The organism is Paenibacillus sp. BK033 (assembly GCF_004345425.1).
GTDB lineage: Bacteria > Bacillota > Bacilli > Paenibacillales > Paenibacillaceae > Pristimantibacillus.
Genome location: NZ_SLVP01000002.1, coordinates 115344 through 173014 on the forward strand (window position 1 = coordinate 115344; position 57671 = coordinate 173014).

Genomic DNA, 57671 nt, shown 5'->3' on the forward strand with positions numbered 1-57671 from the left:
GTCCTTTCCAGACGCATGGCGAAAGGGCTTTTGCCATATTGGGCAGCAAAGCGCGATTCGTCAAGAAATCTAAAAATAGACATAAAAAAACCGCAGCAAAGTAATCTTCGCCACGGTTCTTCCGCATGAAACCAATTATAGCGGAAATGGTACAAACAGGCAAGTATTTTTCGCGTTAATCCGACAAATTATTGTTCGCGAAGCTTCAACCACAATTGATACAATGCAGCCTTAACCGCGCGAATGCGGATGATGGCGCGGGTACCCGTGAAATGGCCGGTAAATACGGCCGTCGGTTTGCCCCTCTCGGCAACCGCATAATAAACCAGCCCAACCGGCTTGCCTTCCGCCTGCGACGGACCGGCCACCCCGGTCAACGACACGCCGAAATCGGAATCTCCGATCTGTCTGACGCGTTCGGCCATCAACGCCGCCGTCGACTCGCTGATGGCTCCCGGCGCGCCGTCTCCTTCCAATTGGGCCATCGGGATGCCTAGCAGCTTATGCTTCATCTCGTTCGTATAAGTAACAACGCCTCCGGAATATTCTCCGCTGCTTCCGGGAATGCCGGAAATAAGCTCCGCAAGCAAGCCTCCGCTGATGCTCTCGGCAGTCGAAAGCTTTCTTCTTGATGTCCGAAGCAGCTGCACGACCTGTTCTTCCAGCGTAATCTCGTCCTGCGCGTATAAGTACTCGCCAACCCGCTGCTTGATCGCTTCGACGGTTTGATCCAATTTGACTATTGCATCGGCCTCGTTCGCCGCTTTTGTCGATACCCGAATGGCGACCTCGCCTTCTTTCGCATAAGGCGCGATCGTAGGATCAGATTGAGCTTCAATGATATCAATCAGCTTTGCTTCAAGCGTCGATTCTCCGATCCCCGCAAACATAAGCAATCTCGAATAAAGCGGTTCCTCTGCTCCCAGAATAGACCGAAGCCATTCCGACGCCGGCCCCTCCATCATGGGCTTCATCTCGCGCGGAGGCCCGGGCAGCAGCAAATAATGCGTCCCGTCCTCGGAAAGGCCGTTGCCGACGGCGAGACCGGCTTCATTGTCAATCGGAGCGCTGCCGTCAATCATCAGCGCTTGTCTCCGGTTGCTCTCTACCATGTGGATGCCGCGCGAGCTGAACATCTGCTCGATTTTGTCCATGGACGGCTGATGGAGGGATAAACCGAGGTTCAGATAATCCGCGAGAACATCCTTGGTCAGGTCATCCTGCGTAGGTCCAAGCCCGCCGGTAAACACGAGCAGGTCTGCTCGCTGACGGGCAATCTCGATCGCTTGGCGGATCCGGTTCGGGTTATCGCCGACGACCGTCTGGAAGTAAACATCAATGCCAAGCGATGCAAGCTTTCTGGATAAGTATTGCGCGTTCGTGTTTACGATTTGACCGAGCAGCAGCTCGGTACCTACTGCGATAATTTCAGCTTTCATGCGATTTCCCCCTTCGAGTCAGCAGCATTAGGAAGCAAAAGCACCTCTCCAGGAATGGAAAGATGCTTTATTGTTGCTTATATGATCCTGATTATTGCACAGGAATCAAATGTTTGTTCTTGAAGAAATAGTCGAATCCGGAATATACCGTAATAATAACGGCAATCCAGCTTACGATATCGTCAAACGGAAAATCGATGAACGTAAACGGGAAGTTGTTGAGCAGAAGGGAAATGATCATCGTGATTTGCACGGCTGTTTTCCATTTGCCCCATTTGCTAGCGGCCATTACGCTTCCTTCCAGCAAGGCAATCTGACGCAGACCCGTTACCGCGAATTCGCGGCTAATGATAATGATGGCCATCCATGCCGCCAGCTTATCCATTTGGACAAGCGAGATCAGAACAGCAGCCACAAGCAGCTTGTCCGCCAGCGGATCGAGAAGCTTGCCCAGGTTGGTTACGATCTTGTTCTTTCTGGCGATATAGCCATCGAGACCGTCGGTGCTAGCCGCTATGATAAAGATTATAGCCGCTATAATCTGATTGTATGTAATGGAGTAATCATCGCCGAACGCAAGAGGCTTAATATCGATATTAACGAGCAGAAATACCATTATGATCGGCACTAAAATAATTCTGGCCAGCGTAATTCTATTTGCCAGGTTCATTCGTTCACACCCCCGGACCGTCTAGCCGTGTTCCTGCATTGATGCATGATTGCTTGTACTGTCATATGTATGTCCCCCGGATCGTTTCCAAAACTATCTAACCAAGTATAATACATGCCATTTCCTATGTCAAAATAACGAACGTCATAGAGCGAAAGCCCTTCTTGCCTGATTGGACGAGGCAGCGAAGGGCCGGAAAGGGCTTATTAACGGTAATTGGTGAACTGCAGCTCGACTGTCAAATCCGCTCCTCGAAGAAGAGCCATAACGGCTTGCAAATCATCGCGGCTTTTGCCGGTTACGCGGATTTGGTCGCCTTGAATCTGGCTTTTCACTTTAATCTTCGAATCCCGGATCAGAATATTGATTTTTTTGGCATTGTCCTGATCGATGCCCGATTTCAGCTTAATGCGCTGACGTACGGTGCTCGCCGAAGCCGATTCAACCTTGCCGTATTCCAGGTTTTTAATCGGAACGCCGCGCTTGACCATCTTCGATTTCAAAATATCAAGAACGCTTTCCAGCTTGAAGTCGTCATCGGAAACCACAACAAGCTCTTCTTTTTCAAGCTTAATGCTGCTTTTGCTGCCTTTGAAGTCGAAGCGTGTCTCAATCTCCCGCTCCGCTTGCTGAATCGCATTGTTAAGCTCTTGCATATCCATCTTCGAAACAATATCAAACGAACTTTCAGAACTCATCGTTTATAACTCTCCCTTTGCATCTATTTCGTTCCTTACTGATTCTCCGTACCTGCCGAATCCCCAGGCGTGGAAGAATTGTCCGGACTTTGAGTTGAAGTCCCTTCCGTTCCACCGGTACCCTCTGCCGGGTTCAGCTGGATTTTCTTGGAACCTGCGCGGTCGCCGTCGTTGATTTGCACGCCATCGACGGTAATCGAGCTCAGGTCGGCACGCCCGACATTAATGTAAAGCGGTTGATCCAGATCATAAGTGAAGGCCGAGCCGTCCGGAGCCGTCTCCGAAATAATCGCTTTGCCGGAAGAGCTTCCCGAACGCACTTCCGTCCAGCTTGGCCCGCCGGAAATTTTGATCTCTACTTTATGGAGCACGCCTGCCGGCGCGACATCGTAATGATCAACCTTGCCAACCTTGGACGAGAACGTCACGGTAGTTGGCGATTGGCTCGGAGTTGGCGTAGGCGTTGCCGATGGTGTAGTTGTTCCGCCGCCGTTCGACGAATTTGGCGACTGGGTTGGCGGAGCCGGCGAAGCCTGATCGGTAATATTCGTATTGTCGATTTCGTCTGGATCATCGGCTTTCTGATTAACGAAATAAACCCACACGACAACTACGATGAGGATCAGGAAGGACCACATCATTATGTTGAAGCCGAGCTTGCTGATCCGCTCCGATGAACGGGTGCGAACCCGCTTAGGCTGTCTGGCCGGAACGGCTTCCACAATTTGATCCGTAACGGAAGCCGGAATCTCGTGCTGGTACAGCCGAAGAACTTCGTCCGCATCCAGTCCGACGGCATCGCAGTAATTTTTCACAAAAGCGCGTAAATAGAACGTTCCCGGCAGCACGCTGTGGTCGCCGCTCTCGATCGCTTCCAAGTAGCGCTTGCGTATTTTCGTAATCTCTTGAACATCATCAAGCGTTAATCCGCGCTCTTCCCTTGCTTTGCGAAGCAACGCTCCTAAATCTGACATGGTGTCTACTCCTCTCTGCTAGAATTCATTATCGGAATAATTGGCCGTAAATGATTCGTATGTAATCTCTTCGTCAGGTGTATTTCGCAGCTCGATAATCATGTCAAAATGGCTGTAATCGTATTGCGATTCCTTAATAAAGATATCCGGATGCTCAATAACCTTCGTGGAAGGCATCGCCATAATTTCCTGCAGCAGCGAGTAGTGCTTCTCGTTGGAGCGAATTGTGCTTACGATACCGTCAATGATAAAAATGTTGTTGTCATTCATTTCGTCCTCGGACAGCTGGCTGCGTACGGTTTGTCTCAGCAAAGTCGACGATACAAAGGTCCATCGCTTGTTGGAGCATACGCTCCCGGCAATAATCGACTCCGTCTTGCCTACACGCGGCATGCCACGCAAACCAATAACCTGATTGCCGTCCCGTTTAAACACTTCCCCGAGAAAATCAACCAAAATACCTAGCTCGTCCCTTGTAAAACGGAAAGTTTTGCGGTCATCCGAGTCACGTTCGATATAACGTCCGTGACGGACAGCCAATATGTCAACGATCGTAGGCGTACGAAGCTTGTTAACCGTGATGTTATCCACCTTCTGCAGCATTTTGCCGAGCAGGACGATTTTTTCTTCGTCATCCGTCTGGAGCAGCATGCCGCGCGTACGGTCCTCTACGCCGTTAATCGTCATAATGTTTACCTCAAGCATACCTAGCAGTGATGCGATATCGCCGAGAAGACCCGGCCGGTTCTTATGTATTTTGTATTCCATATAGTATTGCTGCTTTGCCATTTCACACCGTCCCTTGTTGTCACCAATCCCATTTGATTGACTCGCTTATAAAAATTTATTCTACAATTTTCGTCACATTCCTGCAACCTATTCGCAGACATTGCAGAAAAGCCTCCAAATTGGGAGGCTTTTCTGCAGATGCGAGCAATTAAGTTTGTTCGACCAGCTTTACCATAAGACCGGCTACCGTTTTGCGTTCATGCTCGTCGCCCGCATCCCATAGCTGCTTCAGTACACGCTGCTGCTCATTTTTAGGGTCAACCTTCTCGTCGAGGAAGGAACCAATCTCGTAAGCCAAATTTTTAATGGTCTCTTCAGACATCCCGTTGTTTTTGGCTTGTGCCACGCGGTCCGACAAAAACTCTTTCCAATTGTCGAAACTAGAAAGAACGTTTGACATTTTATTTCGCCTCCTGGATAAGTACATTTTGAGAAGAGTGTAGCACTCAACAAATGTTATTCTGCGTAGAGGCGAAACGAATTATACGCACGCGCACGGATCTGAGGCGTTAAGTATGCCATCCGCCGTTTGGACTAATGATCTGCCCGGTTATGTACGACGATTCCGGCAAGGACAAGAAATACACCAGCGAAGCGACTTCGTCGGGTTGTCCGAAACGGCCCAGCGGAATTTCCTGCTCGAGCGCCGCCTTCTCTTCCTCGTTAAAACCGCTCATCATCTTTGTATCGACGGCTCCCGGCGCCACCGCGTTAACGGTAACTCCCGAAGGAGCAAGCTCCTTGGCGAGCGCCTTCGTAAAGGCATTCATGCCGCCTTTGGTTGTGGAGTACAGCACTTCGCAGGAAGCGCCTGACATCCCCCAGATCGACGACACGTTAATAATCCGCCCAAACCGGTTGGAGATCATATTCGGCATAAAAAGCTGGCTGGACAAAAACATGCCCTTCAGGTTCACGGCCATCACATCGTCCCATTCCTGCTCCGTCACATCCATCAGCATGCCGTAATGGGAGATTCCCCCGTTATTGACAAGGATATCGGGCAGCATGCCATGAGCCTCCAGCTTCTCTTTCATCCTCGTGAGCTGCTCCTTCGAACGAAGATCGGCCGAAATGGTCATGACATTGGCGCCCAGGCGCATGCACGCTCTTGCTGTTTCGTTAGCCGCTTCATGCGATTCCCTATAATGAATGACGATATTAAGTCCTTCCGAGGCAAAGCGCTGCGCGATGGCAGCGCCGATGCCGCGGCTTCCCCCGGTTATCAATACCGTCATTTCTTTGAAAGGCTTCATTAAACCGGCTGTCCGTCCGGCTTCTCAACGATGGATATCGCTAGCTGCTGGAAATCGAAATGCTCGCGGATCCGTTCATTCACTTGCTCCAGCGTGCAATTCTCGTACAGGGACAAGAGATCAAACATGTCGCTGTCGCGGAACCGGTATCGCGTAAATTCGCCGGCAATCGCTTCAGGGGAGTTCAGCATCCGCAAATATCCGCCGATTTTTTTCCGCTTCGACCGTTCAAAGGCTGCAGGTTCAATCCCCGTGCGCAGCGCTTCTTCTACAGCCGTACGGATTCGGCTAAGCAGTTCATCCGGATTCGGCGAGTCGCCACCAATAACCGAGAAAGCATAATCCGTGCTAACGTTAAATTCCGTTCCGAAGGAATCGGAAATTAGATTTTGCTCATACAAATCCTGATACAAGGCAGAGCTGGCGCCGAACAAGGCGTCAAGCATCAGCTTGGAGGTCACTTCGTGGCTTAGGAGAGCCTGGCCCGTAAGTCCGGTTTTCTTCTCCTTGAAGCCAAACATGACTTTAGGAAGCGATACCGGGAGCTTCGTTACTTTCCTCGGCACTTTAACGCTTTCCGGTTCATGCTCGAAGAAGCGTTTGATTTCTCCTTGCGGCTTGAAGGTCTTGCGGGCTTGATTGTTGCGCACAAGCTCGAATACCTCCTCCGCCTTCACTCCGCCTACTACGAACAACAGCATATTGGACGGATGGTAAAACGTTTCATAACAGCGGTACAGCGTTTCCTTATCGATCTGATAAATCGACTCCACGGTACCGGCGATATCAATATGAATAGGATGGGTGTGGTACATGGCATCAATCAGGCCGAAGTATACACGCCAATCCGGATTGTCTTTGTACATGTTAATCTCTTGTGCGATAATGCCCTTTTCCTTATCCACGTTCTGATCGGTAAAATAAGGATGCTGGACAAAATCGATCAAGGTTTCGAGATTTGCCGGAATCTGCTCCGTTGCGGAGAACAAATAAACGGTACGGTCGAAGCTTGTGAACGCGTTGGCCGATGCACCTTGCGAAGCAAACGTGGCAAAGATATCGCCGGTAGGCTCCTCGAACATCTTATGCTCCAGAAAATGGGCAATCCCGTCCGGCACGCGAACAGGCTCTTGATCGCCTACGGCAAATTTGTTGTCGACGGAACCGTATTTGGTTGCAAAGGTCGCGTAGGTTTTCTGAAAGCCTTCCTTCGGCAGGACGATCACTTCGAGGCCGTTATCCAGCACTTCGCGGTATAGCGTTTCCTGAACGCCTTTATAGTCGAGTGTCTCCATGCCGTCAGGCCTCCTTCTGGTCGCGCAAGAAATAAATCGTATCCAGCTGCGCCAATCCCGCAACCCGGACGATATCCTCTGCCGTTACCGCTTCAATCTGGTCAAGCAGCTGCTGTGCCGTTCTTTCTTTGCCGGAAAGCACGGCATTAAAATCATAAGCGATCATCTCGTAAGCGGAATCCTGCAGCTCCCGGAGATGATTGGCAATCATCGCTTTGGTCTGATTCATCTCAAGGTCGGAAAGCTTGCCTTGCCGCATGCTCTCCAGCTGCTCCTTGATGATCGTAACCGCCTTCTCGTAGTTGTCGATTTCGATACCCGATTGAATCGTAAGCAAACCTTTATGCCCATCTAGCCTGGAGGCCGCGTAATAAGCAAGGCTCTCTTTCTCCCGGACGTTCAGGAACAGCTTGGAATGCGGGTAACCGCCAAGAATTCCGTTATACATCAAGGAAGCCGCGTAATCGTCGTCGCCATAGCCTACATTCGTACGCAGTCCCATGTTCAGCTTGCCCTGGTTAACGTCCATGCGTTCGACAACGGTTTTGACATTGCGAACTTCATGGGCGATAGACGGAGCAGAGTAGCTTGCAGGATGGCCATTCTCGATGCGGAAAGCTTCCTTCGCAAGGGCGGCTACTTCATCCATCGTAGTATCGCCTACGACGTATAAATCGAATGCGGCTTCACTTAGCCATTGTTTATATTGACTATATAGCGATTCCGGCGTAATGGAGCTGATTTCCTCCAGCTTGCCAAGAGGATGGAGACGGTAAGGCTCGCCGGCGCACATCTCTTCCATGCAGCGTTCAGCCGCATACCGGATCTTGTCGTTAACGATGGATTCCAGACGCTTCGTCAACGTCTGCTTCTCCGCATCCACATACTTGCGGCGGAATGCGCCGTCTTCCGTTACCGGCTCCGTCACGACTTCGCCAAGGAACCTCAACGACGAACTCAGCAGCGGAACGTCGGACGATACGAAATGATCGTTGATCACGTCCATGCGGAATTGAACGATTTGAGAATCGCCTCTTTTATATACATCAAAGCCGAATCCGGCGCCGTACAAATCATCCAGCCTCTCGCGGAAAGCCTTCGTCTCGGGCGTAGATACCGTTCCGCGGCGCAAAACAAACGGGGCGAGCGCGGTTTTTGTTACAGCCTCTTCAGATAAAGGCAGTCCGGCGAACAGCGATATCGCAAACGTCTTGAACCGCTTGGTTGGCATTACATGCAGCCTAATCCGGCCGATTTGCCCTCTTTCGAATAATGTCACTTCCGTTTGCTCCTTCCGAGTGAAATGGAATATAGTAAATGTATTCCATTTTCATGCTTCCTATACCCATTCTAACCGATACGAAATGGAAGAAGCAACCTGCCTGCCCAAGGCAGAAAGGCTGCTTCTGATAATCCTTACATACAGAAAATATGCTTGCCAATGGTCTTCACCTGAGGTCTGGACCAGATCCATTTGGACGTTGCCGTCTCGGGATTGAAATAGTACGTGCAGCCGCCCGTAGGATCCCATCCGTTGATGGCGTCCTGCACGGCCTTGCGGGCCGTTTCGTTTGGAGTCAGCCAGATCTGGCCGTCAGCCACTGCCGTAAACGCAAGAGGCTGGAAGATAACGCCGGAGATTGTGTTCGGGAAGCTCGGCGACTTCAAGCGGTTCAGAATAACGGCTGCTACCGCTACCTGGCCTTCGTACGGTTCGCCGCGCGATTCCCCGTATACCGCATTCGCCATAATCTTCAAATCGCTTTCCGAAAGACCGAGATTATTGGATTTCGACGGCGTGCTTCCGCTTGAAGACCCGGTATCCGAGCCGTTGTTGCTGCCGCTGCCGGAGCTGCCGGATGTATTGCCGGTGTCCGCAGCGGTCGGCTGCCAGTTTTTCGTGGCCTCCCACAGCTTGAGCTTGGTTTTTGCCCCAACTACCCCGTCGGATTTCATCCCGAACTTCCATTGGAACCAAGTCACCGCATTTTTCGTCTTGGTACCGAAGCTCCCGTCGATCGCACCGTTGTAATAGCCCAAATATTTAAGCCTGCCCTGCAGCTCGTAGACATCCGAGCCGGATGAACCTACCGTTAAAGTAGCATTGCTGAACGTTGCTTTTGCATCATCCTGCGATGATTGCTGGAGGGAATGCATTCCGAACAATACCATCACGATGATGGCAGTCACGACAATTAATCGATTTTTCATGTAGGATTCTGCCTTTCTCTTGCAAGTTAGTCCGCGATTAGCTGCGTTACCTAACTCTAGTATGAGAAGGGATTCCTGCTTCTATTCATCATTGCGTATTGCCGCAGGAAAGGCCGAGGCTGCTCATGAAGGAATGCGGCTGGCCTGGTATTGCTCGATCGACATCAGGACCTCCCGCGGCTTGCTGCCTTCGTAAGGACCCACGATCCCCCGTGCTTCCATTTGGTCCACAAGCCTTGCCGCGCGGGTATAACCAACCCTCATCCGCCGCTGAAGAAGCGATACGGATGCCTGCTTCGCTTCGAGAACGATCTGAACGGCTTGATCGTATAGCTCGTCCAGTACTTCCTCCGGATCTGCCGACTCTTCCTCTACCTCAGGCACCAGATCTTCCTTGTATTCCGCTTCGGCCTGACCTCTTGCGTAATCGACAAGGGCCTCGACCTCCTGATCGGACAAGAAGGCCCCTTGCACGCGAATCGGCTTCGACATGCCAACCGGCAGATACAGCATGTCTCCTCTGCCCAGCAGCTTCTCCGCGCCAACCATGTCCAGAATGGTACGGGAGTCGACCTGCGAGGATACGCCGAAGGCAATCCTGGACGGGATATTCGCTTTAATAACCCCCGTAATAACGTCTACCGACGGACGCTGCGTAGCGATAATGAGATGGATGCCCGCGGCGCGGGCCATCTGGGCAAGCCTTGCAATGGAATCTTCAACGTCGTTTGACGCAACCATCATCAAATCCGCAAGCTCGTCGACAATTACGACGATGTAAGGAAGTACGGCTTTGGGATTCTCGGCCATCAAAGCGTTGTAGCCTTCGATATTTCGCGTGCTCGATTTGGAGAACAGCTCATAGCGCTTCTCCATCTCGACAACAATTTTCTTCAAGGCAAGTGCCGCGCGCCTTGGGTCTGTTACAACCGGCGCAAGCAAATGCGGAATACCGTTATATACGTTTAATTCAACCATCTTAGGGTCGACCATCAGAAACTTTACTTCATCCGGAGCGGCCTTGTACAAAATGCTGGTGATGATACCGTTAATGCAGACCGATTTACCCGAACCCGTAGCTCCGGCTACCAGCAGATGGGGCATTCTCGCCAGGTTGCCAATGATCGGTTGACCGGAAATATCCCGGCCAAACGCGATCGACAGCTTGGACGGAGCATTTTGGAAGGTGGCGGTTTCCATGACTTCGCGCATGGTCACCATCGATACTTCCATATTAGGAACTTCGATGCCGATCGCCGATTTACCCGGAATCGGCGCTTCCATGCGGATATCCTTTGCGGCTAACGCCAAGGCGATATCGTCCGTCAGGCTGACAATCCGGCTTACCTTCACGCCCGATGCCGGCTGAACCTCATAACGCGTAACCGCCGGACCGCGCACGACATCAAGCACCTTGGCTTTCACGCCAAAGCTCTCCAGCGTGGCTTCCAGCTTACGCTTCGAATCCATGGCATCCGCCCCGTCGCCGCCTCTTGCCATCAAGCTTGGCTTGGCAAGCAGAGAGAAAGGCGGCAGCAAGTATGGCTTCTTGACAGGCGCATCCGATGCCGGCTGATGGATACCCGTCGTTGCGGACTTATCCGTTTCCGCAATATCTTCCTGAGGCTCCTGCCCCGGGGCGGAAGGCTCCGTTTCGTGTTGCTCGTAATCTTCCGCATATCGAGCTGAGTCCGTTATAACGGCCTCAGCTATATGGTGATCCTCTGGCTCTACCTCGTCGTATGTATCTGCGCGCGGAACCAATCTTGTAATGACAGCCGGCTCCTCGTCTTCCTCGAACTCGTTATATGCAGGAGCAGCGGAAGTATGGCTGCCGGGCTCAGGCTGCTGCTCCTCCCATGGAGGAAGCCCGTCCTCCTGTTGCTTGTGACTCATACCGGAATCGCCTTCGCCGTTGGGGTCCCACTGTTCGTCGTCATCCCAAGGCTGTGCTTTCGCCCAATGTGGCTTGGCGTCGCCGTCGTGTCCTCCGTTGTAATGCTCTTCGTTCATTGACCAATCGTCATGGGCGTTTTGCGCTTCAGGCTGATTGTTCTGTTCCTGATGTCTCCAGGAGAAGAAAAGCGATTTCTTGCGCCTTGGCGGAAGTGCTGCCGCGTAATCATCATCCTCGTCATCGTCGTCAATCGCATCGGATTGCGCGAATACCGGGGGATTGACGGCTTTGTTTGATTTGGCTGCGCTCCGAAGCGCCGCCCCCTTCGACCATTTGGCGGCAAGCAGCTTGAACATTCGTATGCTCTTGTCCCGGCCGATACGGGCAAGCTCCACATACGATTTGCCCGTAAGCAGCATAATGGCGATAGCGTACATAACGCCTGCAATCAGCTTGGAGCCAAAATAACCGAAAAGCGTGAACAGCATCGAATATTCGATTGCCCCAATATAACCGCCGCTTATGGCTCGCTGGCTGATCGGCCTGTCATCGGCACCGTCGAATGACAACAGCTCGTCCTTCATGTCCTGGCCAAGCTGGTGAAGAATAGCTCCACCCGTCAAGTCGGAAGTCGGAAGCAGCTTACGGTCGATTTCGGCTATGCTGCTGGATAACGCAAGGGCCAAAACAAACACAAGAAGGCCTGTCCGACGATTGGTCCAACCGCGCGGCCAAGCCCTTTTGACCATGACAACCAGTCCGACGTAAATGCCGACCAGTGCCAATACAAAATAAAACTTGCCCAGGAACAAGCCAAACAGCTTGGACAAGGAGCGTCCAACCGTAGCCTCTCCCGATAAAGCAATTACCGATACCGTAATAAGCAAAATACCGTATACTTCATATTTTAATTGCGTAGTTATCGATTTTTTCTTTCGTCTTTTCTTAGCCAATGCTTCGTCACCTCTGCCTAGCATTATACCATATCCAGGCAAAGGTTCCTATTGGACATAAGAACCTTTGTACGTATTTTTACGACATCGGCGGCTGTCCGAACATGACGAAATTACCCGGTGCGAGCTCCGGCTTTAAATAATCATCGAGGCTGCAATGAAGCAGGCGAACGATTTTCCCCATACCCGGCGCTACGGGCTGAACCTGCATAAATACGCCGTTGACCCATACTTCCTGGGAAGGCTCCGGTTCTCCGTGAATGCCGTCGAAGACATTCTCAAGCGGCATAATCGTATAGAGCGTCATTAATTGTACACCCCTGTCTGCGCTGCAGGCTTACGCTCGGCGATCCGGCTGTTAAGCTCCCTAAGCGCATCCCCTAATCCGCCTACCGCGTCAATCAGGCCGTATTTCACGGCATCCGAACCGATAACGGTTGTGCCGATATCTCTCGTAAGTTCGCCGGTCTTGAACATCAGTTCTTTAAATTTCTCTTCCGTCACATTGGAATGCATGGTCACAAACTTCAAGATGCGCTCCTGCATCTTATCCAGATATTCGAACGTTTGAGGTACTCCGATAACGAGACCGTTCAGACGAATCGGATGAATGGTCATGGTGGCCGTCGCCGCAATAAAGGACATGTTGCCCGCCACTGCAATCGGAACGCCAATGGAATGTCCGCCGCCAAGCACCAGCGTCACCGTAGGCTTGGACAAGGAAGAGATCATCTCGGCGATGGCAAGTCCCGCTTCAACGTCGCCGCCAACGGTATTGAGCACGATCAGAATGCCCTCGATCTTCGGATTTTGCTCCGCGGCGACAAGCTGCGGAATGAGATGCTCGTATTTGGTTGTTTTATTTTGCGGCGGCAGGACGATATGGCCCTCCACCTGTCCGATAATCGTCATGCAGAAAATATTCGATTCCGACGCCGGAGTAGTCGTCTGCCCTAATTGCTGTATCGTTTCCACGATCGAATTTTGCTTCTTCTTCTCGCTCTCTGCCGGATCCGGCTGCTGCGGCTGATCTTCATTCATGTAATTCATATTTATTCCCCCTCGTTAACGTAAGCGCTCGTCATAGTATGAGGTGGAATGGCGAATTTATACGGCTTGCGCAAGCAAAAAAGAACGCCCCTCAGGAGCTCGATCACTCCTCGTTGGAACGTTCTTTCAAGTTAAACTTCCATGATAATCGGAAGAATCATTGGCCGACGTCTGGTCTGTTCGTATAAGAAGCGCCCTAAGGCATCTTTTACATTCGTTTTGAGCGAAGCCCATTCGTTTACCTTATCATGCATCAGCTTATTAAGCGTTGAAGTGACAATTTTGGTTGCTTCGTCTAACAACCCTTCCGATTCCCTCACGTATACAAAACCGCGAGAGATAATGTCCGGACCTGAGATAATGGATCCCCCATCCTGTTTGCTGAGCGTAACAACGACAACAAGAATGCCGTCCTGGGATAGAAGCTTGCGATCCCGCAGCACAATGTTGCCGACATCTCCCACGCCAAGCCCGTCAATCAATATATTGCCTGCCTGCACCTTGGAGCCTTTCCGGGCTAGACCATCTTGAAACTCAACGGTTTCCCCGTTCTCGATGACAAATATATGACTCCGTTCAATACCTACGGCTTCCCCGAGCTGAGCGTGCTGCTTAAGCATCCGGTACTCCCCGTGGATCGGTATAAAATATTTCGGCTTGATTAAATTAAGCATCAGCTTTAATTCTTCCTGACTTCCGTGACCCGACACGTGCACGCCCGATATGGAACCGGGGCCGTATATGACATGAGCGCCCAAGCGGAACAGCTCATCCACGGTTCTGCCGACGTAACGCTCATTTCCCGGTATAGGCGTAGCGGCAATGATAACGGTATCCCCAGGCAAAATATCAACCTTGCGATGAGTCGACCTCGCCATCCTCGTTAAGGCCGACATGGGCTCGCCTTGACTGCCCGTGCACAGAACGACCACGCGGTCGGCAGCCAGCTTATTCACTTCCTCGGGCTCAATTATCATTCCGTCCGGAATGTGCAGATACCCCAACTCCGATGCGACCGTGACGACATTAACCATGCTGCGCCCGACAACAGCCACATGCCTGTTAGTTGCAATTGCGGCGTTGATAACCTGCTGAATTCGATGCACGTTGGAAGCAAAGGTTGCCACGACTACGCGTTGAGAGGACTTGCGAAAAATATCTTCAAGCGCTTCCCCAACATTTTTCTCCGATGGCGTATAACCGGGTCTTTCCGCATTGGTGCTGTCCGACAGGAGTGCGAGTACGCCTCTTTGGCCGATCTCCGCCATCCGTTTTAAATCCGCGTACTGACCATTCACCGGCGTGTAATCAAATTTGAAGTCACCGGTATGTACGATCGTTCCTTCCGGCGTATCAAGCGCAACGCCAATGGAGTCCGGAATGCTGTGATTCGTTTTGAAAAAGCTTGCCCTTATTGTCCCGAGCTGCACTTCGGAATCCGCATCGATTACGATCCGCTTGGTCTCCCCGAGTAGACCGGCTTCCTTCAGCTTCCCTTCAATCAGCCCTAATGTCAGCTTGGTTCCATACACGGGGACATTCAGCTGCTTCAGTACGTAGGACAAACCGCCGATATGGTCTTCATGGCCATGCGTGATCAGAATGGCTCTGACTTTATCCCGATTTTCCGTTAAATAGGAAATATCCGGAATAACGATATCGATCCCCAGCATATCTTCTTCGGGGAACTTAAGTCCCGCGTCCACGACGACAATATCGTTCGAATACTGAACAACATACATATTCTTGCCAATCTCGCCAACTCCGCCAAGGGCAAATACGAGCAGCTTATCCTGAATTTTCTTCGACAAGTGCTTACCTCCTTCGAATGAAACCATTCTCCGTTCCAGCTAATTGTATGAATTTTCCGTCCGTTTCACTTGACCTCATTATACATGATGAAAAAGACGGAAAACAAGGTGAAACAACCGCCCGTTTGTCCCGCTCGCGAATGCAAAAAAAGCAGGCCGGAGATAATCTCTCCGCCCTGCTTATCGAGGTCAAATCAAAATTATATTAGACCAGCTTGCTAATAAAAGCCGCTTCGGCTTCGCTGGCTGCCACGAGCGGAAGCCTAACCCCTCCTACAGGCATGCCGCGCAGCTCAAGCGCGTATTTAACGGCAACCGGATTAGGAACCGGATGAGGACATTCGAACAAGCCTTTGAACACCGGGTAGCATTCCGCATGAAGCTTGGCTGCCTGCTTTACATCGCCGCTCAGGTACGATTCGATCAGCTGCTTCATTTTAGTGCCGATGATGTGGCTCGCCACGCTTACGATACCGTAACCGCCAATCGCAAGAGTCGGCAGTGTTGCGCTGTCATCGCCGCTGTAAACACGGAAATGATCCGGAGCTGCGGCAATAATCTGCGACAACTGATCGGAGGATGCGCAATCTTTGGTTGCAACCACATTATCAAGTTCCGCAAGGCGGAGTGTGGTTTCAACGGAAATATTAATACCTGTGCGGCCTGGAACGTTATAGAGCATGACAGGTAAATTGGTAGATTCAGCGATTGCTTTGAAGTGTTGATACAAGCCTTCTTGATTCGGCTTGTTATAGTACGGCGCAACCAGAAGCACTCCGTCTACGCCAGCATCTTCCGCTACCTTCGTCAGATGAATCGAATGCGCTGTATTGTTGCTTCCCGTTCCGGCAATAATTTTGCAGCGGCCGGCAGCGCGCTCCATAGCGTAACGGAACAGCTCCGCTTTCTCATCTTCCGTCAAAGTTGGGGATTCACCCGTGGTGCCGGATACAACAAGCGTGTCGCTTTGCTGTTCTTTAATCAGATAATCGATCAAACGACCGGTCGTGTCCCAGTCAATTTGACCATTTTCATCGAAAGGCGTGACCATTGCAGTAATTAATCTACCAAAATCCATTGTTATGACCTCCTGAAAAGTACTTCACTTCGTAAGCGCAACAGCTATTATCGATTATATATGAAGTTCAAACTTCGCATGAAGCGCCCTTACGGCCTTCACCATATCCTCTGCCTTCACCAGTACCCAAATCGTTGTATTGGAGTCGGCGGATTGCATGATTGTAATGCCTTCCTCGGTTAAGGCTTCCACTATACGGGCCATAACGCCCGGCACGCCGTTCATACCGCCGCCAATGACGGACACCTTGGCGCAGCCGCGAACAGCGAGCGGATCATATCCGCATTCCTGAAGAACCGATACTGCCCGGTCAGCGTCCTGGTCGAATACGGTGTATACCGCTCCGCTTGGCGTAACGTTAATAAAATCAACGCTGATATGATGCTTTGCCATCGTCTGGAACACTTGAAGCTGCACGTCGCTTCTGCCCTCGATCGCTTTAACCGTTATTTGCGTTACCCCCGATACATGCGCAATCCCCGTAGCTTGACGGTCGGTAACCGGGGTGAACGCCGCATCGGAGACGAGAGTCCCTTCCTCCATGGAGAAGGTCGATCTTACGCGTACCGGTATTCTTGCCTGCTGGGCAATTTCCACCGCGCGCGGATGAATGACTTTCGCTCCCTGGCGTGCCATATTGCAGATCTCCGCATAGCTGACAACCTGGAGCGGCTTCGCATTTTCCACGATGCGGGGATCCGCCGTCAATATCCCGTTAACATCCGTATAAATGTCAACCATTTCTGCACGAAGCGCCGCGCCTAACGCGGTTGCCGACGTATCGCTCCCGCCCCGGCCGAGCGTCGTCATGTCGCCGCTTTCCGTGCTTCCTTGAAACCCGGTTACAATTACGACCTTTTCATCCCGCAAATGCTGCAATATCTTCTCGGGACGCAGCTCTTTAATCCGGGCGTGGCCGTATTGATCATCCGTAATGATTCCTGCTTGGCCGCCGTTTAAAACGACGGATGGTATCCCTTCGGAGCAAAGCAAGCTGCATAACGCCGCGGCCGAGATAATCTCACCGCAGCCCAGCAGCATATCCCGCTCCCGCGCCGGCAGCTTATCGCCGTTGCTGCGGATGAGCTGAAGCAAGGTGTCCGTAGCGTACGGATCCCCGGAACGTCCCATCGCCGAAACAACGACTACAACGCTATAGCCATTTGCGAGCTCTCTTGCAATATGTTGAAGACAATAGCTTCTAGCATGATCGGTCGAAAGTGAAGTGCCCCCGAACTTTTGTACCAGGATGCGCATTGCTGTCTTTCCTCCGTAACCGATACAAAGATGTCTGAGTGGATATGCCTAACCGAAGACAGACATCTTCCCGGTCGTAGTTGTTTTTGTGGCACAAGTCGAACAATTTCAATTTGAATGAATGAAGACAAAACAAGCGGCGTAATCGAATTCAAGGCCCCCGGCTGAATCGCCAGCGTCCCGAATACGTCGCCGCCTGCTTGTAATAGATGATACACCTATAAGAGCATCTTAATAGTTGAACCGCTCAATCAGTAACGGCTGCAGCTGTTTCCCCTGCAAGGCTGCTTCGCATGCTTCCAAAGCCAGATCCATTCTCGCCACAAGCGAGTTTGGTTTTTGTGCCGGGTTATCCTGGCCAAATGGCACGAAATAAATATTTTTAGCGACTAACAGCTTTGCGATATTAGCAGCATTTAATCCGAGACCGTCATTAGTCGAAATTGCAAGCACAAGTGGCCTTAGATTGCGCATTTGAGCTTTCGCCGCCATAAGCACGGCGCTATCGGTAATCGCGTTCGCGAGTCTGCTTGTCGTGCTGCCCGTGCATGGGGCAATCAGAAGCACGTCGAAAAGCTTTGCCGGACCAAGCGGTTCAGCCTGCACAATCGTCGAAATAATTTCATTGCCGGTTATCGCCTTCAGCTGCGTCTGCCATTCTTCAGACGATCCGAATCGCGTGTCTGTTGTCATAATGGATTGCGATACGATTGGCACCACATTTGCGCCAGCATCGACAAACCTTTTTATTTGAGGCATAATTTCAGCCAATGTACAGTGCGAGCCAGACAGCGCATACCCGACTGTTTTCCCTGTCCAATCCATTACCCATTCCCCCGCTTTATCGAATCGTCCGTAATCAACTGAGTCAAGCAATCCGCTATGATTCGTCCAGCTGTTTTAGGTGCGACGATACCGGGAAGTCCGGGCGCGAGTATCGCTTTAATGCCTCTCTTCTCGGCGAAGCGGAAATCGGTTCCGCCAGGCTTTGTAGCAAGGTCAATAATAACGGTTCGCGAAGGCAAATTTGCTATAATTTGCGCTGTGATTATCATAGTCGGAATTGTATTAAAAAGCAAGTCAATATTACCCGTATTTTGGAGGAGTTGACTTGTGTAAAACGGCGTAAAACCCATCTCCGCAGCCCTTGCGAAATGCTCGCTGCGCCTTACGCCAATCAGTACTTTTGCGCCTAAGCTCTGCAAGGTCCGGGCCATCGTAAACCCGGTTCTGCCAAATCCCAATACCATGCTTGTTGATCCATGTATCGTAATATCCGTATTCTGAATGGCCATCATAATGGCCCCTTCTGCCGTCGGAATGGAGTTGTAGATCGCAACATCATCACGGTCGAACAGCTCGACAAGACCAATCTGATGCTTCTCGCAAAGCTCCCGCAAATAGGGCTTTGCCATCCCGGCATACACCTTGCAATGCTTAGGCAGCCTAGCGATATGTCGATCCTCCAACTGCATCTGGCGGTCACTGAATACAGCATGAATAAAGCCGTTATCATCCGTGCCTACTGCAGGCAGCAGCAGTGCATCAACATCGTCAAACAAACTTTCGTCAAATTCGGCTTGCACTGCGCCGTCCAAGGAAGAATGCAGTCCGTCAAAACCGGACACCGTTACGGTTGCATCCAGCTCCGTTAACTTGCGAATGACTTCAAGCTGTCTCGCATCGCCTCCTAGCAGCAGTATTTGAACGCCTGTTAGCATGTAGGCTTCACTCCTTTCTGCGCACTAGCTATAGACCATCTTATGCCCTGCGCCCAGAATGGTGAAAGCCAATATTTCGGAATGCAAAAAAAGCACCAAAACCAAGGTTAACCTGGTCTTGGTGCTTTTATGGTTCAATTGAGTGCAGACCGGATATTTTGGGTTTTCGTTTGATACCCCATCCCGTTCTTACACGCCGGTATGCCCGAAACCGCCTGCGCCGCGGACAGTATCGGGAAGCTCATCCGCTTCGGCGATCGTGATTTCCGGCAGCCGCTGGATCACCATTTGGGCGATACGCTCGCCGCGGTTGATGGTGAACGGCTCCTGGCCCAGATTAATGAGCAGTACCTTCACTTCGCCGCGGTAATCCGCATCGATGGTGCCCGGTGAGTTCAAACAAGTGATACCATGCTTGAATGCCAGTCCGCTTCTGGGACGGACCTGAGCTTCCACTTGCGGCGGCATCGCCATCGCAAGGCCGGTCGGGATCAGCTTGCGCTCCCCTGGCGCAAGCACGACCGGCTCGTTTACAGCGGCTTGCAGGTCAAAGCCCGCAGCCCACTCGGACATTTTACCAGGCAATGCGATATCTTCATTACCCGGCAATCGTTTAAAGAGAATTTGAAACAAAACGATCCCTCCCGATCTGAGCTGCAGCTTTATCGTTAGTTCCAACCATGGCAACGGCAAACGGCACGGACAGCATCCGCTCCGTTACTTCGCGTACATCCTTCATCGTGACATTGTCGATGCGTTGCAGCATTTCGTCTAACGTATAGTGTCTTCCGATCATCAATTCGTTTTTGCCGAGGCGGTTCATCCGGCTGCTCGTGCTCTCAAGGCTCAGGATCAGGCTGCCCTTCAGCTGCTCTTTCCCGCGATGCAATTCTTCGTCGCTAAGTCCCTTCACCGAAAGCTCTTCCATCTGCTCAAGCGTCAGATCAAGCACATCTTTCGTCTGCTTCGGCGCTGTTCCCGCATAAACGGTAAACAATCCGCTGTCCGCATAAGACGTATGATAGGAATAAACCGAATAAGCCAGGCCCCGCTTCTCGCGGATTTCCTGGAACAGCCTTGAGCTCATGCCCCCGCCAAGCGCATTGTTAAGCAGAATCATGGCATATAGCTGCGGGTCAGAGTTGGAACAGCCTGGGAAGGTAAGGCAGAGATGATTCTGCTCCGTTTTTTTCTTGAAGTAAACATAATCGCCGTGGAACGTAGGAGCCGTAACAATACTGCTCTTTCCTTTGTTCTGAAAGCGGCCGAAGTATTGCTCGAGGAGTGCCAGAAGCTTGGTTTCCTCCACGTTGCCGGCAACGCTGATTACCGTATTCTCAATCGTGTATGTATCATTCATATAACCGCGCAGCGATTCCGAATTCATGGCCGTAAGGCGTTCTTCCAGACCAAGAATGGAATAAGCAAGCGGGTGATCGCCGTAGGCTGCTCGTGAAGCCTCATCATGCACCTTGTCATCCGGCGTATCCTCGTACATGGAGATTTCCTCCAAAATAACGTTTTTCTCTTTTGCCAGTTCCTCCGCATCCAGCTTAGATTCGAAGAACATATCCGACAATGCGTCGACCGCAAGAGGAAGATGCTCATCCAATACCTTTGCGAAGTAGCAGGTGTATTCCTTGGATGTAAAAGCATTTACGTTGCCGCCAATCCCGTCAAACAGATCGGCAATGTCCTTAGCTGTGCGGCCGTTCGTGCCCTTGAACAGCATGTGCTCGATAAAATGGGAAATCCCGTTGTTCTCGGGCGTTTCATTGCGAGAACCGGTCTTTACCCAAATGCCGAAGGAGACCGACCGGAATGTCGGCAAATATTCCACAACGACGCGGAGGCCATTGCTGAGCGTGTATTTATTCACTTGGTATCCTCCTAAAATGAATTGCCAAACAAAGGTTGGTTATCAACCATCCGCGGTGATTCATGCTTCGTAAGCATGAGCTTAATGAATTGCCACACAAAGGTTGGTTATCAACCGTCTGCGGTGATTCATGCTTCGTAAGCATGCATGGGCCGAAGATGAATGATTTCACTATAACAAATTTAGGGAGTCTGCTCAACCGCAGCAGGCAGACGGTCGGATGACAACGTTTCGCTAACCGTGCCCAGCGCGTACCCCTGCCGCTTCGCTTCCCGGATCATCCCAGTAAGCGCATCCCTTGACGAAGCGGTTGGATGCATGAGAATAAGCGCGCCGGGCTCCAGCTTCGAGGAAATTTTCTGGATAATCCAATCCGGCGACGGCTTGCGCCAATCTACCGTATCAATCGTCCACATAACCGTCATCAAGCCCTGCTCGCTGGCAACCTGAACCGTTGTCTGATTGTAAGAGCCGGAAGGCGGAGCGAACCATTTGTTCTGCGCGCCGAGCGTCCCCTTGATTAAATCCTCGGTACGGGAAATTTGCGTATACTGGGATTGCCTATTTAGGGTTTTCATGTCGGGATGCGAATACGCATGATTCGAAATTTCATGTCCCCGTTCCTGAATCTGTTTCGCAACATCCGGGTATTTCTTCAGCCAAGAGCCATCCAAGAAAAAGGTAGCCTTAACGTTTTCTTTATCGAAGGTGTTCAATATGGCCGGGAGATATTCGTTCCCCCAAGCGACGTTAACCATGATCGCGATCATTTTTTTGTTCGGATTGCCCTTATAGATCGGCCATGGCCCCAAATCCTTCAAAGAAATTTTCGGAGGAACCTCTTTGTATACATACTGGATAGGCGTGGTATTACCGCTTGCAAGCGTTTGCTGATACGTTTTTTCGACATCGACTTCCAGCCCGTTATAGCCGGGAATCGCCTTCCACACCCGGTCAATCCGCGCATCAACGGGTTCAACATAGCGCTGCTGAGCCTCTGCTTCTATGGTTTCCCGCAGCTTCGCTTTTTCCTCATCGGAAATAGAGGGCTCTGTCCCCGTAACGACAGCTTCCTGCCCTTTAACGGCTTGAATGTAATCCATGACGCCCCCTACGTTCAGCCGGATAAAAACAAATAGTACGATAAAGGCAGCACCAAGCCCGATGATTTTTTTCCGCATACGCATCATTCCAGCTCCTACTTATCGTTATACGCCGCTTCCGCGGCGGATGCAGGCATAGCTTATCCATACGCCTGCGCTTGTCTAATAGGTATGTGGAGCTGGACGAGATTATGCTTCCCAAGCAAAACAAAAAGAGACAGATCAAATCTGGCTCTTTGCTGTCTTGCTTATGGAAGCGCAGTAGGATTACTGCGCTGGAACTTCTGGAGTCAGAACAGCTTTGCGGGACAGGTTAATTCGGCCCTGCTGATCGATTTCCGTAACTTTTACCGTAATCTGATCGCCAATCGCAACGACATCTTCCACCTTCGCCACGCGCTCGGTAGAGAGCTGCGAAATATGAACGAGTCCGTCTTTGTTCGGGAGAATTTCAACAAACGCGCCGAATTTCTCGATCCGTTTCACGGTTCCGAGGTAAACCTCGCCTACCACGACTTCTTTTACGATTCCCTCGATAATCGCTTTCGCGCGTTGGTTCATCTCTTCGTTGGAAGAAGCGATAAACACCATGCCGTCTTGCTCGATATCGATTTTCACGCCGGTTTCTTCAATAATTTTATTGATGATCTTACCACCGGAGCCGATAACGTCACGAATCTTATCAGGGTTGATACGAAGAGTAAGGATTTTAGGAGCGTATTGCGACAAGCTCGAACGCGATTGGGACATGACTGCCGTCATTTTGCCCAAAATATGCATACGTCCGATACGCGCCTGCTCAAGCGCTTGCGATAGAATCGCACGGTCGATACCGTTGATTTTGATATCCATTTGGATCGCGGTAACCCCTTGCGCCGTACCTGCAACCTTGAAGTCCATGTCGCCGAGATGGTCTTCCATGCCTTGGATATCGGACAAAATGGAGAAATGGTCGCCGTCCTTGATCAGGCCCATTGCGATACCCGCTACTGGTGCTTTAATCGGTACGCCTGCATCCATCATGGCAAGCGTGCTTGCGCAAATACTTGCTTGGGACGTCGAACCGTTCGATTCCAGAACTTCGGATACAAGACGGATTGTGTACGGGAAGTCCGCTTCAGAAGGAATAACCTTCGACAATGCGCGCTCGCCCAGTGCTCCGTGGCCAATCTCGCGGCGGCCAGGAGGACGAAGCGGGCGTGCTTCACCAACGCTGAACGGCGGGAAGTTGTAATGGTGCATGAAGCGTTTGGTCTCCTCCGGACTAATGCCGTCCAGGATTTGAACGTCGCCAAGCGCACCAAGCGTACAGATGCTTAATGCTTGTGTTTGTCCACGCGTAAACAGACCGGAACCGTGCGTACGCGGCAGCAAAGCCACATCGCATTCGATTGGGCGGATCTCGTCAAGCGCGCGGCCGTCAGGACGCACTTTGTCATGCGTAATCAAACGGCGGACTTCTTCTTTTACGATGTCGTACAGCACTTCTTTTACGTCTGCCAGAAGCTCGGGAGTTTCGGCGTATACTTCTTCGAAGTGAGCGACAGTCTCGCTGTTTGCGGCATCAATTGCGTCTTGGCGAGCATGCTTCTCCGGAATACGGATAGCTGCAACCAGTTTCTCCGAAGCGAAGGCGCGAACGGCAGCGTTCACTTCCGCGTTAACGGTATGAAGCTTGACTTCCATTTTTGGTTTGCCTGCGGCAGCTTGAAGTTCTTCAATCGTTGCGACGATTTTTCTGATTTCATCATGGCCGAACATGATCGCTTCGAGCATTACGTCCTCTGGCACTTCATTGCCTTCGGCCTCCACCATCATGATAGCGTCTTTCGTACCCGCAACGGTAACGAAGATCTCAGTCTCCGCCTCTTGCTCCACAGTCGGGTTAATGATGAATTGACCGTTGATACGACCTACGTTAACGCCGCCGATAGGACCGTTAAACGGTACATCGGAAATGCTCAGCGCTGCGGAAGTACCGATCATTGCCGCAATTTCCGGCGTGCAGTTCTGATCTACGCTCATCACGATATTCGCTACTTGAACATCGTTACGGAAGCCTTCCGGGAACAGCGGACGAATCGGCCGGTCCGTCAATCGGCTGCTCAGAATCGCTTTCTCGCTCGGTCGTCCTTCGCGTTTAATAAATCCGCCAGGGATTTTGCCAACCGCATACAAACGTTCTTCATAGTTAACCGTAAGCGGGAAGAAATCCAGATCTTTCGGTTCAGCCGAAGCCGTTACCGTACAAAGAACAACGGTATCCCCGTAGCGTACCGTTACAGCAGCATTGGCTTGCTTCGCCAAACGGCCTGTTTCCAAAACAAGCGGTCTGCCGCCTAATAACATCTCTACTCGTTGCAAACGTATTCCCTCCTAAAAAAGAAATTTGAAGCCATACTTGCTCGTAAGCAAGCATGTGCTTAAAGTCATTATGTAACCATTGGTTTTCATTACATTCGTGAACAGGGCTGGTATATCCTGCTGAATGTTGCGATATTACAAAAAGCAACCCGATTCTGCCGGCTCCGGTAGCCCGGACGGCAAGACAACCAGGTTGCTTTTCATGAAACTTGTTCTAGCGGCGAAGGCCGAGTTTTTCGATCAATGCGCTATAACGTTTAACATCTTTGTTTTTCAGGTATGCCAACAGCTTACGGCGTTGACCTACCATCTTGAGCAGACCACGGCGGGAATGATGATCTTTCTTGTGCTCCCGCAAATGTTGCGTCAAGTTCACGATGTTTTCCGTCAGGATAGCCACTTGAACTTCCGGGGAACCCGTATCGCTCGCGTGTGTTTTGTGAGTGTCGATCAGTTGTTGCTTACGCTCTTGTGTAATTGCCATCCTCGTTCACCTCCTGTTTCAGTTAATCGCCGTTAGCCTCGAAACCGCCGGTGAGAGCTGATTTCCAAGCTAAGGTTCAAGTGCGGCACGATTTACGGACAAGCCGTTCTCGCCCACAACGTTTTTTAGTATAGCACAATGAAGATAGCAAGTAAATGCCGCGCTTAGGACAAGCCAAAGAATTGCTTGGTTTGCTTCGCGTCTTCCCCAATCTGCTCAATTAATTCATGTACCGAACCAAAACGTTTCTCCGCCCGGATAAAGGAGTGGAATTCAAGCTCAATTGGCTCTCCGTATATATCTTGATGGAAATCGAACAGATGCGCCTCCAACACGGGACGAATCTCCTCTTTGTTAAACGTAGGCTTCATTCCGTGATTGAGCACGCCGTAATAAGTCTTGCCCGCCACCTTCGCCTTAATGGCAAATACGCCGAGACAAGGAGTTACGTAAGGCTTGGACAACCCTACGTTGGCCGTCGGGAAACCGATCGTTCTTCCGCGCGCATCTCCGTGTACAACAATGCCCTCCACTTCATAAGGACGGCCGAGCAGTGTTGTTGCCAGGGCGATGTCACCTTTCTCGAGTGCGGCCCGGATGTACGTGCTGCTTACCTTTTCGCCGTTCTCGTAAAGAGGCTCGACGATATCGACGGTAATATCGGGATTGCCCAACGTTCTCATCATTTCCGGATTGCCCATGCCTTTGGCTCCAAAAGTAAAATCAAATCCAACCACAACATGCCCGGCCCGCAAAGGACGCAGCACTTCGTCTACGAACTGCTGCGGACTGATTGCGGCAAAGGTCAGGTCAAAGTTCACCACCAGCATGATATCCACGCCAAGCTCGGCAAACAAAGCCTGCTTCTCTTCCGGCGGCGTTAAGCAGTTGAAATATTGATCGCCTTGTCCAAGAACCTCTTTCGGATGCGGCAGGAAGGTCATCACGGCAGACAATGCGCCCGTGTCCTTCGCGATTTGCACCGCTTGGTTAATCACGTTCTGATGGCCGCGGTGAACCCCGTCAAAATGTCCGATTGCCACAGCGAGCTTCTTGTTCTGAAGCAAAGCCGGGCATTCGGATAAAGGATAAGTAAGGGATATAATTTCCATGCTGATACACCTGCAATTCCTCTATATAATCCCGGTTAGGAAAATACTTTCACCGGCTTAAGCGCCAATGCTTGATCATCGGCCTCAAAAATTCCGATAAAAGCATCATTCTCTCCATATAGGCGTACGAGACTGCTGGAATCGAAGGAAGCGGCCATCCGATTGTACGGTATTTTCTGCCCTCGAAGCGCCATCTCGGTAACCGACGCATTTGCTTGAACCCGCTGAAGATGATCAATGGCGATATCAGAAGGAAGCAGCTTCTCCTCCAGCCTGCCCGCAGCCTGCAGCTCCTCCAGCTCTTCAAGCGTAACGCATTGCTCTCGCGTAATACCCCCGGACATCGTCCGGGTGAGCTCTGCCATTGCAGCCGGAACGCCAAGGGCACGGCCGATATCCACGCATAACGTGCGAATATACGTACCCTTGGAGCAAATGACGGAAAACGCGAAACGGGGTTTATCCGCATCAAGATCCGCATTCAGAAGATCAATCCGATGAATGGTCACTTTGCGTGATTTCCGTTCAACGGTCTTGCCTTCCCTTGCCAGCTCATAAAGCCGCTTGCCATCTACCTTCACGGCGGAAAACATCGGCGGAACCTGATCAATCTCGCCAACAAAGCTCTGCAGCACCCGCTGAACTTGCTCTCTCGTAACCTTGATTCCAGTCTGCTCTTCAAGGACTGTCCCCGTCAAGTCTTCCGTATCCGTAGCTGTGCCGAGCTGAATGACCGCTTCGTAGGCTTTTGGCCTCTCCTGTAAATATTCAACCACTCTTGTTGATCTTCCCAGGCACAGCGGCAAAACGCCGGTAACCATGGGATCTAGAGTTCCCGCATGCCCGATACGCTTCATACGAACGATTCGCCGTACTTTCGCCACTACATCATGTGACGTCCAACCGGCAGGCTTCCATACGGCAATAATTCCGTCCATCTATTCATTCAACGCCTTTCTAACGGCTTCAACAAGCTCCTGCATGGCTTCGGTAAGCGTCCCTTGCATCCGGCATCCGGCCGCACGGACATGCCCGCCGCCGCCCATCGCTTGAGCAATAGCCGCAACATCCGCTTTTCCCGCGGAACGCAGACTTGCCTTCACTCCGCCATCTTCCGTTTCTTTGAAAAGAATTCCGACTTCCACGCCGTCAATATTGAGTGCGTAATTAACGATCCCTTCCAAATCATCCGGCACAGCGCCGATCTCTTTCATATCATCCTTGCCCACGTACAGCCAGCCGATCTGCTGATCCTCCGTAAAGGTCAGCCTCGCCAAGCAGCGCTGAAGAAGCTTCAGCTTGGCCATCGTCATCTTCTCGAGCAAATGATCAGCGAGCTGGTGTCCCGGCGCGCCGAGTGAGAGCATGCGGGAAGCCACATCCATCACTTTGGGACTAGTATTGGAATAGCGGAAACCGCCGGTATCCGTTAGCAGTCCCGTGTAGATGGCCGTTGCGCATTCCACATCGATGTTAAAACCGGACCATTCGATCAGATCATACAGGATCTCAACCGTAGCCGCCGCATTGGGACGAATGACATTAACCGCCCCAAACCCGTCATTGGTAGGGTGATGGTCGATATTAAGTATTTTTGCGTCCTGCGCAAACAAGGCTGAAACCTCGCCAATACGCCGAAAATCGGCGCAATCGACCGCAATGACATGCGTGTACGTTTGCCCCGGCTTCTCCTTGCGGTAATTGACGATTTGATCAAAGCCTCTTAAGTAATTAAGCCGTGAAGGAGATTCTCCTTCATTGATCAGCCTTTTTGTTTTCCCCAATTGATCAAGCATCCAGCCTATAACCGATGTAGAGCTGATCGCATCACCATCGGGCTGCACGTGGGAGACGACTAAGAAGTCGTCTCCTTCCCGCATAAATGCAAGTGCAGTTTCAAGCTGCTGCCCGTAGTCCGCGCCGGCCGTCATTGGCCTTTATTCCCGCGGTTGATTTCTTCGAGCAGCCCCTCGATGCGGCTGCCATACTCGATGCTGCTGTCGAATTTGAACAGAAGTTCCGGTGTATGACGTAGACGCATCCGCTTGCCAAGCTCCGAACGGAGATATCCGTTTGCTTTGCCAAGCGCTTTAAGGGTTTCTTCTTTCTGTTCTTCGCTGCCGAGCACGCTGAGGTAGACACGCGCCTGGGAAAGATCGCTTGTCGCCTCAACACCCGTTACCGTAATAAATCCGATACGAGGGTCCTTCAACTCGGTCTGGATAATTTGGCTCAGCTCTTTTTTAATCTGTTCGCCGACCCGTCCTACACGAATTTTAGCCATGCGTTAATCACCTCTCTACGGACTCCATTACGAAGGCTTCAATAATATCCCCTTCTTTGAAGTCGCTAAACCGCTCGATCGTAATACCGCACTCGTAGCCTTGAGCGACTTCTTTAACATCATCCTTGAAGCGTTTAACGGTATCCAGTTTACCTTCGAATACAACGATACCGCCGCGGATGACGCGAACTTCGGAGTTACGCGTAATTTTGCCGCTGATAACCATGCATCCTGCGATAGCGCCAACTTTGCTGAGCTTGAAGATGTTGCGTACTTCAGCTTGGCCTTGAACAACCTCTTTGAAGATTGGATCCAGCATGCCCTTCATAGCTTGCTCGATCTCTTCGATTACGTTGTAAATGACGCGATGCAGACGCACATCCACTTTCTCCTGTTGCGCGGCAAGATCAGCCTGAGGCTCAGGGCGAACGTTAAAGCCGATTACGATAGCGTTGGATGCCGCTGCCAAGTTAATATCGGACTCCGTGATCGCGCCTACGCCGCTGTGAATGATCTTGATGCGAACGCCTTCGATTTCAATTTTCGCCAGAGAGCCTTTCAGCGCCTCTGTCGAGCCTTGAACGTCAGACTTGATAATGATATTGAGCTCTTTGATCTCGCCTTCTTGAATATGCTTGAACAGATCGTCAAGCGTAACGCGGGAATTCGCGCCAAGCTCCGACTGACGTTGCTTGATCGAGCGACGGTCCGCAATGGCTCTTGCTTTGCGTTCGTCTTCGAATACCATGAACGGATCGCCGGCTAGAGGAACTTCTGTCAGACCGGTAATCTCAACCGGAGTAGAAGGTCCCGCTTCTTTGATACGGCGGCCTTTATCGTTCACCATTGCGCGGACGCGACCGAAGCAGTTGCCGGCAACGAAAGCATCGCCGATCTTAAGCGAGCCGTGCTGCACGAGAACGCGAGCTACCGGACCTTTACCTTTGTCAAGCTCGGCTTCGATAACCGTACCGCGTGCGCGTTTGTCCGCATTCGCTTTGTAATCATTAACTTCAGCTACGAGCAGAATCATCTCGAGCAGCTCTTCCAGTCCGAGACGTTGCTTAGCCGATACGTTCACGAAGATGGTATCGCCGCCCCACTCTTCCGGAACAAGCTCGTATTCGGTAAGCGCCTGCTTGATTTTGTCAGGATCTGCGTCCGGTTTATCGATTTTGTTAACCGCAACGATAATAGGTACGCCAGCGGCCTTTGCATGGTTGACCGCTTCAACGGTTTGAGGCATAACGCCGTCATCGGCTGCAACTACGATAATCGTAATATCCGTTACTTGAGCACCGCGAGCACGCATAAGCGTAAACGCTTCGTGACCCGGCGTATCGAGGAACGTAATTTTCTTATGATTGATCTCAACCTGATAAGCACCGATATGCTGCGTGATGCCGCCAGCTTCGCCGCCGGTTACGTTCGTATGGCGAATAGCATCAAGCAGAGTTGTTTTACCGTGGTCAACGTGACCCATGATCGTAACAACCGGTGGACGAGTAGTCAGATCCGCTTCGTCATCCACTTCTTCCACGGTTTCGAAGGTATCTTCTTCAACCGGAATTTTCACTTCAACCTCTACGCCAAATTCCTGTGCGATCAAAAGAATCGTATCCATATCCAGCTCTTGGTTAATGGTCGCCATTACGCCAAGAGAAATCAGTTTCTTGATGACCTCGGAAGCATCCTTATGCAGAAGCTTTGCCAGATCGCCTACTGTCATTGTACCGCGAACAATGATTTTCTTAGGCGTATTGTCGATTTTCTCCCGTGGAGGCTGTTGGGAATGGTTACGGTTATTTCTGCCGCCTTTGCCGCGGTTGTTAGAGTTTGTTCTGAAGTTCGGCTTGCCGTCGTCAAAACGCTTCTGGCTGCCGCTGTTATTTACTCTGCTCTTGTTTACTGCGTTGTTGCCTTTGCGGTTGTTTGTTTCGCCTGCGGCAGTACCACGCGAAGTTGGTGCCGGACGGGCCGCATCAAACGAACGGTTTTGGCCGCCGCCTTGACCTGGCGGACGATTGCCGCCCGGCGCGCCGCCTTGGCCCTGCGGACGGTTGCCGCCTGGTGCGCCGCCTTGACCCTGCGGACGGTTAAATCCGCCGCCTTGACCCTGTGGACGATTGCCGCCTTGACCGCCTTGACCCGGCGGACGATTGTATCCGCCGCCGCCCTGCGGGCGATTACCGCCTTGGCCGCCTTGACCTTGCGGACGGTTGTATCCGCCGCCCTGCGGGCGATTGCCGCCTTGGCCGCCTTGACCTTGCGGACGGTTGCCTTGGTAGGAACCTTGACGGTTACCGCTGTGCTGCGGTCTGTTATTATTGCTGGAGCTGCTGCCGCCGGCAGTAGGGTTGGCTTGGCTTGAAGCCGTGTTGCTTGTATTTTCTTGCTGACTTTGCGGACGTTGTTCTTGTTGCGATTGGTTGGTTTCGGATGTCGTTTTAATAGAATTCATAGGCCCCTGTCTGTCCTGAGATAGATTTTTTTGTACCGTTTGATTAGGTTGCGGCTTGCTTGCAGTCTGCGCCTGTGGCTGAGGTGCCGCCGATACGGTAGCACTGCCGGATTCCTGGGCACGCTTTGCGGCCGCATTTTGCTTAATATCGCGGAAGAAGCCTTCCACTTTTTGAACCATTTCGTTTTCCATGACACTCATATGATTATTAACGGGCAGATTAAGCCGTTTAAGAATCGTTATAATTTCTTTACTGCTCATGTTTAGCGATTTCGCGTATTCGTATACGCGGGTTTTATCTTTATTGTCCTTGCTGTTGTCCTGTTGTTTGCTCAATATTATCCACCTCCGAATTTTGACTCAGATGACCTGCAATCATTTTTCCGAACTTTGCGTCAGTTACCGCCAGTACGACTCGTTCCGGCTTTCCAATGGCCTTTCCAAGCTGATCGCGGTCAAATGCTTCGGCGAGCTGTACCCCGTAGGTGTTGCATTTGTCGCGAAACTTCTTCTTCGTGTTTGGAGAAGCATCACCCGCTATAATAACGAGCTGCGCTTCACCCTTACGAACCGCCTTGAGCACAATTTCATCTCCGGTAATAAGCTTTCCGGCTCTCATGGCCATTCCGAGCGAAGACAAGCCTTTATTCATCTTCATCGCTTTCCCGCTCCTTGCCTGCCAGAAACTCGTCTTCTACCGCTATGAAATCCTGTTCAAGCTGGTCGTAAATCGATGCGTCGACTGCCTGCTTTAATGCCCGGTCAAGCGCCTTGGACTTCTTAGCCAGCTTAAAGCAGCTGACCTGTCCACATAAATAGGCGCCGCGACCGGCTTTTTTCCCCGTCAGGTCTATAAGCACTTCTTCGTTTGGTGTCCGAACAACCCGGATGAGTTCTCTCTTTGGCTTCATTTCTTGGCATGCCACGCACTTGCGAAGCGGCACTTTTCTCGGTCTCACCGCACACCCCTCCTTTGCCCGTTAATGGACCCAAGATGCGAGCCTGTTATTAATCGATAGAAACGGAATCCTGGTGCATGGTGCCGGTCGACGTTTTCGGACGGCCGTACTCCTGCTCCGCTTGGGTTTCGCTCTTGATATCGATTTTCCAGCCAGTCAGCTTCGCGGCAAGGCGCGCGTTCTGACCTTTAATGCCGATTGCAAGAGACAGCTGGTAATCAGGTACGATTACGCGGGCCATTTTCTCCTGTTCGAATACGATAACCTCCAGCACCTTCGACGGGCTGAGCGCATTCGCGACGTATTCCTCTACGCTCTCCGACCAGCGAACGATATCGATCTTCTCGCCGGTAAGCTCGTTAACGATGGTTTGTACGCGCATGCCTTTCGGACCTACGCAGGATCCAACCGGATCAACCTCTTCGTTGCGCGAATAAACGGCGATCTTCGAACGGTAGCCGGCTTCGCGGGCAACGGAACGAATCTCGACGACGCCGTCGTAAATTTCCGGAACCTCAAGCTCGAAGAGACGCTTAAGAAGCCCTGGGTGAGTACGGGACAAAATAATTTGCGGCCCTTTAGTCGTGTTCTCTACTTTAGTAATATACGATTTCACGCGGTCGCCGTGCTTAAATTTGTCCGTAGGCATCAGCTCGGTAAGCGGAAGAACCGCTTCAACCTTGCCAAGGTCGACAAACAGGTTGCGCGTATCCTGGCGCTGCACGATACCGTTAACGATATCCTCTTCCTTGTCGATAAACGCGTTGTAGATCAGACCGCGTTCCGCTTCGCGTATACGCTGCGTAACGACCTGTTTAGCGGTCTGGGCGGCAATACGGCCAAAGTCGCGGGGCGTAACCTCGATATCCGCGATATCGTCCAGCGCGTAGTGCGGGTTAATCTCCCGCGCGGCGTCAACGGTAATTTCAAGACGCGGATCGAGCACTTCGTCTACTACCGTCTTGCGCGCGTATACTTTAATAACGCCGCTGTGGCGGTTAATGTCCACGCGTACATTCTGCGCCGTATTGAAGTTGCGCTTGTAACTCGATATCAAAGCCGCTTCAATCGCTTCTAACAGCACTTCCTTTGCAATCCCTTTATCCCTCTCGATTTCCGACAATGCTTCAATAAAATCCATGCTCATTGGAATGGGGTTCCCCCTTTCAAAAATAAACCGCTATTTAGAACACAATCGCAAGACGAGCGCTCGCGACCTTGGCGTACGGAATGACATGCTCTTTTTTGCCGATTTTTACGGTAGCCTGTTCACCGTCAAAAGCGGTAAGCTGTCCTTCAAATTCCTTCGAACCGTCAAGCGGCTCGTAAGTCGTTATGTAGACATGCTTGCCTACGGCCTTGCGAACATCTTCCGGTTTCTTAAGCGGACGCTCCGCCCCCGGGGATGATACTTCCAGGAAGTAAGCATCGGATACCGGATCGTTTTTATCCAATTCCTCGCTCAAAAATTCGCTGATTCTGCCGCATTCGTCAATATCGATGCCGCCTTCCTTGTCTACGAACACCCGAAGGAAGAAGTTGCTGCCTTCCTTGACGTACTCAATATCAACAAGTTCAAATCCATTGCTGTTGAGGAAAGGAGTAACCATAGCCTCAACGACGGTTTTGATTTTGGATGTGCTCAATCGGTGTAACCTCCTGTTTCTTCATACGCCTGCCAGCGGCCCATTCATATGCGAAAAAAGCCGTTTACAAAACGTAAAGAGTGGGTTTCCCCACTCTCTGCTTCAAGTCTCTATCCACATCATTGCCACAAAAATTATATCATAACCGCATAGGGGTGACAAGAAATGTTTTCTAACACGCAACGTCTAGAACAAGGACAGCTGGTTGGATTCCGGCAATCCGCGGAAGCATCCCATGCCCGTCAATACCTCGATAACGGTCTTACTCGCCTTGGATCTCTGCTGGAAATCTTCAATGGACAGGAACTCTCCCGCATCCTTGGCAGCCGCTATATTGCGCGCGGCATTTTCCCCGATACCGGCAATGGCCGAAAACGGAGGAATAAGCGTTTCGCCGTCAACGATAAATTTCGTTGCATCCGAACGATACAGATCGATCGGTTTGAAGGAGAAGCCGCGGGCTGTCATCTCTAGTGCCATTTCCAGCAAGGAAATGCTGTTCTTTTCTTTGGTCGTGGCGTTAAAGCCCTTGTCCTCGATCTCGATAATCTTCTTCTGAATGGCATCGTAGCCTTGACAGAGCAGCTCGAGATCAAAGTCTTCCGCGCGAACCGAGAAATACGTTGCATAGTATTGAATCGGATAATACAGCTTGAAGTAGGCGGTCCGCACCGCGGAAATAACGTAAGCGGCGGCATGGGCCTTCGGGAACATGTATTCAATCCGAAGACAGGAATCAATGTACCAGGCCGGCACCTTGCAGCGCTTCATCTCTTCGATCCATTCCGGAGTAAGGCCTCTGCCTTTACGCACGCTTTCCGTGATTTTGAAGGCGAGTCCGGCATCCATGCCCGCTTTATAGATCAGATACAGCATGATATCGTCACGACAGCCGATAACGGTCTTGATGTTGCAAGTGCCCTTCTTGATCAGCTCCTGAGCATTGCCAAGCCATACCCCGGTACCATGCGACAATCCCGAAATCTGAAGCAAGTCGGCAAACGACGATGGCTGCGTCTCCTGAAGCATCTGCCGAACGAACTTCGTGCCCATCTCCGGAACGCCGTATGTCGCTACCGGTGTCCGGATCTGCTCAGGGGTCACGCCTAACGCTTTCGTCGAATTGAACATGCTCATTACTTTAGGGTCGTTCATCGGAATAGTCGTCGGATCGACACCCGTCAAATCCTGCAGCATCCGCATCATGGTCGGATCATCGTGCCCCAAAATATCAAGCTTCAGCAAGTTGGCTTCAAAGGCGTGATAATCGAAATGCGTCGTCTTCCACTCCGCGTTCACGTCATCCGCCGGGTATTGCACCGGAGTAATGTCTTCGACTTCCATGTAGTTCGGAACAACAACGATACCGCCCGGATGCTGGCCCGTACTCCGCTTCACGCCGGTTACACCGGAAGCAAGGCGCGACAATTCCGCGCTGCGCCATGTTTTGCCATGATCCTCGGCATACTTGCGCGCAAATCCATAACCGGTTTTTTCGGCTACCGTACCGATTGTGCCGGCACGGAAAACGCATTTGTCGCCGAACATGATTTTGGTAAAGTTATGCGCCGTAGGCTGGTATTCACCGGAGAAATTAAGATCGATATCGGGAACTTTATCGCCCTTGAAACCAAGGAAGGTCTCAAACGGGATATCCTGTCCTTCTCCTTTCATCGGCAGATTGCATTTCGGACAATTTTTGTCCGGCAAGTCGAATCCACTCGGGACGCTGCCGTCAAGGAACCATTCGCTATGCCGGCATTCCGGATTTTTGCACAAATAATGCGCTGGCAGCGGATTAACCTCTGATATGCCCAAGAATGTCGCAACCACGGAAGAGCCTACCGATCCCCGCGAACCTACGAGGTATCCGTCGGCATTGGACTTCTTAACGAGCTTTTCCGAAATCAAGTAGTTCGCGGAGAAGCCGAATTTGATAATCGGCACAAGTTCCTTCTCAAGCCGGTCGATAACGACTTGAGGAAGCTCATCCCCGTACATAGATTTCGCCGTGTTATAGCATGTGCTCCGAATTTCTTCTTCCGCCCCTTCGATAATCGGGGTAAACAGCTTGTCCGGGAACATCTCGAACGGCTCGAAACGGTCGGCAAGCTCGTTTGTGTTCTTGACAACGACCTCGTATGCCCGCGCTTCACCGAGGAAGGCGAACTCACGAAGCATCTCGTCGGTCGTCCGCAAATGGGCATCCGGCTTCCGGATGTCCTTCAGGGGGCTGAATCCGGTAATGCCGTGAATCGCGATATCGCGATACAGCTTGTCCCGAGGATTCAAATAATGGACGTTCCCCGTTGCGATAACAGGCTTGCCAAGCTCATCGCCGATTTCGCAAATACGGCGCATGGCCTGCTCGATTTCAGCGCGGCTGCCTACAAGTCCTTTATCTACAAGATGCATGTAAAAGTCCACCGGCTGGATTTCGAGCACATCGTAGAACCGGGCAACTTCAAGAGCTTCTTCATAAGATTTATTTAGCACCGTCTCGAAGAATTCACCCTTCTCGCAGCCGGAAATGACAAGAATGCCTTCTCGCATGTCGACAAGCTTGCTCTTCGGAATACAAGCAACGCGTTTGAAATGCTCGGTATGGGAAATCGAAACCATCTTGAACAGATTTTTTTTGCCGACTGCGTTTAACGCGTAAATGTTGCAATGGAACGGCCGGGAATTGGAAATGTCCAGACCGACATAATCGTTTAATTGATGAAGTCCCGTAATATTGCGTTCAGCCGCGTCATTGATAAGGCCGTACATTACACCGCCGAGAGCAACGGAGTCGTCCACGGCACGGTGATGATTCTCAAGAGAAACTTTGTATTTTGCGGATAACGTATTAAGACGATGATTCTTAAGCGTCGGGTGAAGAAATCTTGCGAGCTCCAGCGTATCGAGCACGGGATTCGTTAATTCCGGCAGGCCGATAGACTTGAGATTGGCTTGAATAAACCCGATATCAAACCTTGCGTTATGGGCGACCAGAATGCAATCCCCTATAAACTCGACAAATTCGCGAAGCTTCGGCTCAAGCTCCGGCGCGTCCTTAACCATATCGTCATTGATGTTGGTCAACTGCTGAATATGGTAAGGGATTTTCTCATGAGGGTTGATAAAGGTGGAAAAACGGTCAATCTCCTTGCCGTTCTGCATTTTTACGCCAGCAAGCTCGATAATTTTATTATTTATGATGGATAGGCCTGTGGTCTCAATATCAAATACGACATAAACGGCAGAAGCAAGCTGTTCTTCTCTTGAATTCAATACCATCGGCACCGCGTCATTCACAACATTGGCTTCAAGCCCGAATAGTACTTGGATATTATTCTTTTTTGCCGCCTTGAACGCTTCCGGATAACAATGAATATTGCTGTGGTCCGTGATCGCAATCGCCTTGTGTCCCCACTTGGCCGCCATCTTCACATACTCGCCAATCGGCGTCACCGCGTCCATCGCGCTCATGGTGGAATGAAGATGGAATTCAACGCGCTTCTCCTCCGCATTGTCTTTACGGTCCGGCGGCGAAGAGATCTCTTGGAGATCATTAGGGATCATAACAAGCTCAGGCTCTTGCATGAATCGGTCGTAATCGACCTTGCCGCGGGCCTTTACCCATTTGCCATTAGACAGCAGGCTTAAGATTTTCACGTCTTCCTTCGTCTTGGCGAACATCTTCATCGCCATGGAATCGGTGAAGTCCGTTACGTTAAAGGTGAATAAGGTCATTCCGTTGCGGAGCTCCTTCACCTCGAGGCCGAATACTGCCCCCTGAACCGTAACCTTCTTCTCCTCTTCCCGGATATTCATAAGCGGGGTAGGTTCATCCCTGATATCATAGCCCATTGCCAATTTGACAAGCTCTTCGTCGCCTTCTGCCTCATTAGATTCGGCAACGCTCTCCATGATTTGAATGACGGCTTCCCTCTCCGCTTGGTCCCGCTTCTGCTGGAACTCTTCATAGGCATCCTGTCTGACCTGCTCGCCAACCTCCAGCTTAACCCGGTAATTCCGGCTGAAGGTCCGTTCGTAAAAGCTGCTGATCGCTTCGTCGATTCGCTTCTTCTTCGCAAGCTCCAGCCCCATGCCATCCAGCAGCGATACGACAATCATCTCGTCCGTCGGCTCCATGCCGGCTTTGCTAAGCCAGCCGTTAACCGATGCATTCTCCTGCTGGACCCATTCGAGGAACAAAGGCCAGTATTCTCGGGCAATGTCTGCCGATGAAACGGCATCGTCATATAGAAGTTTAAAGGAAGTTTCGGCAATATGAGCGAACTTCATATTCACGGCTTGAGTTAAAGCCATAAATGCCTTATAAGGAACTAAAGACGTTTTGCGAATGCAAAACGTCCATTTTCTGTTGCTTTTCCCTACAACGACTTGTTCGATATAACCGTCCTTGTAATAGGAATTTATAATTTCGAGCGGCAGCCCCGCTTGCTGCATAAGCAGCTCAAAGCGCTGCCGGTTGTCTCCGGTTTGGCTCATGGCAATCAATCACTCCTGTACGATCCAATCCGATCGATGCTTTTAGTAGGCACGTGCAAATACGACCGTGTGCTCCGCATGATCACCGCATACGAGACATTTGCTTTTCTTCTTCTCCGGTTCGAATGGGATGTTGCGGCTTGTAGCGCCAGTCTCTTCCTTCACTTGCTTCTCGCAAGCAGCGGAACCGCACCAGCCGGCCAGTACAAATCCACGTTTCTCTTCCATCGAAGCTTTCATCTCGTCAAGCGTCTCTACGTCGTAGAAATTATCTTCGCGGAATTTTTTCGCTTTCTCATACATATCGCGTTGAATATCGGCAAGCATCGTTTCCACTTCCGCAATCAGGTTATCCTGGCGAACGATTCGTTTCTCGCCGCTAATGCGCGATACGAGAACAACTTGTCCGTTTTCCATATCGCGTGGACCAAGCTCGAGACGAAGCGGAACGCCGCGCATCTCGTACTCGTTGAACTTCCACCCCGGACTTACGTCGGAACGGTCGTCAACTTTAACTCGGACGCCGGCTTTTTTCAATTCCGCATAAAGCTCGTCTACCCGTCCAACCACTTGATCGCGGGTTTTAGCCGGACCAATCGGAATCATAATCACTTGCGTCGGCGCAACCTTAGGAGGCAATGCCAATCCGCGGTCATCGCCATGAACCATAATCATAGCACCAATCAGCCGCGTGCTCACGCCCCAAGATGTGGTATGCGCGAACTGAAGGGTATTCTCGCGGTCCAAATATTTAATGTCGAACGCAACGGCAAATTTAGTGCCCAAATAATGGGACGTACCGGCTTGCACCGCCTTGCCGTCTTTCATCATCGCTTCGATGGAATACGTGTTAACCGCGCCGGCAAAACGCTCGGATGGCGTCTTTTCCCCTTCGATAACCGGAATAGCCAGGAACTCTTCCACGAATTCGCGGTATACCGTCAGCATTCTCATCGTTTCTTCGCGGGCTTCATCTTCGGTCTCGTGAGCCGTATGGCCTTCCTGCCACAGGAATTCGCTTGTGCGAAGGAACGGCAGCGTACGCTTCTCCCAGCGGACAACGTTCGCCCATTGGTTAATAAGGAGCGGCAGATCGCGATAAGATTGAATCCATTTGGCATACATATGGCCGAACATCGTTTCCGAAGTCGGGCGAATCGCCAGACGCTCTTCCAGCTTCTCGCCTGCCGCTTCGGTTACCCAAGGCAGCTCGGGATTAAAGCCTTCGACGTGCTCCTTCTCCTTCTGGAAAAAACTCTCCGGGATAAAGAGCGGGAAGTAGGCATTGCGGTGGCCGGTTTCCTTGAAACGGCGGTCCAGGTCGCGCTGAATATTTTCCCACAGCTCATAGCCTTCCGGACGGAACACGATACAGCCGCGTACCGGCGAATAATCCATGAGCTCCGCTTTCTTAATGACATCGATATACCATCTGGAAAAATCTTCGCCTTGTGGCGTAATTTCGGTAACAAACTGTTTATCCTTGGACATAACCGACTTATGGCTCCCCTCGTACCAATCGCAAAATATCATTGTAAGTCACCACAAGCATCAGCAGCATTATTAAGGCAAAACCGATGAAGTGGACCATGCTTTCCCGGCTTGGATTAACCGGACGCCCGCGAACCGCCTCGAGACCGAGGAAAATAAGCCTGCTGCCATCAAGCGCGGGAATCGGCAGCAAGTTGAATATGCCTAGATACAGGCTTAACAGAGCCGTCCATGACGTCAGGTCCGTGATCCCCTTGCGGGCAATCTCGCTCGTCATTTCCGCTGTACGGACCGGTCCGCCCAAATCATCGAGCTTAAAGTCTCCGATAATAATCTTCTTGAAGCCTTCGAAAATGCTGATCGTCATCGTCTTCATCAGCTTCGCCGCACCGGTAATGGTCTCCCCAACCGTTGCGCTGCGGAACTGATAAGCCGCTCTGAGGCCAACCTTGCCGACGCCTTGATCATCGGCCACCGGAGTCAGCTTAACCGGTTCAAGCGTCCCGTTGCGGATGACATTCAATTGAATCGGCTTGCCTGCGGAAGCACCGATAATATCAATCATTTTGTCATAATCGGTGCCGATCTTGACGCCGTTGACGGTATCGATCAAATCACCTTTTTGCAGTTGTGCCCGCTCGGCCGGCATTCCTTTGGTTACTTCGTCAACCAGCAAGCCTTGCGGCGTTCCAGCGAGCTGTATGTATGCCATGAACAAAACAAACGCAAGCACAAAGTTCATGAGAGGGCCTGCAAAGATGGACATGGCGCGCGCGCCAACCGATTTGCTTCCGAATTGACGGTCGATCGGAGCAATCTGCGTCTCTTTCCCTCTTGAAATGAGAAGCGCTGCAGGATGAACGGAGAAACGGTCGTTCTCCCCTTCAACGTCAAGGGAAACGAACAAATCCTTCTCCAGATCAATGCCAGTCACTTCCCCGCGAATAACGCCGCTCCGCTCATCCAGACGATCAAGATAAATCCGGGTAACCTGATTATTCTTGACCCGAACGGCTACCGTTTGGCCGACAGTAACCTCTACAATCTCCGGATCCTCGCCTGCCATGCGGACAAAGCCGCCTGCGGGCACAAGTCTCAGCGTAAAGCGCGTTTCGCCGCGTTTGATCGAAAAGAGCTTAGGCCCAAAGCCGATAGCGAATTCCCTTACCAATATCCCGGCGCGTTTCGCGAAAAAATAGTGTCCCCATTCGTGAATGGTCACAATGACAAAAAATACGAGCACGGTCATAAATATGACCCGAATCATCTCCATAGCGAGCCTCCTGTTCGTAACGGCCTGTACATAGATTATCATTATTCTCCCGTACGATACAAGAGAACCGCAGGTTAAGGCAAAAGCTAGATGACCGCTGCCTCTTTACGAGCCCACGCGTCTATTTCTGCAATAGCCTGCAAATCATTTACTGCTGTTACCGAGTGGCGCTCGAGAACGCGCTCCAGCACTCGCTCAATGCCCAAGAAATCAATCTCCCCGTTCAAGAAACGGGCTACCGCAACTTCATTGGCTGCATTGAACACCGTTGGCGCCGATTCGCCGGCACGGCCGCAGTCAAAGGCAAGTTTGAGGCAAGGGTATCTCGCAAAATCCATCTCGCGGAAATGCAGCTTCCCGATTGCCGCCAGATCCAATCGGCCAGTCGGCGTCGGACGGCGATTCGGATAAGTAAGCGCATATTGAATCGGAACCCGCATATCCGGCAAGCCCAACTGAGCAATTACGCTATTGTCGCTGAATTCCACAAACGAATGGATAATGCTCTCCGGGTGGATCAGGACCTTGATCTGATCGTAAGTCACATCAAACAGCCATCTGGCTTCGATGACCTCCAATCCTTTGTTCACCATGGTTGCGGAATCAATCGTGATCTTGGCTCCCATCGACCAGTTCGGATGGTTCAATGCTTCCGCGACCGATACGCCTTCCAGCTGTTCGCGCGTACGGTCGCGGAACGACCCGCCGGATGCCGTTAGGGTAAGCTGCTGCAAAGCCTTCGAATCTTCCCCGTTCAGGCATTGGAAAATCGCCGAGTGCTCGCTGTCGACCGGAATAATCGAGACGCCTTTTTCTCTGGCGCGCTCCATCACGATATGGCCGGCAGTCACAAGCGTTTCTTTGTTCGCCAGCGCAATGGTCTTGCCAGCTTCAATGGCGGCAAGTGTTGCAGGAAGACCGCGGCTGCCAACAAGCGCTGTCACGACAACATCGGCATCGTTATTCGCCGCGATTTCCACAAGCCCCTCCTCGCCATACAGGATCTGAGTATCCGGAGGCAATTCCGTCTTTGCCTGCTCTGCCAACTCCTTGCTGGCCAAGCAAACCGCCGAAGGCCGGAATTGTCTGGCCTGCTCGATCAGCAGTTGCAGGTTATTGCCCGCTGACAAGCCGACAACCTGGTAGCGGTCCGGATCATTGGCAATAACGTCTAGCGTCTGGGTGCCTATGGAGCCGGTGGAACCTAAAATGGTGATTTTTTTCATGGATTCCTCCTGGAACTCGTTTGATGCGTAATTTGCTCTCGAAAAACATTCGCTGCGCGAAAGTGTCATGGCTTCGATCGCTGTTGTCCATGAATTTCTTGATCTCAATCCGCCTAGCGGTTGAAATTCCTGGACAAAGGCGAGCGCTAGCGCTTCTCTTCCATAACACTTTCGCTCCGCTCACTCAAGAGCCAACCCCGACTCGGCATTCCTTCCAAGTCGGAATTGCCAAAGAAAAAAGATGGAGAGCAGAGAAAGAATCATTAACCTGGTTAAAGGTCCGTGTTAATGCTTATCCACAGGTGGATAAAACCACTTTGCTTTGCCACTTGTTTATGTAGGGATCAAATCGGTCAGTATCAACAAAGGGAACACGATAATCCAACTGTCAAAACGGTCTAGAACACCGCCATGACCCGGCAGGATGGAGCCGGAATCCTTGATGTTGCGGACACGCTTGTAGGCCGATTGGATGAGGTCGCCCAGTTGACCGGCTACAGCTACGATAAGACCGATCAATAACGAAGTCCCGATGTCGACAATATGCGGTGCGCAGACCGCGAATAGAAGCGCTGCAATGACCGCGAGGACAACACCGCCGACAGCACCTTCAATCGTCTTGTTTGGGCTAATAGACGGCCACAGCTTATGCTTGCCCATCGCCCGCCCGACGAAATACGCGCCTGCATCGGAAGCAACATTGCATGTAATAATAAGAAACGACCAGAAAATGCCGTGGTGGTCCAAATCCCGAACGGCATTCATTGAACTAAAGCCGTAACCTACATATAAAGCGCCTAACAACATAAGCGAGGCGCCGTCGATGGTTATTTTGTTTTTAGTGAATACCGTTACCGCAAGCAGCAAGAAAGCCAGCACCCATAGCACGGTAATCGACGAAGGCGAATCTACGCCCATGAGCTTCCACGGCCATACGAACATAAGCACGCCCGCATAACCCAGCAGAGACGCCGGTTCATTCCACGAGTGCCCGTTCATCTTCGTATATTCATTAAATCCAAGCAATGCCAGCAACACCAGCGCAACTGCATAAAACCATCCGCCGGCTAAGAGCAAAGCAACAAACGCCGCGCCGGCAAGCAGTCCCCAAATGATTCTCTGTTTCAAGTGATGGTCACTCTCCGTTATCGATGCTATAAACCGCCGTATCGCCGGGCACGCCGCTGATATTCCTGAATGGCTTCCTGCAAATGCGCTTCGGTAAACTCCGGCCAATAAACGTTCGTAAACCACATTTCGCTATAAGCAAGCTGCCATAGCATGAAGTTGCTCAACCTGAGTTCACCGCTCGTACGGATCAGCAAATCGGGATCAGGAATGTCTCCGCTTAACAAACGGCTGGAGAGCAGCTGCTCGTCAATCTGCTCGGTTGATAAACGTCCGTCCTGTACATCGGCAGCAATTTCTTTGATCGCTTCAAGCATTTCCCTGCGACCGCCATAATTAAGAGCAAAATTGAGTACGAGTCCAGTATTTTGAGCCGTTTTCGTGATAGCTTCCTCGACAGCGCTAAGCGTAAACGAAGGCAGGTTTTCTTTATGCCCCATCATGCGAACTTGAACGTTTTTTTCAATGAGCTCTGCCAGCTCGATTTCCAAAAATTGCTGGGGAAGCTTCATCAGGAACTCAACTTCGTCTTTGGGCCGCTTCCAGTTTTCCGTGGAAAAAGCGTACAATGTCAAATATTTGACACCAAGACGATCTGCCTCCATTACGATTCGCTTCACCGTTTTCATACCGGTATGATGGCCGGCGATTCGTGGAAGCCCACGTTTCTTTGCCCAACGTCCGTTGCCGTCCATGATAATGGCGATATGCTTCGGAACATTGTCAGCTGCCAACGGTTCAGCCGCATTCGAGGACGATTTGCCAAGTTTAGCCCAAAGTCGACTGATCATGTTTGTTCCTCCCACCCGGAATTCAAAAAACCAAACCCCACCTGACGGAGGGGCTGTAGGCGCAATTATACTTCCATAATCTCTTTCTCTTTAGCTACCAATACTTTATCAACTTCCGCGATGAAACGGTCCGTTGCTTTTTGAATGTCTTCTTGATGGCGACGGGATTCGTCTTCCGAAATCGTCGTTTTCTCAAGCTTTTTGATATCGTCGTTTGCGTCGCGGCGGATGTTGCGGATAGCAACCTTCGCTTCTTCGCCGAACTTCTTCGTCGTTTTAACAAGCTCGGTGCGGCGCTCTTCCGTAAGCGGGGGCAAAGTGATGCGGATAGCCGAACCATCGTTGGATGGCGTCAATCCAAGATCGGATTTCATAATCGCTTTCTCGATCGCTGCGATCGACGATTTGTCCCAAGGCTGAATAAACAGCGTGCGGGAATCCGGAACATTAATATTCGCTAATTGCGCAACGGGCGTAGGCGCCCCGTAATATTCAACTTGAACACGGTCGAGCAAAGCAGGCGTTGCCCGTCCTGCACGAAGTGTAGCCAGATCACGTTTCAAAGCACCGATTGCTTTCTCCATACGCTCTTCTGCATTTTTCTTAATTGCTTGCGGCATTATTTCGCACTTCCTCTCACAATAGTACCAATCTTCTCACCAAGCACGACTTTCTTAATATTCCCTTTTTCGGTAATCGCGAACACGACGAGCGGAATATTGTTATCCATGCAAAGCGACGATGCCGTTGAATCCATAACTCCAAGGTTTTTGTTCAGTACTTCCATGTAAGTCAATTCTTCGTATTTCTCAGCTGTAGCGTCTTTGAACGGATCGGCGGAATATACGCCGTCAACTTTGTTCTTAGCCATCAGAATGACTTCCGCCTCGATCTCGGCTGCGCGAAGGGCTGCAGTCGTATCTGTCGAGAAGAACGGGTTGCCTGTGCCGGCTGCGAAAATGACAACGCGGCCTTTCTCCAGGTGACGGATTGCGCGGCGTCTTATGTAAGGCTCCGCGATTTGTTGCATGGCGATCGAAGTTTGAACGCGAGTAGGCACTTCGATCTGCTCAAGCGCATCCTGCAAGGCCAGGGAGTTCATTACGGTTGCCAGCATGCCCATATAGTCTGCTGTTGCCCGGTCGATGCCTTTAGCCGTGCCAGCAATACCGCGCCAAATGTTGCCGCCGCCTACAACGATAGCGACTTCAACACCGAGTGCAACTACTTCTTTAACTTGATCAGCGATTTCGGAAATGACCGAGGCTTCAATGCCGTAGCCTTGATCCCCCGACAAGGATTCTCCGCTTACTTTTAGAACAATTCTTTTGAAAACAGGCTGTCCCATCGTCCCTACCTCCATCTTGTACCTCGCGGGCGAGGTAACATCCTATTATTTAGAAAAAAAGAGCGGGGCGAACGCCCCGCCCCGCCTGTGCGTTCGGTTTACAGTTTTGCTTGAGCCATAACTTCTTCAACGAAGTTATCCACTTTTTTCTCCAAGCCTTCGCCCAGTTCGTAACGAACGAAACGACGGATCGAGATGTTTTCACCGATAGCGCTGATTTTCTCGTTCAGAAGAGCCGAGATTGTTTTGTCCGGATCTTTAACGAAGGATTGCTCCATCAGGCAGTACTCTTCGTAGTATTTGGAGATACGGCCGTCAACCATTTTTTCAACGATTTTTTCTGGTTTGCCTTCGTTCAGAGCTTGAGCTTTCAAGATCTCGCGCTCTTTTTCGATTTCCTCAGCAGGAACTTCTTCGCGTTTTACGAATTTAGGGTTTGCTGCAGCAATGTGCATTGCGATGTCGCGCGCGAAAGTGCGGAATTGATCTGTTTTAGCTACGAAGTCCGTTTCGCAGTTGATTTCAACCAGAACGCCGATACGGCCGCCTGCATGGATATACGATTCAACTACGCCTTCCGTTGCAACACGGCCAGCTTTGTTAGCAGCCGCGGACAGACCTTTTTCACGAAGCAATTCAATTGCTTTTGTGATGTCGCCGTTTGTTTCGTCCAATGCTTTCTTGCAATCGAGCATACCTGCTCCAGTTCTTTCACGAAGTTCTTTTACTGCGCTTGCGGATACCGCCATGATTAGCCCTCCTGGAAATTCCATTTTTAGTTTTTACGTTCAAAAAAAGGGCGGTGAGAGGCTTTCACCTTCTGACCACCCTTTGTTGTAGCAATTATATCGGATTAAGCAGTTGTTTGCTCGCCTTGGTTAGCTTCCACGATAGCGTCAGCCATTTTGGACGTCAGCAATTTAACCGCGCGAATCGCGTCGTCATTGCCTGGAATTACATAGTCGATTTCGTCCGGATCGCAGTTCGTATCAACGATACCTACGATTGGGATACCGAGTTTGCGTGCTTCAGCAACAGCGATACGCTCTTTGCGAGGATCGATGATGAACAGCGCGCTAGGCAGGCCTTTCATGCCTTTGATGCCGCCGAGGAATTTTTCCAGACGGTCTTTTTCTTTGTTAAGAATGATAACTTCTTTTTTAGGCAGTACTTCGAAAGTACCGTCTTCCGACCATTTTTCGAGTTGACGCAGACGATCAATACGTTTTTGGATCGTTTGGAAGTTAGTCAGCGTACCACCCAACCAACGTTGGTTGATGTAGAAGTTGCCGCAACGTTCAGCTTCTTCTTTTACCGAGTCTTGAGCTTGTTTTTTCGTACCTACGAACAGCATAGTGCCGCCCTCAGCAGCTACAGAACGCACGAAGTTGTATGCCTCTTCGACTTTCTTAACTGTTTTTTGCAGGTCGATAATGTAAATTCCGTTTCTTTCTGTGAAGATATAACGATCCATCTTAGGGTTCCAACGACGAGTTTGGTGACCGAAGTGTACCCCAGCTTCGAGAAGCTGTTTCATGGAAATAACCGCCATATTCAACACACCTCCTGTTATGGTTTTTGAGTAATTACCTCCGCCCATCGCATCTTCCGCTAAAACTTCCGGCGACCGGAAGCACCATTAACGGAATTAATAGGCGTGTGTTTTTAACACCGTCAATTACTATAACATATCTGCCTACACGGTGCAACAGATGATTGTCGAAATTTTGCAGTTTGTCTTTAGCCCTTCATTTTTTGCTCGAATTCCGATTTCGTAAGCGGCTTGCTTGTCAGAATACGTATGATGTCCGTAACCGTCGGATTTCCTTCAAAAATGAAATAACCGGCGCGGACGGGCTTATTTTTCATGGCCTTGATAAAAGCAGCCTTGTCCGAAATCAGCTTTTGCCCGGCGAGCAGCTCCGCAGTGTCCGTCAAGTTCATGCCGCCTGTAATGCGAAGCTGCCGTTTAACGACTTCTTCGGCTGGCTTCTCTGCGGCTGCTTCCTTCTTATCGTCGTTCTTGCTGCTATCAGCAGGCGGTTCCGGCGCTTTGACCGCAGGTGACTCCTCCGGCTTCTCCGCTTCCGGATTGGCCGTTTCCATCGCATTCTGGCTTGCTTTAGCCCGCTCCTCCGCAAGCTTCTCGTCTAGCTGCGCCTGCGTATACAGCTTCGGCTCCCCATCGTTGAATCCGTCCGAAAGCTTCCGCTGGCTTTCGTCCCCTATCTGCATCAGCTGCAGCAAAATAGCGCCGGCAATGATGCCGACACCTAATCCTGCGACAAAGGAGCGGTTCTTAAACATAAGCCTTCTCCTCCTGCTTGGCTAGCTGCAAGATAAGCTGCACCTCGCCTTTATTCATATTCAGCTTTTTCGCGATGGCTTCGATAGACTTGCCTTGACGATAAAAATCAAACAGATCAGGATAACGCAGCTGTATGCCCGATACGGGCTGCTCGGGCTCCTGATCGACGATTGTCGGCTGATCTGCCGCTGGAGCGGCTTTAGCCATCCCGGAGACAGGCATGGTTTGCGCAGCCTGCAATAAATCGTTTTGACGCTGCTGCTGAAGGAAGGCAAGCTGCTGCTCCAGCAGCATGCTTTTGTTCTCGAGCTCTGTCATCCTCTGCTTGTTCGCATCCGCATGCTGTTTGCCCTCTTCTCGCAAAGCCGAAACAAGCTTAACCAATTCTTGATGGTCCAGCTCGGTATTCTCCATAAACTGCTCGAGCGCGATTTCCATATTGCGCGTATCCTTCGCTTCCCGCTCCTGCTGTTTTCTTGGCAAAAACAACGAAGCCACGGCTACAACCGCACCGAGCAGTACAATATAAGTCCAGTTTGACATCATTCACACCCTCTACAACCTTTGCTGTTCTTATAGCGTAATATCCACGTGATGCCCTTTATAGGGATGCTCGGCCTTTTCCTCCGAATTCGCGGACTCCTCCTGCCCCTGCTTCTGCTTTCGCTTGGCGAGATAAGGATTTCCGTTTTGGCGCTCACGGTCATTGCGAACGTTCGTTCCGCCCGTCTGTTCAACGCCGGTATTCCTGCTGCGCAATTGCTCGGTTTGCTTAGAGGCTAGTTCGGCCAAACGCGAAACCTCCGCATTCGCCTTATGATTCGACTGGCTTTGAATTCCGCCCGCTTCGGGGGTACGCGGGATCGACCATTGCAAATCAATGGGCTTAAACGCCATCTTCAAGCTCCTTCCTACGAGAAAGGTAATTGTACGATATCCCCGTCTGTATACCGGAAAGAAACACGTTGTACAGGATCTTTAATGAAACGCGTATAACGTCCGATCACAATCTTGATGCCGCCGTATACCGTGTGGCTAACATCGACCTTTGCTTTATCGGTATCCTCAAGCGTTTTCTCAATCTCCAGAATACGTTCTCTGATCTGGTCGATCTCGGCGGTTGTCTGGCGTCTGGTCGCGCCCAGTTTGATCCGCATGGCCATTTTTTGATCGTTTAACTGGTCCATCGCGGCTTGCTGGTCAAGAATCGTTAATGCTTTCACCGTCTTGTCCATCGCATCCATATGCTTGCGAAGCGTTAAGCGCAGTTCCTGCAGCTCGGACCGGGACTCTGGCTGCACCCCTACTTCAATTGTGGTAGCCGTTGACATCGTATTGCCGATCACGCGCGCCGACACTTGCTCAACCGCTTGTATGGAACCGCCAACAATCAATCCCTTTGAACCTTGGCAAATCACGCTGCGTCCGGCTCGAACATGCGAATGCATGATGCTCTGCGACACCAAAACATCTTCGCCGGCAATAACATTGCTGTCCTGGATGAAGGAGCTTTTTACGTTCTTTTGCGCTTTGACATAGCCTTTATTGCCGGCCATGATACCGCCGGTTATCTCAATCGAACCCTCGGATTCCAGCTCCGCTCCCTCCACGCCGCCTATTACGCGGATATCGCCGGACGCTTTAACCCGAAACCCGCTGAGGACATTGCCTCGAATGACCACCGTTCCGACAAAATCGATGTTGCCGACTCTATAATCAACGTCTCCGTTAACTTCGTATACCGGGAAAACGTTTACTTTCTCTTTGTCAGTAATCGTAATAAGACCGTCAATTAGGGCATACATGGCCGTCTGGGTCTCGTTCACAACAACGTTTTTCCCCACTTTAAACCTAGCCTGCTTGCCTTGCTTGGCAGGAATCTCGTCGCCGGTTACCATCATGCCGGGCGAACCGAAAAGGGCATCGACCCGCTCTGCGATTAATTGACCGCGCTTTACGTTTTTCAGCCGGGAAACTTCCTTGAAATCCACCTTGCCGTCTTCCAGCTCTGCAGGACGCTGGGTTTGCTCCTGCATGTCATAAGCGAAACGGATAGATCCGTCCTTACCTGGCGAAGCCGGAGTACCAACAGCGATTAATGTTTGCTCTTTGCAATACGCGAGCGTATTGGTGCAAATTTCATTTAACAGACTTGTTCGTATCCCATATACAACGCCCTTGCTGCGTACAAATCGTTCCAATTGACCGGGAGTACAGTCGAAATCCTCGGTGATCCGGTTAAAGGTCAGTAAGGCAGACAGCTTGTCAGCTGATATCTGGATACGCAAGTAAGACTCCAATAAATGGTCTTCCACCTTGCCTACTCCCTTCTAATGCTGCAGTAATTGATCTTTATGCTTCGCTAACGCTCCGCGCAGCCGTAAGATAGCTTTCGAATGTAACTGGGAAATCCTTGATGGGGATAACGACATGACTTCCGCTATCTCGCTTAACGATAATTCTTCATAATAAAAGAGCGAAATAACGGTGCGCTCCTTCTCCGTTAATTTCTCAATGCCGCTGACGAGCGAGTCCTTGAGGAAAAACTCATGCGCTTTATGATCCGGATTTTTGGCCCGTTCATCGATAAGCAGCGATAGTCTCGTTTCCGATTCCTCTTCACGGATCGGATCCTCGAGCGAGCATACCGTCGTAATCGCAATTTCATGAAGCATCGTTGTAAATTCCTTCTCGCTGACATTCAAATATTCGCTAATCTCCGCGTCGGAGACGGAACGCAAGTATTTCTGCTCCAGGCTTTGATAAGCTTCTTCAATGCGCTTTGCCTTCTCGCGCACCGAGCGCGGCACCCAGTCACCCTGGCGAAGACCGTCGATAATCGATCCGCGGATTCTCCAGGATGCATAGGTTTCAAACTGTAAGCCGCGACAATAATCGAATTTCTCGATCGCATCGATAAGCCCCATGACTCCGTTGCTGGCGAGATCATCCTTTAGAACATTTTTGGGCAATCCAATCGCCATACGGTTCGTTACATAATCGACCAAAGGCAAGAATTGCTCGATGAGACGCTTCTTGGCTTCAAGATCGCCTTCCTCTTTCCACGCTCGCCACAAATCCAAGTTCGCAGTCGCAATCATGTCACTCACCCTCCAGTCAGATGACGAATGGCCTTAGCCAATTCCTCAGGCTCTTTATTCTGCGTTGATACCAGCTTTGGCGGCGTTAACGGCTTAAACTCATTTTGTTGGTCTTGCTGTTGTGCGTCCTGAGCCTTATGGCCGTCCATCTGCGATTTAAGCAGTTGATTCAGGTCTTCGCTCTCGTCGGGAGTTTGGAGATCCAGCTGTGTGCCTTTTCCTTCTTCTCCTGCTGTCTCTGCTTGATGCATCACTGGCGGACTAAGAATTAAGGCAAGCAGAAACCGCATGACAAATGCAATCGCAGCAAAGGCGATGAAAGCATACATGCTGCGCATCAGCATGACAGACAGCGGGTTTTTACCAATCGAAAATAATAAGGTTAATACCGCGCCAAAAATCCCCAAGCCGACATTCCATCGCCAATTTCCAACCATTTCAAATCTCCTTTATTCCAAACTGCACGCTTCTTATAGTCAATACACCGCTGCTGCTGTCAATTTCAATCGTGCGGCCATAATTCCCGCCCGTATCCTGTCCCACTACGGGGATCGAATAGCTCGCGAGAATGTCCAAACAGGATTCTACGTTCCGGGGTCCGATTCGCATCGAATCCGACTGGCCGGAGAAAGCAAACATTTGCGCTCCGCCGGCCATTTTTGCCTTTAGACGCCCGATAACGGCGCCTTCTGCTTTCATCTGCCCAATAAGCTCGGGAATTGCCGTATCCGCATATTTGGCAATATTCATGGTCGACTCTCTGGCAATTTCCGAAGATGGCAGCATAACATGCGCCATACCCGCAATTCGTGCAACAGGATCGTATAACGTCAGTCCGACACAAGAGCCTAGTCCTGTTGTCCTCAGATGTGCTCCGTCCGCAGCCCATTTTAAATCTGCCATGCCGACCTTGATCACATCTAGTTGGATCATTCGGTCAGTACTCCCAAGGATTGAAATATTTTAGTGAAGGAATCCGGGTCCGGAATAAGGAAGAAATGCCCCTCCAGCTCTTCTCTGTCTTCAAGAAACGTTGTTTCGATAAGCAGGGCGGAATCCCCCATCTCGCCGTATTGCATCAGGCCGTAGGTCAGGATTGGACCTGCCATATCCCTGGCAACGGAAGGCACCGAAGGCGCCATGGACAAATGCGTAAAGTCAGCAAGGGAAGATAAATAAGATCCCGCCAAAATGTTGCCGATCTCGCAAAGGGCGGACATTTCCATCTCCGAATAGCTGTCTTTTGAATCGCAATCCAGTGACAGAAGCTGTCCCAAGAGACGCTTCGCGGCATCCTCCTGGATGATGAAAAACATATTGCCGGGCGCTTCCCCTTCTACGCGAAGATACACGGCAATGACAACCTGCTCCGAACCGCCGACGCGGTCCGCTACTTCCTCGAAAGGCAGCAGGCTGACCTTGGGGACCGCCATATCAACCGGCTTGTCCAGAAGGCGGGATAATGCGGTTGCCGCATTACCCGCCCCGATATTGCCGACTTCCTTCAGAACATCCATCTCAAACGCTTTGAATCGGTTAAAAGCGTCCACGCTTACACCTCTAACTGCTCAAGCTGAATGATCTCGCTTTTGTTCAGCACTTCGGACAGATTCAGCATAATAAGCAGCCGGTTATCTCCGAACTTCGCAATGCCTCTCAAATATTTCGCTTTAATCCCGCCTACAATCTCAGGCGGCGAATCAATGGTGTCCGCGTCGATATCCACGACGTCATTGGCGGAATCAACGATAAAGCCAACTTCCATTTCGTTTACCGCAACGACAATGATCCGGCTGTTCTCCGTTGTTGCCGACTCCTCCAAGCCAAAGCGACCGCGAAGGTCAATTACCGGAACGACGATCCCGCGCAGATTGATAACTCCTTTAATGAAGGAAGGAGTTTTCGGAACGCGGGTGATTGGGGATAAACGCTCGATAGTACGGACTTTATCCACCTCAATGCCATATTCCTCATGTGCCAGCGAAAATACGATTACTTTTAATTCTTCTCCCATCGTTAAGCCCTCCCTATTTGATAAGTGCGTTAGGATCAATAATGAGCGCCACTTGGCCGTCGCCTAGAATGGTCGCACCGGATATTGCCTCGATATTGGTCAAATATTTGCCTAGCGATTTCAATACAATCTCGCTTTGTCCAATAAACTCATCAACGGTAATCGCCGCCCATTTATCCCCTTTTCGGATAACGACGATTTCGGTCTCAGTCTCGTTCTGCTCGTTAAAGTCGGGCGAATCGAGCACCTTGCTTAAAGAAACCAGCGGAATAACCGCGTTGCGGAAATGAATCATCCGGTTGCCGTGCACGTTCAGAATCTGATCCTTCTGGATAATGCCGGTTTCCACGATAGACGTAAGCGGAATCGCGTACTTCTCTGAACCTAGCTTAATCAGCATCGCCGAAATGATAGATAGAGTCAGAGGCAATTGAACGGCAAATTTCGTTCCGCGCCCGAGCGCGGAATCTACCGTTACATTTCCGCCAAGCGAAGTGATCTTCGATCTGACAACATCAAGGCCAACGCCGCGTCCGGAAATATCGGAGATTTTATCAGCCGTGCTGAAGCCCGGAGCAAATATCAACATGTTGATATCTTCGTTAGTCAATTGCTTCGCCTGTTCCTCGGTCACTACGCCGTTCTTGATCGCCGTTTGGAGAACTTTCTCGCGGTTAATGCCTCTGCCGTCTTCCTCAACCTCGATAAAGACATGATTGCCGCTATGATAAGCCCGCAGATTAATCGTGCCTGTCTCCGGCTTGCCCGCTGCGATACGTTCTTGAGTGGTTTCTATGCCATGGTCCACCGAGTTGCGTAGCAAGTGAACGAGCGGGTCGCCAATCTCGTCAATGACTGTGCGGTCAAGCTCGGTATCCGCCCCCGTAATGACAAGATCGATCTTCTTGTCGAGCGATTTGGCCAAATCGCGAATCATGCGCGGGAAACGGTTGAAGACAGAATCTACCGGAACCATTCTCAGCTTGAGAACGATATTTTGCAGATCGGAGCTGACGCGCGTCATATGCTCAACGGTCTCCGTCAGATCGTTGCGGCGGATTTCGCTGGATAGCTGCTCCAGCCTTACACGGTCGATCAGCAGCTCGCTGAACAGGTTCATTAAGGCATCCAGACGATCGATATCAACGCGAATCGTTCTGGATACGGCTGCAGGCGCGGAGGATGCCGCAGCCTGCGTGCGCGCTGCGCCAACCTGCTTGCCCGCTTCTTCCTTCGCGGCTTCCATCTGCGGGGCGGCTTGCGCAGGCGCGGCGGCGGTAGCTTGCTCTTTAGCCGCCGCGTTATTCAGCATGGCCAGCGACTCAAGATCTAACAGCGCAACGGATACCTTCTCGATCTCCGAGATTGCCGCAATTTGAGCTTCCAGCTCTTGCTGGGATAAAGTCGATATCGTAAACACGGAAAAGGAACGGTCGAATTTCTCCTGCTCCAGATCGGTTACGGATGGCTCCGATTTGACGATGTCGCCGTTCTTGCCCAGCAGGTCAAATACCATATAAGCGCGCACGCCTTTTAAAACGCAATCCTCGCGAATGTCTACTTCGATATAGTAGACGTTATGTCCGCTATCGATAGATTGCTGAATTACGGAGGTCTGGAATTCATCCAGAATTCCGCCGGTTTGTTGCATGGATAGGGACGGAGCCGACGATGCGGCTGCAGAGGCTCCGGCTGTTTTGTAGTCCCCTTTGACAATGGACTGCAACGAAACCACAATCGCGGTTACATCCGCTTTGCCCGTTCCGCCGCCTACGATATCCTGAACCATGGACTCGAGCGCATCAAGTCCCTTGAACAAGGTATCGAAAATAAAGTCATCCATTCTCAGCTTGCTGTTCCTGACAAGATCAAGCACGTTCTCCATCTCGTGCGTCAGCGAAGCAAGATCTTCATACCCCATCGTCGCGGACATTCCTTTAAGGGTGTGGGCAGAGCGGAAAATTGACTGGACGATCGTCAGATCCTCCGGTTCGCTCTCCAGGCGAAGCAAATTTTCGTTCAAGGCTTGCAGGTGATCATTGGACTCGTCGATAAACATCGATAAGTAGGCGTTCATATCCATTTTGTCGCACCTCCTGATAGGACTTTATATCATCTATTATCCTTTCAAAACCGCATGCTGCAGCTCGGCAGCAATCTGCTGCAGAGGCAGTACCGTCTTCACGCAGCCGGTCTCTATCGCGCTGCGCGGCATTCCATAAACGACGCAGGTCTGTTCGGATTCGGCAATCGCCGATTCCGCGCCGCTGTCGACGAGAGCCTTCATCCCTTTGGCCCCGTCGCTTCCCATTCCCGTCATGATGACGGCATGACGCTTCAGCTCGTCGAATGGGGTCAATGATTCGAACAGCACATCAACCGAAGGACGATGTCCGTTACGCGGCGGCTTCTGGGTAAGCTGGACATAATAGCCGCTCTGGTCCTTCGCCAGTTCCATGTGATGTCCGCCTGGAGCGATATAGACAACGCCCGCCTTCAACCGGTCACCTTGAGCTGCCTCCACTACCTCAAGCTCGCTAAAGCTGTCCAGACGCTGAGCCAGCGATTTTGTGAACTTGGGGGGCATATGCTGGACGACCATTACGGGCGCAGCCAACTGGGCCGGAAGCGAAGAGATCACTTCGTGCAAAGCGCGCGGGCCGCCAGTTGAGGTTCCGATTGCAATTAATTGGTCGAAGCTGTCCGCGTGTCTGAACCGCTTCCGTTCTTTGTTTTCTTCCAGTGCCGCCGCGACTGGCGCGACCGGTATAATCCGGGCCGACTCGAATGGCCTGCTCCCATCGCTCATTGGCTTTACCGGATTTCTCAAGCCGCCTGTTGCTTTGGTCTTCCTCTCGATTGCCGGAGCAGAAACATCTCTTGCCTCTGCCTGCTGTTCCGGCTGCAGCAGCCCGCGCTTGCGGTTATTCCCTTCTTCCACCGGTTTCACGGGCTGACCAACCGGCGAATGCATGGGCTTGTCCCGTTTACTGGAAGCTTTCTTCTTCTCCGTGTCCATTACAGAGGCGGAATACCTTCTGGTCAGGACCGCTATTCTGAGCTTCTCCAGCAACAGCTCTCCGACCCGGACAATGTCATTCGAGAAAGCGCCCATCGGCTTGCGGATAAAGTCGAAAGCCCCAAACTGCAATGCCTTAATGGTTTCTCTCGTGTTCTCTTCGCTGATGCCGGATAACATGATGACAGGTGTAGGCTGTTCGAGCATGATCCGCTGCAAGGCATCGAGCCCGTTAAGCTCGGGCATCTCGAGATCAAGCGTTACGGCATCGGGCTTCCATTTCTTGACGGCTTCAATGGCTTCAATTCCATTACAAGCGGTTGCCACAATCGTAAATTGGGGGTCCTGAACAATTAGATCGCTGAATATTTTTCTCATGAAAGGCGAATCGTCCACGACCAGCACGCGATAAGGAGCCATCCTGTTCCCCCTCTTATGTATGAATATCTACCGGTTAAACCTAAACATCTTATGTATGAATCCTTTTACCCCAGCTGCGGCGGTTTGCTCCGGAATGGACATCTCCAAGTATCGGCGTGCAATTTCGTCAATTCCTCTCGATGCGTCGCTCCCGGGAAAAGCAACCGTAAACGGCGTTTGCCGCTTTACGGCTTTCGTAACATTCGGATCATCCAGGATGACGCCTAATGTCGGAAGTTCGGCGTGAAGGAATCTTTTTGCTACAAGATTGATTTTATCCGCAGTCTGGATGCCTTCCTTGCGGTCTGTCGCGCGGTTTATGATCAGCTTAAAGGCGGCGTTGATCCCCATCGACTTGACCATCTTTACCAAGGCGTACGCATCGGTAATCGCTGTTGGCTCCGGCGTGGTCACAACAAAGGTTTCTTCCGCCGCTGAGATAAACTTGACGGTCTCCTTCGAAAGGCCGGCTCCCGTATCAAAGAGAATAAAATCATATTCCCCCTGAAGCTTGCCGATCTGTTCCGAGAACCAGTCCAGCTGCTCCGCGGTTAAGTCGAGAAGATCTTGAAACCCTGAACCGCCGGCGATAAAATGGACGCCTGACGGTCCAATCTGGATAATATCCCAGATGGTTTTATCCTGCTTGAACAAATGATAGAGGTGATAGGAAGAGCTTACTCCCATCAAAACATCGATATTGGCCATCCCGATATCCGCGTCAAATACGAGAACCTTTTTTCCCAGGCGTTGCAGCGCTATGGCAAAGTTCAGGCTGAAATTGGATTTTCCAACGCCGCCCTTCCCGCTTGTAATCGTCACGATGCGGGTAGGACGGGCAGTCTCCTGGCCCATCCTCATCTTCACCATGTTGCGAAGCGCCTCCGCTTGATCATTCATCGGCAGGAGCCCCCAGCAGCGCATCCATATATCGCTCCGCGTTGAATGGGGCAATATCGTCCGGAACGGTCTGGCCGCTGGCAACATACACAGGCTGCAATTCATTCTTCAAGGCCAGGTTTAGAATCGAACCGTACACCGAGGTCTCATCCAGCTTCGTGAATAGCACCTTACGGACTCCGTATTTCACGAAATTGTCCGCCACCGCCATCATGTCTTTCGTTTTGCCGGTCAAGCTCAGCACCAACACGGTCTCGCTTTGATGGCTGGATTGCAGAAGACTGTTTACTTCGGATACATGAAGTTCATTGCGGAAATTGCGGCCAGCCGTATCCATATAAATCAGTTCGCGGTCTTCCAGCTGCTTGAAAGCTTTCGGCAGATCCATCGGCGAGAACACAACTTCCATTGGCACGTTCAAAATATTGGCATACGTTCGTAACTGGTCAACCGCCGCAATACGGTAAGTATCCGAAGTAATCAAACCGATCTGTCGTCCGAACTTGATCGATTGCCCCGCTGCCAGCTTTGCGATTGTTGTCGTCTTGCCTACCCCCGTCGGGCCAACGAAATGAACGATTCTTGCCGATTCGCTTATGGATTGACGACTGTAAGGGACCAGCCACTCCAACAGCAGCTCCCGGGCAATCTGCCAGGTTTCCTCCAATTCCGGCATTTCCTTGCGGTCGGCAAGTCTCTCGTTTACCGCGTCGATTAACCGGTCAATCAGTTCCGGCTCCACTTCCTGTTGGATCAAACGA

55 protein-coding genes (1 of these 55 only partly in view) are annotated in these 57671 nt (G+C 51.1%); all 55 read right to left on the reverse strand.

Going from position 1 to position 57671, the window contains the following annotated elements; translation table 11 throughout:
- Positions 1-188: 188 nt before the first annotated feature.
- The gene (locus tag EV294_RS07700) at positions 189-1439 is read right to left on the reverse strand and encodes a competence/damage-inducible protein A (protein WP_132305532.1); all 1251 of its coding nucleotides are present in this window, start codon (positions 1437-1439) and stop codon (positions 189-191) included.
- A 91-nt stretch (positions 1440-1530) separates the two neighbouring features.
- On the reverse strand, positions 1531-2109 hold the full coding sequence (gene pgsA / locus EV294_RS07705) for a CDP-diacylglycerol--glycerol-3-phosphate 3-phosphatidyltransferase (RefSeq protein ID WP_127495768.1): 579 nt from the start codon (positions 2107-2109) through the stop codon (positions 1531-1533).
- A gap of 206 nt (positions 2110-2315) precedes the next feature.
- Complete coding sequence (locus tag EV294_RS07710) at positions 2316-2807, reverse strand: YajQ family cyclic di-GMP-binding protein (RefSeq protein ID WP_132305534.1); 492 nt, start codon at positions 2805-2807, stop codon at positions 2316-2318.
- A 35-nt stretch (positions 2808-2842) separates the two neighbouring features.
- Entirely contained in the window at positions 2843-3781 is a 939-nt protein-coding gene (locus tag EV294_RS07715) for a helix-turn-helix domain-containing protein (RefSeq protein ID WP_132305536.1), read from the reverse strand.
- An 18-nt stretch (positions 3782-3799) separates the two neighbouring features.
- Positions 3800-4570 carry a DUF3388 domain-containing protein gene (locus tag EV294_RS07720; protein ID WP_132305538.1) on the reverse strand — a complete coding sequence of 257 codons (771 nt, stop codon included), beginning with the start codon at positions 4568-4570 and terminating at the stop codon, positions 3800-3802.
- A gap of 148 nt (positions 4571-4718) precedes the next feature.
- The gene (locus EV294_RS07725; protein ID WP_132305540.1) at positions 4719-4970 is read right to left on the reverse strand and encodes a DUF3243 domain-containing protein; all 252 of its coding nucleotides are present in this window, start codon (positions 4968-4970) and stop codon (positions 4719-4721) included.
- Positions 4971-5079: 109 nt separating this feature from the next.
- On the reverse strand, positions 5080-5826 hold the full coding sequence (ymfI, locus tag EV294_RS07730; protein WP_132305542.1) for an elongation factor P 5-aminopentanone reductase: 747 nt from the start codon (positions 5824-5826) through the stop codon (positions 5080-5082).
- Positions 5826-7121, reverse strand: a complete 1296-nt coding sequence (yfmH, locus tag EV294_RS07735) for an EF-P 5-aminopentanol modification-associated protein YfmH (RefSeq protein WP_132305544.1) — start codon at positions 7119-7121, stop codon at positions 5826-5828. The genes ymfI and yfmH overlap by 1 nt, the downstream gene beginning before the upstream one ends.
- A gap of 4 nt (positions 7122-7125) precedes the next feature.
- Positions 7126-8352 (reverse strand): EF-P 5-aminopentanol modification-associated protein YfmF, encoded by a 1227-nt coding sequence (gene yfmF / locus EV294_RS07740; RefSeq protein ID WP_132307138.1) that lies wholly within the window; start codon positions 8350-8352, stop codon positions 7126-7128.
- Between the two features lie 185 nt (positions 8353-8537).
- Entirely contained in the window at positions 8538-9332 is a 795-nt protein-coding gene (sleB, locus tag EV294_RS07745) for a spore cortex-lytic enzyme (protein ID WP_132305547.1), read from the reverse strand.
- A gap of 123 nt (positions 9333-9455) precedes the next feature.
- Positions 9456-12182 (reverse strand): FtsK/SpoIIIE family DNA translocase, encoded by a 2727-nt coding sequence (locus tag EV294_RS07750; protein WP_132305549.1) that lies wholly within the window; start codon positions 12180-12182, stop codon positions 9456-9458.
- A 79-nt stretch (positions 12183-12261) separates the two neighbouring features.
- A complete protein-coding gene (locus EV294_RS07755; RefSeq protein ID WP_132305551.1) occupies positions 12262-12489 on the reverse strand; it encodes a YlzJ-like family protein in 228 nt (75 codons plus the stop codon).
- Entirely contained in the window at positions 12489-13232 is a 744-nt protein-coding gene (locus EV294_RS07760; protein WP_132305553.1) for a ClpP family protease, read from the reverse strand. Before EV294_RS07760 ends, EV294_RS07755 begins: the two co-directional genes overlap by 1 nt.
- Before the next feature lie 131 nt (positions 13233-13363).
- Positions 13364-15043: a ribonuclease J gene (locus EV294_RS07765; RefSeq protein WP_132305555.1), complete on the reverse strand. Its 1680-nt coding sequence runs from the start codon at positions 15041-15043 to the stop codon at positions 13364-13366.
- A 205-nt stretch (positions 15044-15248) separates the two neighbouring features.
- Positions 15249-16121 (reverse strand): 4-hydroxy-tetrahydrodipicolinate synthase, encoded by an 873-nt coding sequence (gene dapA / locus EV294_RS07770; protein ID WP_132305557.1) that lies wholly within the window; start codon positions 16119-16121, stop codon positions 15249-15251.
- 54 nt (positions 16122-16175) lie between these two features.
- Positions 16176-17378: an aspartate kinase gene (gene dapG / locus EV294_RS07775; protein WP_132305559.1), complete on the reverse strand. Its 1203-nt coding sequence runs from the start codon at positions 17376-17378 to the stop codon at positions 16176-16178.
- Positions 17379-17609: 231 nt separating this feature from the next.
- Positions 17610-18203 (reverse strand): dipicolinate synthase subunit B, encoded by a 594-nt coding sequence (locus EV294_RS07780; RefSeq protein ID WP_132305561.1) that lies wholly within the window; start codon positions 18201-18203, stop codon positions 17610-17612.
- On the reverse strand, positions 18203-19099 hold the full coding sequence (gene dpsA, locus EV294_RS07785) for a dipicolinate synthase subunit DpsA (RefSeq protein ID WP_132305563.1): 897 nt from the start codon (positions 19097-19099) through the stop codon (positions 18203-18205). The genes EV294_RS07780 and dpsA overlap by 1 nt, the downstream gene beginning before the upstream one ends.
- 189 nt (positions 19100-19288) lie before the next feature.
- Positions 19289-19732: a dUTP diphosphatase gene (dut, locus tag EV294_RS07790; RefSeq protein ID WP_132305565.1), complete on the reverse strand. Its 444-nt coding sequence runs from the start codon at positions 19730-19732 to the stop codon at positions 19289-19291.
- The gene (locus tag EV294_RS07795) at positions 19713-20978 is read right to left on the reverse strand and encodes a M16 family metallopeptidase (protein ID WP_132305567.1); all 1266 of its coding nucleotides are present in this window, start codon (positions 20976-20978) and stop codon (positions 19713-19715) included. Before EV294_RS07795 ends, dut begins: the two co-directional genes overlap by 20 nt.
- A gap of 182 nt (positions 20979-21160) precedes the next feature.
- On the reverse strand, positions 21161-22168 hold the full coding sequence (locus EV294_RS07800) for a polysaccharide deacetylase family protein (RefSeq protein WP_132305569.1): 1008 nt from the start codon (positions 22166-22168) through the stop codon (positions 21161-21163).
- Positions 22169-22348: 180 nt separating this feature from the next.
- Entirely contained in the window at positions 22349-24430 is a 2082-nt protein-coding gene (gene pnp / locus EV294_RS07805) for a polyribonucleotide nucleotidyltransferase (RefSeq protein ID WP_132307139.1), read from the reverse strand.
- Between the two features lie 229 nt (positions 24431-24659).
- Positions 24660-24929, reverse strand: coding sequence for a 30S ribosomal protein S15 (rpsO, locus tag EV294_RS07810; RefSeq protein ID WP_132305571.1), 270 nt, complete (start codon positions 24927-24929; stop codon positions 24660-24662).
- A 164-nt stretch (positions 24930-25093) separates the two neighbouring features.
- Complete coding sequence (locus tag EV294_RS07815; RefSeq protein WP_132305573.1) at positions 25094-26041, reverse strand: bifunctional riboflavin kinase/FAD synthetase; 948 nt, start codon at positions 26039-26041, stop codon at positions 25094-25096.
- A gap of 35 nt (positions 26042-26076) precedes the next feature.
- Positions 26077-26979 carry a tRNA pseudouridine(55) synthase TruB gene (gene truB, locus EV294_RS07820; RefSeq protein ID WP_132305574.1) on the reverse strand — a complete coding sequence of 301 codons (903 nt, stop codon included), beginning with the start codon at positions 26977-26979 and terminating at the stop codon, positions 26077-26079.
- Positions 26980-27972, reverse strand: coding sequence for a DHH family phosphoesterase (locus EV294_RS07825; RefSeq protein ID WP_132305576.1), 993 nt, complete (start codon positions 27970-27972; stop codon positions 26980-26982).
- On the reverse strand, positions 27969-28325 hold the full coding sequence (rbfA, locus tag EV294_RS07830) for a 30S ribosome-binding factor RbfA (RefSeq protein ID WP_015844983.1): 357 nt from the start codon (positions 28323-28325) through the stop codon (positions 27969-27971). Before rbfA ends, EV294_RS07825 begins: the two co-directional genes overlap by 4 nt.
- Positions 28326-28332: 7 nt before the next feature.
- Entirely contained in the window at positions 28333-31122 is a 2790-nt protein-coding gene (infB, locus tag EV294_RS07835) for a translation initiation factor IF-2 (RefSeq protein ID WP_132305578.1), read from the reverse strand.
- The gene (locus EV294_RS07840; RefSeq protein WP_091183487.1) at positions 31088-31438 is read right to left on the reverse strand and encodes a L7Ae/L30e/S12e/Gadd45 family ribosomal protein; all 351 of its coding nucleotides are present in this window, start codon (positions 31436-31438) and stop codon (positions 31088-31090) included. Before EV294_RS07840 ends, infB begins: the two co-directional genes overlap by 35 nt.
- A complete protein-coding gene (rnpM, locus tag EV294_RS07845) occupies positions 31431-31745 on the reverse strand; it encodes an RNase P modulator RnpM (protein ID WP_091181683.1) in 315 nt (104 codons plus the stop codon). Before rnpM ends, EV294_RS07840 begins: the two co-directional genes overlap by 8 nt.
- 49 nt (positions 31746-31794) lie before the next feature.
- Positions 31795-32892 carry a transcription termination factor NusA gene (gene nusA / locus EV294_RS07850; protein WP_132305580.1) on the reverse strand — a complete coding sequence of 366 codons (1098 nt, stop codon included), beginning with the start codon at positions 32890-32892 and terminating at the stop codon, positions 31795-31797.
- Positions 32893-32929: 37 nt separating this feature from the next.
- A complete protein-coding gene (gene rimP / locus EV294_RS07855) occupies positions 32930-33391 on the reverse strand; it encodes a ribosome maturation factor RimP (RefSeq protein ID WP_132305582.1) in 462 nt (153 codons plus the stop codon).
- Positions 33392-33577: 186 nt separating this feature from the next.
- Positions 33578-37891 carry a PolC-type DNA polymerase III gene (locus EV294_RS07860; RefSeq protein WP_132305584.1) on the reverse strand — a complete coding sequence of 1438 codons (4314 nt, stop codon included), beginning with the start codon at positions 37889-37891 and terminating at the stop codon, positions 33578-33580.
- Positions 37892-37933: 42 nt separating this feature from the next.
- The gene (gene proS, locus EV294_RS07865) at positions 37934-39382 is read right to left on the reverse strand and encodes a proline--tRNA ligase (RefSeq protein ID WP_132305586.1); all 1449 of its coding nucleotides are present in this window, start codon (positions 39380-39382) and stop codon (positions 37934-37936) included.
- A gap of 7 nt (positions 39383-39389) precedes the next feature.
- A complete protein-coding gene (rseP, locus tag EV294_RS07870) occupies positions 39390-40655 on the reverse strand; it encodes an RIP metalloprotease RseP (protein WP_132305588.1) in 1266 nt (421 codons plus the stop codon).
- A gap of 86 nt (positions 40656-40741) precedes the next feature.
- A complete protein-coding gene (locus EV294_RS07875) occupies positions 40742-41881 on the reverse strand; it encodes a 1-deoxy-D-xylulose-5-phosphate reductoisomerase (protein ID WP_132305590.1) in 1140 nt (379 codons plus the stop codon).
- Positions 41882-42214: 333 nt separating this feature from the next.
- Positions 42215-43009: a phosphatidate cytidylyltransferase gene (locus tag EV294_RS07880; protein WP_132305592.1), complete on the reverse strand. Its 795-nt coding sequence runs from the start codon at positions 43007-43009 to the stop codon at positions 42215-42217.
- A gap of 26 nt (positions 43010-43035) precedes the next feature.
- Positions 43036-43800: an isoprenyl transferase gene (locus tag EV294_RS07885; protein ID WP_132305594.1), complete on the reverse strand. Its 765-nt coding sequence runs from the start codon at positions 43798-43800 to the stop codon at positions 43036-43038.
- A 65-nt stretch (positions 43801-43865) separates the two neighbouring features.
- A complete protein-coding gene (frr, locus tag EV294_RS07890) occupies positions 43866-44420 on the reverse strand; it encodes a ribosome recycling factor (protein ID WP_127495801.1) in 555 nt (184 codons plus the stop codon).
- Entirely contained in the window at positions 44420-45148 is a 729-nt protein-coding gene (pyrH, locus tag EV294_RS07895; protein ID WP_015844996.1) for a UMP kinase, read from the reverse strand. Before pyrH ends, frr begins: the two co-directional genes overlap by 1 nt.
- A gap of 98 nt (positions 45149-45246) precedes the next feature.
- Entirely contained in the window at positions 45247-45897 is a 651-nt protein-coding gene (tsf, locus tag EV294_RS07900; RefSeq protein ID WP_015844997.1) for a translation elongation factor Ts, read from the reverse strand.
- 104 nt (positions 45898-46001) lie between these two features.
- Complete coding sequence (gene rpsB, locus EV294_RS07905; protein ID WP_015844998.1) at positions 46002-46700, reverse strand: 30S ribosomal protein S2; 699 nt, start codon at positions 46698-46700, stop codon at positions 46002-46004.
- Between the two features lie 188 nt (positions 46701-46888).
- Entirely contained in the window at positions 46889-47455 is a 567-nt protein-coding gene (locus tag EV294_RS07910; protein ID WP_132305596.1) for a hypothetical protein, read from the reverse strand.
- Positions 47448-48002, reverse strand: a complete 555-nt coding sequence (locus EV294_RS07915) for a DUF6115 domain-containing protein (RefSeq protein ID WP_132305598.1) — start codon at positions 48000-48002, stop codon at positions 47448-47450. The genes EV294_RS07910 and EV294_RS07915 overlap by 8 nt, the downstream gene beginning before the upstream one ends.
- A 27-nt stretch (positions 48003-48029) precedes the next feature.
- On the reverse strand, positions 48030-48353 hold the full coding sequence (locus EV294_RS07920; RefSeq protein ID WP_132305600.1) for a hypothetical protein: 324 nt from the start codon (positions 48351-48353) through the stop codon (positions 48030-48032).
- A 14-nt stretch (positions 48354-48367) separates the two neighbouring features.
- Positions 48368-49771 carry a DUF342 domain-containing protein gene (locus tag EV294_RS07925; RefSeq protein WP_132305602.1) on the reverse strand — a complete coding sequence of 468 codons (1404 nt, stop codon included), beginning with the start codon at positions 49769-49771 and terminating at the stop codon, positions 48368-48370.
- Between the two features lie 15 nt (positions 49772-49786).
- Entirely contained in the window at positions 49787-50557 is a 771-nt protein-coding gene (locus EV294_RS07930) for a FliA/WhiG family RNA polymerase sigma factor (protein ID WP_132305604.1), read from the reverse strand.
- Positions 50558-50562: 5 nt separating this feature from the next.
- Complete coding sequence (locus EV294_RS07935) at positions 50563-50994, reverse strand: hypothetical protein (protein WP_132305606.1); 432 nt, start codon at positions 50992-50994, stop codon at positions 50563-50565.
- 1 nt (position 50995) lies between these two features.
- Positions 50996-51490: a chemotaxis protein CheD gene (locus tag EV294_RS07940; RefSeq protein ID WP_132305608.1), complete on the reverse strand. Its 495-nt coding sequence runs from the start codon at positions 51488-51490 to the stop codon at positions 50996-50998.
- Positions 51487-52074 carry a chemotaxis protein CheC gene (locus tag EV294_RS07945; protein ID WP_132307140.1) on the reverse strand — a complete coding sequence of 196 codons (588 nt, stop codon included), beginning with the start codon at positions 52072-52074 and terminating at the stop codon, positions 51487-51489. The genes EV294_RS07940 and EV294_RS07945 overlap by 4 nt, the downstream gene beginning before the upstream one ends.
- Before the next feature lie 35 nt (positions 52075-52109).
- Complete coding sequence (locus tag EV294_RS07950) at positions 52110-52571, reverse strand: chemotaxis protein CheW (protein WP_127495811.1); 462 nt, start codon at positions 52569-52571, stop codon at positions 52110-52112.
- 13 nt (positions 52572-52584) lie between these two features.
- Positions 52585-54654, reverse strand: coding sequence for a chemotaxis protein CheA (locus EV294_RS07955; protein WP_132305610.1), 2070 nt, complete (start codon positions 54652-54654; stop codon positions 52585-52587).
- Positions 54655-54690: 36 nt separating this feature from the next.
- Positions 54691-56010, reverse strand: coding sequence for a protein-glutamate methylesterase/protein-glutamine glutaminase (locus EV294_RS07960; protein WP_132305612.1), 1320 nt, complete (start codon positions 56008-56010; stop codon positions 54691-54693).
- A gap of 27 nt (positions 56011-56037) precedes the next feature.
- Entirely contained in the window at positions 56038-56910 is an 873-nt protein-coding gene (locus EV294_RS07965) for a MinD/ParA family protein (RefSeq protein WP_132305614.1), read from the reverse strand.
- Positions 56903-57671, reverse strand: partial view of a flagellar biosynthesis GTPase FlhF gene (gene flhF, locus EV294_RS07970; protein ID WP_132305616.1) — the 3' portion only. 482 nt of this gene lie beyond the right edge of the window; the window shows 769 of its 1251 coding nt (coding positions 483-1251); its start codon lies beyond the right edge, outside the window; its stop codon occupies positions 56903-56905. The genes EV294_RS07965 and flhF overlap by 8 nt, the downstream gene beginning before the upstream one ends.

What these genes read in the sequence shown, in the direction of transcription:
- EV294_RS07700 (WP_132305532.1), bottom strand. Translation starts at nt 1,439, where the DNA reads ATGAAAGCTGAAATTATCGCAGTAGGTACCGAGCTGCTGCTCGGTCAA.
- pgsA (WP_127495768.1), bottom strand. Translation starts at nt 2,109, where the DNA reads ATGAACCTGGCAAATAGAATTACGCTGGCCAGAATTATTTTAGTGCCG.
- EV294_RS07710 (WP_132305534.1), bottom strand. Translation starts at nt 2,807, where the DNA reads ATGAGTTCTGAAAGTTCGTTTGATATTGTTTCGAAGATGGATATGCAA.
- EV294_RS07715 (WP_132305536.1), bottom strand. Translation starts at nt 3,781, where the DNA reads ATGTCAGATTTAGGAGCGTTGCTTCGCAAAGCAAGGGAAGAGCGCGGA.
- EV294_RS07720 (WP_132305538.1), bottom strand. Translation starts at nt 4,570, where the DNA reads ATGGCAAAGCAGCAATACTATATGGAATACAAAATACATAAGAACCGG.
- EV294_RS07725 (WP_132305540.1), bottom strand. Translation starts at nt 4,970, where the DNA reads ATGTCAAACGTTCTTTCTAGTTTCGACAATTGGAAAGAGTTTTTGTCG.
- ymfI (WP_132305542.1), bottom strand. Translation starts at nt 5,826, where the DNA reads ATGAAGCCTTTCAAAGAAATGACGGTATTGATAACCGGGGGAAGCCGC.
- yfmH (WP_132305544.1), bottom strand. Translation starts at nt 7,121, where the DNA reads ATGGAGACACTCGACTATAAAGGCGTTCAGGAAACGCTATACCGCGAA.
- yfmF (WP_132307138.1), bottom strand. Translation starts at nt 8,352, where the DNA reads ATGCCAACCAAGCGGTTCAAGACGTTTGCGATATCGCTGTTCGCCGGA.
- sleB (WP_132305547.1), bottom strand. Translation starts at nt 9,332, where the DNA reads ATGAAAAATCGATTAATTGTCGTGACTGCCATCATCGTGATGGTATTG.
- EV294_RS07755 (WP_132305551.1), bottom strand. Translation starts at nt 12,489, where the DNA reads ATGACGCTCTATACGATTATGCCGCTTGAGAATGTCTTCGACGGCATT.
- EV294_RS07760 (WP_132305553.1), bottom strand. Translation starts at nt 13,232, where the DNA reads ATGAATTACATGAATGAAGATCAGCCGCAGCAGCCGGATCCGGCAGAG.
- dapA (WP_132305557.1), bottom strand. Translation starts at nt 16,121, where the DNA reads ATGGATTTTGGTAGATTAATTACTGCAATGGTCACGCCTTTCGATGAA.
- dapG (WP_132305559.1), bottom strand. Translation starts at nt 17,378, where the DNA reads ATGCGCATCCTGGTACAAAAGTTCGGGGGCACTTCACTTTCGACCGAT.
- EV294_RS07780 (WP_132305561.1), bottom strand. Translation starts at nt 18,203, where the DNA reads ATGGATTGGACAGGGAAAACAGTCGGGTATGCGCTGTCTGGCTCGCAC.
- dpsA (WP_132305563.1), bottom strand. Translation starts at nt 19,099, where the DNA reads ATGCTAACAGGCGTTCAAATACTGCTGCTAGGAGGCGATGCGAGACAG.
- EV294_RS07800 (WP_132305569.1), bottom strand. Translation starts at nt 22,168, where the DNA reads ATGATGCGTATGCGGAAAAAAATCATCGGGCTTGGTGCTGCCTTTATC.
- pnp (WP_132307139.1), bottom strand. Translation starts at nt 24,430, where the DNA reads ATGTTATTAGGCGGCAGACCGCTTGTTTTGGAAACAGGCCGTTTGGCG.
- rpsO (WP_132305571.1), bottom strand. Translation starts at nt 24,929, where the DNA reads ATGGCAATTACACAAGAGCGTAAGCAACAACTGATCGACACTCACAAA.
- EV294_RS07815 (WP_132305573.1), bottom strand. Translation starts at nt 26,041, where the DNA reads ATGGAAATTATATCCCTTACTTATCCTTTATCCGAATGCCCGGCTTTG.
- truB (WP_132305574.1), bottom strand. Translation starts at nt 26,979, where the DNA reads ATGGACGGAATTATTGCCGTATGGAAGCCTGCCGGTTGGACGTCACAT.
- EV294_RS07825 (WP_132305576.1), bottom strand. Translation starts at nt 27,972, where the DNA reads ATGACGGCCGGCGCGGACTACGGGCAGCAGCTTGAAACTGCACTTGCA.
- rbfA (WP_015844983.1), bottom strand. Translation starts at nt 28,325, where the DNA reads ATGGCTAAAATTCGTGTAGGACGGGTCGGCGAACAGATTAAAAAAGAG.
- EV294_RS07840 (WP_091183487.1), bottom strand. Translation starts at nt 31,438, where the DNA reads ATGAATAAAGGCTTGTCTTCGCTCGGAATGGCCATGAGAGCCGGAAAG.
- nusA (WP_132305580.1), bottom strand. Translation starts at nt 32,892, where the DNA reads ATGAGCATGGATTTTATTGAAGCATTGTCGGAAATCGAGAGGGATAAA.
- EV294_RS07860 (WP_132305584.1), bottom strand. Translation starts at nt 37,891, where the DNA reads ATGAGCCAAACCGGAGACAACCGGCAGCGCTTTGAGCTGCTTATGCAG.
- proS (WP_132305586.1), bottom strand. Translation starts at nt 39,382, where the DNA reads ATGTCCAAGGATAAACAGTTTGTTACCGAAATTACGCCACAAGGCGAA.
- rseP (WP_132305588.1), bottom strand. Translation starts at nt 40,655, where the DNA reads ATGGAGATGATTCGGGTCATATTTATGACCGTGCTCGTATTTTTTGTC.
- EV294_RS07875 (WP_132305590.1), bottom strand. Translation starts at nt 41,881, where the DNA reads ATGAAAAAAATCACCATTTTAGGTTCCACCGGCTCCATAGGCACCCAG.
- EV294_RS07885 (WP_132305594.1), bottom strand. Translation starts at nt 43,800, where the DNA reads ATGATCAGTCGACTTTGGGCTAAACTTGGCAAATCGTCCTCGAATGCG.
- frr (WP_127495801.1), bottom strand. Translation starts at nt 44,420, where the DNA reads ATGCCGCAAGCAATTAAGAAAAATGCAGAAGAGCGTATGGAGAAAGCA.
- pyrH (WP_015844996.1), bottom strand. Translation starts at nt 45,148, where the DNA reads ATGGGACAGCCTGTTTTCAAAAGAATTGTTCTAAAAGTAAGCGGAGAA.
- tsf (WP_015844997.1), bottom strand. Translation starts at nt 45,897, where the DNA reads ATGGCGGTATCCGCAAGCGCAGTAAAAGAACTTCGTGAAAGAACTGGA.
- rpsB (WP_015844998.1), bottom strand. Translation starts at nt 46,700, where the DNA reads ATGGCGGTTATTTCCATGAAACAGCTTCTCGAAGCTGGGGTACACTTC.
- EV294_RS07910 (WP_132305596.1), bottom strand. Translation starts at nt 47,455, where the DNA reads ATGTTTAAGAACCGCTCCTTTGTCGCAGGATTAGGTGTCGGCATCATT.
- EV294_RS07915 (WP_132305598.1), bottom strand. Translation starts at nt 48,002, where the DNA reads ATGATGTCAAACTGGACTTATATTGTACTGCTCGGTGCGGTTGTAGCC.
- EV294_RS07920 (WP_132305600.1), bottom strand. Translation starts at nt 48,353, where the DNA reads ATGGCGTTTAAGCCCATTGATTTGCAATGGTCGATCCCGCGTACCCCC.
- EV294_RS07930 (WP_132305604.1), bottom strand. Translation starts at nt 50,557, where the DNA reads ATGATTGCGACTGCGAACTTGGATTTGTGGCGAGCGTGGAAAGAGGAA.
- EV294_RS07935 (WP_132305606.1), bottom strand. Translation starts at nt 50,994, where the DNA reads ATGGTTGGAAATTGGCGATGGAATGTCGGCTTGGGGATTTTTGGCGCG.
- EV294_RS07940 (WP_132305608.1), bottom strand. Translation starts at nt 51,490, where the DNA reads ATGATCCAACTAGATGTGATCAAGGTCGGCATGGCAGATTTAAAATGG.
- EV294_RS07945 (WP_132307140.1), bottom strand. Translation starts at nt 52,074, where the DNA reads ATGGATGTTCTGAAGGAAGTCGGCAATATCGGGGCGGGTAATGCGGCA.
- EV294_RS07950 (WP_127495811.1), bottom strand. Translation starts at nt 52,571, where the DNA reads ATGGGAGAAGAATTAAAAGTAATCGTATTTTCGCTGGCACATGAGGAA.
- EV294_RS07955 (WP_132305610.1), bottom strand. Translation starts at nt 54,654, where the DNA reads ATGGATATGAACGCCTACTTATCGATGTTTATCGACGAGTCCAATGAT.
- EV294_RS07960 (WP_132305612.1), bottom strand. Translation starts at nt 56,010, where the DNA reads ATGGCTCCTTATCGCGTGCTGGTCGTGGACGATTCGCCTTTCATGAGA.
- EV294_RS07965 (WP_132305614.1), bottom strand. Translation starts at nt 56,910, where the DNA reads ATGAATGATCAAGCGGAGGCGCTTCGCAACATGGTGAAGATGAGGATG.